Genomic DNA, 55824 nt, shown 5'->3' with positions numbered 1-55824 from the left:
CATGTCGCTGTCGGCGCCCGAGCGGGTGACGATCATGCCGGTGCTGACCGCCATCAGCAGCGCAGGGATCTGCGTGACGAGGCCGTCGCCGATGGTGAGGAGGCCGTAGTGGTTCAGGGCCTCGCCGATCGCCATGCCGTTCTGGATCGCGCCGATCGCGACGCCGCCGACCAGGTTGATGACGATGATCAGGATGCCGGCGATCGCGTCGCCCTTGACGAACTTCGAGGCGCCGTCCATCGAGCCGTAGAAGTCGGCCTCGGCGCTGACGGCGGCGCGGCGCTCCTTGGCGACCTCGTCGGTGATCAGGCCGGCGTTGAGGTCGGCGTCGATCGCCATCTGCTTGCCGGGCATGGCGTCGAGGGTGAAGCGGGCGCCGACCTCGGCGACGCGCTCGGCGCCCTTCGTCACGACCACGAACTGGATGATGATCAGGATGCAGAAGATGACGGCGCCGATGATGATCGAGCCGCTCACCGCCACGTGGCCGAACGCCTCGATCACGTGGCCGGCGAAGCCCTCGCCGAGCACGAGGCGAGTCGAGGCGACGTTGAGCCCGAGGCGGAAGAGCGTCGCGACGAGCAGCAGCGACGGGAACACCGAGAAGTCGAGCGGCTTCTTCACGAACAGCGTCGTGAGCAGGATCACGAGCGCCAGCAGGATGTTGAGGATGATCAGCACGTCGAGCATCGGCGCCGGCACGGGCACGACGAGCAGCAGCACGATCGCGACGACGCCGACCGGCACGGCGAGCTTGGGGAGTGTCTTCTTCATCAGGCGGTTCCTCCGGTGGCGGCGGGGCGGGGCGAGAGCGAGGGGGCCGGCGAGGCGGCCGGGGCGGCGACGGGCGCAGGAGGCGCGGCGCGGGCGGCGCGGATCGCGCGCGGCACCGCGTCGGGGGCCAGTGACTCGGGAGCGAGCACGCTCGACACCTCGTCGGCCGTCGTGGGGCGGGGGTTGGCGTGCGCGCGTCCGACGGCGGCGGTCGCGCCGCGCGCCTTCAGGGCCATCACGAAGGTGAGGACGCGGGCGACCGGCGTGTAGAGGTCGACGGGGATCTCCTCGCCGAGGCCGCACGAGGCGTGCAGCGCCCGGGTCAGCGGCACGTCGGCGACCATCGGCACGCCGTCGGCCTCGGCCTGCTCACGGATCTTCGCGGCGACGGCGCCCGCGCCCTTCGCGACGACGCGGGGCGCGGCCTTGCCGGGCTCGTACTTGAGGGCGACGGCGTAGTCGGTCGGGTTGACCATCACGACGTCGGCGTCGACGATCGCGCCCATCATGCGGTTGCGGCTCATCGCGAGCTGGCGCGAGCGGCGCTGCGACTTGACCAGGGGGTCGCCGTCGCTGCTCTTGTGCTCGTCGCGCACCTCCTTCTTGGTCATGCGCGTCTTCTTGCGGTTGCGCCGCATGACGACGAAGACGTCGGCCGCCGCCAGGAGGAGGCCGGCCGCGATGGCGGCCTGGAGCAGGACCGTGGTGCCGGCCGACGCCTCCTCGATGATCGCGGAGACGCTGAGGCCGCCTCCGCTCATGAGGACGGGCAGGAGGCCCTGGACGGCCGCCCAGAGGACGAGGCCGACGACGGCGGTCTTGATCAGGGCCTTGGCGCCGTTCCAGAGCGCCTGGGTGCCGAACGTGGTCTTGAGGCCGTTCAGCAGGTTGAACTGCTCGTAGTTGCCGGTCATGCGCTTGACGTGCACGCCGCCCTGCACGACCGCGGTCGCCAGCACGGCCACGCCGACCACCGCGAGCATCGGGCCGATCGTGCCGGCCATCGAGCCCACGCCGCCGCCGAGCAGCTGCAGCACGGTGGTGTCGTCGGGGTGGCGGATCACCTGGCCGATCGAGAAGAGCTGGTCGGTGCCGGCCTCGGCGCCGCGCTGGATGGTGCTGGGGATCATGACGGCGGCCGCGCCGACGCCGACCCACGCGCTGAGGTCCTGCGAGCGCGAGAGCTGGCCCTTCGAGCGGACCTCCTTCATCCGCTTGTCGGTGGCCGCCTCGGAGCGCTCGCCGCTGTCGTCCGCCATCGCTACCTCACCCCCAGGACCATGTCGGCCGCGTCGCCGGTGAGGCTCTGCACCACGCCGGGCAGGGCGAGGAACACGCCGCCGGCGAGCATCACGGTCATGAGGATCTTGAGCGGGAAGCCCATCGCGTAGGCGTTCAGGGCCGGCGCCACGCGGCTGAGCAGGCCGAGCCCGACGTCGGCGAGGAACAGCACGACGCAGAGGGGGCCGGCGATCTGCAGCGTCGCGAGGAACATCTGCGAGACGCCGTTCGTCATCAGCTCGACGGGTCGCGAGAGGTCCATGCCGAGGCCGAGCGGGAACGCGTCGAACGAGCGGGTCAGCCCGCCGATCAGCACCTGGTAGCCGCCGCTCGCGAACATCAGCGCCAGAGCCGTCATCTGGAACAGGCGGGTGAACTGGGCGCCGTTGATCATCGACTGCGGGTCGAAGGCCTGCGCCAGCGTGAAGCCGCCGAACAGGTCGATCAGGCTGCCCGCCGACTGGATCGCCGCGAAGACCAGGAACACGAGGAACCCCAGCACCGCGCCGACGACCAGCTCGAGCACGAGCGCCAGCACGAAGCCGCCCGTGTCGAGCGACTCGTAGCCGGGCGCGACGCGCGGCGCCACGGCGAGCGCGAGGCCGACGCCGAGCATCGCCTTCACCCGGCCGGGGAACGCCCGGTACGAGAAAGGAGGCGCGATGACGATGAAGGCGGTCATGCGCACGGCGGCGAGCATGGTCGCCTCGAGCCAGCTGAGGTCGATCGACACGGCGGCCTAGCCCCCGCTCAGGAGCTGGGGGATGCGGTCGAAGACCATGGTCGTGAACGAGACCATCTCGCTGATCATCCAGTGGCCGCAGACGATCAGGGCGATCCCGACCGCGACGGCCTTGGGCACGAACGCGAGGGTCACCTCCTGGATCTGCGTGATCGACTGCAGCAGCGAGATCGCGAAGCCGACGACGAGCGAGGTGATCAGCACGGGCGCGGCGAGCTTGCCCGTGATGATGAGGGCCTGCATCGACAGGTCGAGGACGGCGTTGGAGTCCATCAGGCACTCACCTGGTAGCTCTCGATGAGGCTCGTGATGATGAGCCCCCAGCCGTCGACGAGCACGAACAGGAGGATCTTGAACGGCAGCGAGATCATCACCGGCGGCAGCATCATCATGCCCATCGACATCAGGGCGGCGCTGACGACGAGGTCGATGACGAGGAACGGGATGAAGATGACGAACCCGATGATGAACGCGGCGCGGAGCTCGCTGATCATGAACGACGGGATGAGCGTCAGCATCGGCACGTCGGCCTGGCTGGCGGGGTTCGGCTGGTCGGCGGAGCGGGTCATCAGCGCGAGGTCCTCCTCGCGGGTGTGCGCCAGCATGAACTCGCGCAGCGGCGCGGCACCGGCGTCGATCGCGCCCTGGAAGTCGAGCTGCCCGTTCAGGTAGGGCTGCACGGCGTCGTCGTTGATGTGCCCCAGGATCGGCGCCATGATGAACAGGCTCAGGAACAGGGCGAGGCCCGCGAGCACCTGGTTCGGCGGGATCGACGGCAGCGCGAGCGCGTTCCGCGTCATCGCGAGCACGACGAAGATCTTCGTGAACGACGTCATCATCAGCAGCAGGGCCGGCGCGACGCTGAGCAGCGTGATGCCGAGCAGGGTGACGATCGCCTGGCTGGGGGCGCCGTCGGGGCCGTTGATGTCGATGTTCAGGCCACCGGTGCCCGTGCCGTCGGTGACGGTCTGGTCGGACTCGGTGAAGTCGGGGGTCTCGCCGGTGCCGGTCGAGCCGTCGGTGCTGCCGGTGCCGGTGCCCGGCTGTGCCGGGGCGGTCGGGGACGTGGGGGCGACCGGCGCGGCGGAGGCCTGCTGGCCGATCAGCATGACGAGCCCCGACGCGACGACCATCGCGAGCAGGGCGACGACGACCGCGCGGGCGAGGCGGGTGTCGGCGAAGCGGACGGGCGCGGCTCCGACGGCGGGGGCGCCGAGGCGGGCGTGCCGCAGCGGGGCGCCGCGGAGTCCGTCGCGCAGGGTCGGGCGGACGCGCTGCGCCAGAGCGGCGGCGAAGGCGGACATGAACGCCGGGGCGGAGGAGGCGCGGGTCGCGCGGTGAGCGGCGGCTCCGGTCGCGCGGTGCGCGGCGGACGCGCTCATCCGGCGCGACCGGCGCGGACGGCGGCGGCCGCCTGCCGCCAGGTGTCCGGGGCGAGGATCGAGCCCTCGAGCGGCTTCGCGGCGCGGCCGCGGGCGCGCTCGCCCGGGTCGCGCGCGCCGCGTGCGGCGAGCGAGCCGCGCGTCGCGGCGCGACGCTCGGCCCCGCGCGGCCGCAGCATCGCCGCGCCCGCGGGCACGCCGATCGAGTTGCTCGAGAACGCTGCCTCGGCCGCGTCGAGCCGACCGTTCGGGGCGACTCGAGCGGGGTGCGCGGCGAGGGCGGAGTCGGCGGCGAGCACGGCGTCGAAGCTCGGGGTCGCGGAGGGGGCCGGGGCGGGGGCGACCGACGCGAGGGGGACGATCGGGGTGACCCGCGCCTCCTGCGGGGCCGGCTCGAGCACGACGACGGGAGACGGCGGCGCAGCCTCGAGCGCGACGACTGCGGGCTGGGCGGCGGGCGCGTCGGCCGCGGCCAGCACGGTGATCGACGACTCGGTCACGCCGAGCACGAGGCGCTCGCCCTCGACGTCGACCACGACGACGCTGGCCTTGGCGCCGATGCCCTGACGGGCGACGATCGAGACGGGAGCCGAGGCACGGCCCCCGCGGAGCCCGCCCTTCGCGAGGCGCTTCTGCAGCACCCACAGCAGGGCGAGCACGACGCCCAGCGAGAGGGCGACGCGCAGCGCGACGAAGAGCGTGTCCACGATCAGGCGACGCCGTCGGCGACGTCGAGGATGCGGGTGATGCGGATCGCGTAGTCCTGGTCGACGACGACGACCTCGCCGTGCGCGATCAGGCGGCCGTTGAGCAGCACGTCGGCGGGGGCCCCGGCCGAGCGGTCGAGCTCGACGACGGCGCCGGGCTCGAGGCCGAGCACGTCGCGGACCGACATGCGGGTGCGGCCGATCTCGACGGTCAGCGCCATCTCGACGTTGTTGATGCGGCCGAGGTTGCCGGCGCCGAGCGGCGCGGCGGAGACGGAGGAGGCGGGCGAGCTCGACGAGACGAGGCCGACGGTGCCGTCCTCCCGGAGCCGCACGGCGAACCAGCCGACCGTCTCGCCCGCCGCGGTCAGGTCGAACACGACGGTGGAGTGGTCCGCGAAGAGGGCGTCGGCCGACTCGAGCCGGCTGTCGCCGAGCACGCCGGCGCCGAGGACGGAGGTCGCGGCCTCGAGGGCCGGACGGAGCACGTCGACGACCGAGACGAGGGGCGAGTCGGTGCCCGCGGCCGCGGCGACCTGGTCCATGTCGGCGAGCAGCAGCGCGGTGTCGGCCGAGAGCGAGCCGACGAACGAGGTGACGACGGCCGAGGAGGCGGTGCTGCGGCGAGCCTGGGCGGTCGCGGCGTCGACGGGCACGGCCCGCAGCGGCACGGGCGTCGGCAGCTGCGCGACGAGCGCCTCCGCCGCGGCGGTGTGCAGGGTGATGGTCGTGCCGGTCATGAGGTTCCTTCTTCGGTGCCGGTGAGGGAGGTGGAGACGACGATGCCCGCGAGTCGCGAGCCGGCGGAGCCGACGGCGGCACGGCCGACGACCTGGCCGTCGACCGTGATCGCCAGCGGGCGCGACTGCGGGTGCGGCAGGGGCAGCACGTCGCCGACGGCGAGGTCGAGCACGACGCTCGGCAGCACGGCCGCGGGGGCGAGCCGGAGCGCCACGTCGACCGGCACCGAGGCGAGCTGGCCGCCGAGCAGCCGGCGCACCTCCGCCGGGTCGACGGCGGACTCGGACTCGCCGAGCTGGGGCAGCAGCACCTCGGCCGGGATCGCGACGGTGCCGGCCGCGCTGCGCTCGCCGACCCGGATGTCGAACGAGGCGACGATCATCAGGTCGGACTTCTGCGCCGCCTGGGCGAACTGCGAGTTGTACTGGAAGCCGCCGACGACGATCTGGGCGACGAGCAGGTTGCCGAAGGAGTAGCGGAGGTCGTCGAGGGCGTCCTCCATGAGGCGCCGCACGAGGGCCTGCTCGATCGGGGTGAAGGTGCGCTCGGGCACGGTCGAGGCTCGCGTGCCGCCGAGCATGTAGCTGACCCAGCTGAGCGCCGCGGAGGTCGGGAACTGGATGACGGCCTTGGGCGTCGTGCCCTCGATGCCGCACAGCACCATCGCGGTCGTCGCGGGCAGCGAGGCGGCGAACTCGTCGTAGGTGAGGACCTGCAGCTGCTCGCAGGTGACCTGCGACAGCACGCGGACCTTGGCGGTGAGCTGCGTGCCCCATTGCCGGGCGAACGTCTCGAAGGCGAGCTCGAGGGCCCGCGAGTGCTCACGGGGCAGCGTCGTCGGACGACGGAAGTCGTAGATCTCGACCTGCTTCGGCGGGCGCGGCGCAGCGACGGCCGGGGCCGGTGCGGGCGTGCCCGGGGGCAGGGTCTCGAGGAGCGTCACGACCGGCACTCTCGGCCCGCGCCTCCTCGTCGTTAGGCGCTCGTGGTCAGTGACCCCCGGACTGGGCCCCCTCGGCGTGGGCGTCCTCGGACTCCTTCTCCGACTTCTTCTCGGTCTTCTCGGTCTTCTTCTCGATGGTCGTCGTGGTCGCGGCGGCGTCCTCGACGGCGGGCGGGCTCTCGGCCGCGGCGTTCCTGCCGACGGTCACCGCGCCTCCTGCGCCCTCGGCTGCCGCCTGCAGCTGGGGCAGCAGCGCGCTCACGTCGTCGGACTGGTTCGACAGGACGACGATGTCGACCCGGCGGTTCGTGGCGAAGTCGGCCTCGGTGCCGCCGGTCGAGAGCGGACGCGACGAGCCGAAGCCGACGGCCTGCGCGTGCTCGACGGGGAGACCGCCTCGCTCGACCAGGTCGCGCAGCACCTGCGTGGCCCGGGCGGAGGACAGCTCCCAGTTGGTCGCGTAGGGAGCGGTCGAGCTGCGCTGGTCGGCGTGGCCCTCGATCGACACGTCGTGGCCGGCGCCGCGGAGGACGGGCGCGATCGCGTCCATCACGCGGCGAGCGGTGTCGCTGAGGTCGGCGCTGTTCGTGCCGAAGAACGTCTCCGAGCCGACCAGGCGCACGGTGAGGCCACGCGCGTCGGTGGAGAACTGCACGTCGGCGGTGAGGCCGGAGCCGGCGAGGCCCGCAGCGATCGCCTCCTTGATGGCGGTCAGGTCGTCGAGCTCGGCCTGCGCCTGCGCGAGCTCCTCGGCGGTTCCGGCCGTGCCGCTCGCCGACGCCTTGCTCACGTCGGTCTCGTCGCCGGTGGAGTAGCCCTGGCCCTCCGCCGTCACGTCGTCGACCGCGACGACGGTGCCCGACGCCGTGTCGACCTTGCCGACGTCGGTCTGGCCGAAGCCGGTCGCGAGCGAGTTGCGCAGGGCGATGTACTTGTCCTGGTCGACGCTCGACATCGCGAACAGCACGATGAACATGCACATCAGCACGGTGACCATGTCCATGTACGAGGCCAGCCAGCGCTCGTCGGGGTGCTCCTCCTCGGCGTGGCCCTTCTTCTTGCGGCCGCCGCGCGCGCCGCTCACGCTGCGAGGCCCTGGTCGTCGGCGCCAGCCTTCGCCTTGGCGGCCTTGCCGGCCTTGCCTGCCTTGCCTGCGCCGGCCTCGAGGGAGTGCACCGGCACCATGGCCTTGAGGCGCTCGCCGAGGAGGCGCGGCTGGCTCCCGGCCTGGACGGCCAGCACGCCCTCGATCAGCAGCGTCATGCGCGCCTCGTCGAGGTCGGCCAGCTTCTTCAGGCGACCGGCGAACGGCAGCCAGAGGAAGTTCGCGCTGAGCAGGCCCCAGAGGGTCGCCACGAACGCCGCCGCGATCAGCGGGCCGAGCTCGTCGGGCGAGGCGAGGTTCTCGAGCACGTGGGTCAGGCTGACCACCGTGCCGATGATGCCGACGGTCGGGGCGTAGCCGCCCAGGCTGTTGAAGAACTTGCTCGCCGTGCGGTCGGCGGCGAGACGCGACTCCATCTCGTCCTCGAGCAGGATCCGCAGTTCCTCGCCGTCGGTGCCGTCGGCGATGTTCTGCAGGGCGCCCTTCATGAAGGGGTCCTCGACCTTCTCGGCCTCCGCCTCGAGCGAGAGCAGGCCCTCGCTGCGCGCCTTCTCGGCGAGCGCCACGATGTCGTCGATGACCGACTGCGGCGGGATCACCTTGCCCGTGAAGGCGTGCGGGATCTTCTTGAAGCTCAGCATCGCGTCCTTGATCGTCGTGCCGGCGATGCCGACCGCGATCGTGGCGCCGAAGACGAGCAGCATCGGCGCGGGCAGCAACAGGCCCTCGACGTGGACGCCCTCGAGCTTGATCATCCCGAACAGCGCGCCGAAGGCGAGCAGGATGCCGATGATCGTCGCCGGGTCCATCAGCGGGCTCCGGTCGGTGCGGGCGCGGTGGTGGTGGGGGCCTGCTCGGCCGGGCGGAGGGCGGAGACGAGGCCGCCGCCTCCTTCGCCTCGCGAGCCGCGGACGATGCCGAGCTGCGGGCCGGTCGACGTGCGGCTGCCGAGCGGCTGCGTCGCGGGGGCGGCGAGGTCGGGCGCGTCGTAGGCGAGCGAGACGATGCGGGCACGGTAGCGGGCGATCATCTCGATCACCACGGCCATCGGCTCGGTGACGATGTACTTCGCCCCGTCGACCATGATCAGCGTCGTGTCGGGCGTCTCGTGGATGCGCTCGATCAGGTCTGGGTTGACAGCGAATCTGCTGTCGTTGAGTCGCGTGACGACGATCATCGGCCCGTCCTAGGTCTGTGTCTCCCGCCACCGTCCGTGGGGCGGGCGAGCTGCTCGTCCTGAGCTGCTCAGGGGGGACTATCGGCAGGGGTCGGGTCGGCGTTAGGCGCGTGTCGGCGCCGAGTGCTCAGACCTGGTCGCTCGCGGGCCGGGCCACCGTGCCGAGTGGTCAGTTCTGGTCGCTCATGGCTCGTTGACGGACCAGAAGTGACCACTCGAGCAGCCCGGGGCACGTTCGAGGAGGGAGGGACGAACGGGACGGCGAGCAGGAGGCGGCGGGCGACACATGCGCGCAACACCGGGCTGGCAAGATGCTGCGGTGACCGACACCCCCGCGAACGACGGCACGCGCGACGCCACCCCTGTCGCCCGGCCCTCCTCCCCCACCTCCGCCTCCCCCGCCTCCACCTCGCCCGGCGCCGCACCCACGGTCGGCTCGAGGTCGACCGGCTCGACGCCGACCGGCTCGACGCCGACCGGCTCGACGCCCGTCTACTCGACGCCCGAGGCGACCGGGCCGGACGCCGCGCTGTCGCCCGACACGGCGACCCCACTGGTCGACGACCCGGCCCTGACCGAGACCGCCGCGACCGCCGACGCCAACCGGCACACCCTGGTCGAGAACGTGATGGGGGTGGTGACGGGGGTCTTCATCGCCTCCTTCGGGCTGTTCCTGCTCAAGGCGAGCGGAGCCGTCTCGGGCGGCACCGCCGGCATCGCACTGCTGCTCGACTACGCCGGGCCGCTGTCGTTCGGGGCGCTGTTCATGCTGGTGAACGTGCCGTTCTTCGCGCTCGCGATCTGGAAGAAAGGGCTCGCCTTCACCCTGCGCACGGTGCTGACCGTCGGCATGGTCTCGGCGATGTCGTACCTGCACCCGGCCGTTTTCCACATCGACGACATCGACCCGGTCTACGGCACGCTCGGCGGCAACCTGCTCGTCGGGGTGGGCCTGCTGATCCTGTTCCGGCACGGGGCGAGCCTCGGCGGCATCAACATCCTCGCGCTCGTGCTGCAGGAGAAGCTCGGCTGGCGGGCCGGCTACGTGCAGATGGCGGTCGACGTCGTCATCATCCTGTTCTCGCTCACCGTCGTCTCGCCGTGGATCGTGCTGCTCTCGGCCGCAGGCGCCGTCGTGCTCAACCTCGTGCTCGCCCTCAACCACAAGCAGGGGCGGTACCTCGGTCGCACGTGACCACTTCGGGGGTGATCTGGGGGTGAATCGCTCCCAGGTCGGACACAGAATCGAGAAAGTCTCTAGCTTGGGCGTCGGGCCGACGATCGTCGAGGCCACCCCGCTCTAGAGGAGTCACGACCATGACCTACGACCAGAACACCCCCGCCACCACGACCTCCGGCGCGTCCGCCAAGTTCAACACGCTCGCGATCGTCGGCTTCGTGCTGGCCTTCGTCGTGAACATCGCTGGCGTCGTCGTCAGCTTCATCGCCCTGTCGCAGATCAAGAAGACCGGCGAGCGCGGCCGCGGCCTCGCCATCGCCGGCATCATCATCGGCCTGCTGTCGATCGTCTTCGGCATCATCTACATCACGGTGCTCCTGCCCATGATCATGGAGCAGGTCGGCACCGTCCCGACCTACTGATCTCTGCGAGATCGCCCGCAGGAGGCGCGGGGCCCGTTCGACGGGCACCGCGCCTCCTGCGTGTCTGCGGGTCTCGTCAGGCGGCGCAGGTGCGGGCGCGCGACCGCGGCATCTCGACGGCGTCGTGGGACGCGGCAAGCGCGGGCCCCTGCCGTGCTCGTCCCTTCTCGCCGGTCTGAGATCTATGGCGGCCAGGCCGTCCAGAGCAGCACGATCGCGACGACCTGGAGCGCCAGGCCGGCGACGATCGTGATGACCACGCGCCTCGTCGTGGCCGACAGCTGCGGGTCGCCCAGCAGCGGCGCGAGCGGCATCAGCATGCGGAAGCTCGACTGCTGCGGCAGGAACACGGCGACCAGGTAGGCGACCCACCCGATCGTGTAGGTCTGCAGCTCGAGGCCGAGACGCTGCGAGCGGCGCACCAGCCCGAGCACGACGACCGCGAGCAGCGCCACCACGGCCACCACGCCGAGCCAGCCGGCCATCGCGTCGCCGAAGCGGAACCACGGCGTGAAGGGGACGAAGCCGTCGGATCCGATGTAGTCACGCCACCACGACGACTCCGTCGCGAAGTAGCCGTCGCGCTCGCCCGTGACCGCGGCCACGACGACCGGCCACGCGAAGCCCGCCGCGGTGACGATGAGGCCGGCCGCCCAGATGCGCACGTGCTCGGTGACGGGCGTCCAGTCCCCGGGGTGCTCTTGCTCGTGATCGACGCCGCGGCGCCGAGCGCGGCGGTCACGGACCAGCCGCACGAGCCAGGTCAGCCCCAGCGCCGCCGAGAGCGCGAGGCTGCCGGGGTGCGCGACCGAGGCGAGAACGCCGAGCACCGTGAACCAAGCCCAGCGCCGCAGCGTCATCGCGAGCAGCGCGCCGAACATCAGCAGCAGGAACAGCGACTCCGCGTACGGCACCTGCAGCACGAACGACATCGGCGCGACGCAGAAGAAGACCGCACCCCAGAAGGAGGCGCGGGCACCGAACCGCGTCAGCATCAGCCGGTGGAGCACCAGCGTCGCCCCGGCCCCGGCCAGCACCGCCACGACGATCGCCGCGATCAGCCAGTCGCCGCCGACCACCGGCCGCACGACCCGCACGAGCGCGGGGAACAGCGGCATGAACGCCCACGCGTTCTTGACGACCTGGCCGTCGTCGTCCCGCGGCAGCTCGGCGGGGTAGCCCTGCTCGGAGATCTCGCGGTAGAAGACGGCGTCCCACGACGAGAGGTAGCCGGCGAAGCCCGGGCCACCGTCGTGCTGCGCCCAGGCCGCGGTCGCCGTGAGGGCGTGCACCACGGCGAGGAACAGTGTCGTGACGAGACGGGAGGCGGCGTAGACGCCGAGGAGGACGAGCGTCGTCGCCAAGCCCGGGCGGGGCACGGCGAGCCCCATGACGGCGGTGCCGCTGGTCCGCGGGGCGGACGGCTCCGGCTGCGTGCCGCGCCGCGCCTCCGTCCCCGTCGTCATCGATCTTGTCTACCCGGCGGGCGCTGGGAGGGCAGGCGACCGTACCCCGCGCGCCCGCGCGAGGCGGAGCGGGCCCGGGACGGTGCAGGCCGGGGAACGTGCAGGTGCGTGGGGGCGGGTGTGCGGGCGGGGGACGCAGGAGGCGCGGGCCGGTCTCGAGGACCGGGCCCGCCCCTCCTGCCCCGCTGCGGCTAGCGCTTCAGGTTCGTGAGCTCCTGGAGCACCTCGTCCGAGGTGGTGATGATGCGGGCGTTCGCCTGGAAGCCGCGCTGGGCGACGATGAGGTTCGTGAACTCCTGCGAGAGGTCGACGTTGCTCATCTCGAGCGTGCCGCTCGAGAGCGAGCCGACGCCGGGCGAGCCGGGGACGCCGAGCGCCGCGTTGCCCGAGTTCGCCGTGGCGCGGTAGCCCGACGAGCCGGACTTCTCGAGGCCGCCCGGGTTGGCGAAGGTCGCCAGCGCGATGCGGCCGACGGCGAGCGACTCGCCGTTGCTGAACTGCCCGACGAGCGTGCCGTCCTTCGAGAGGCTGAAGCCCTTGAGCGTGCCGGCCTCGCGGCCGTTCTGGTCGGTGACGGCGACCGTGTTCAGCGCCGCGAAGCCGGTGACCTTCGAGAGGTCGACGGTGATGCCGCCGACGGTCAGCGAGCCGGCGCCGTTCTGGGCGCCGTCGGTGAAGGTGAGGGCGGTGCTGCCGGGAGCGCCGACGCCGTCGGTGCCGGTGACGTTCCAGCCGCCCGCGGTGCGCGTGAACGACAGCGTCAGGGTGCGCTCGGTGCCGAACGCGTCGTAGACCTTCGAGTCGCGCGTCAGGGTCTCGCCGACCGCGGTCTCGGACGGCAGGTTGCCGGCGACGTTCGCCCCGGTCGTGGCGGTGGCCGGCGCCGCTCCGTTCAGGGGCAGCATGATGTCGCCCACCGCGCCTCCGTCGTTGACGACGCCGTTCGTGGCCGAGTAGCCCTGCACGATCTTGCCGTCGGCCGAGACGAGACGGCCGTCGGCGTCGAAGTCGAAGGCGCCGGCACGCGTGTAGACGGTGTCGTTGCCGAGGCGCGTGACGAAGAAGCCGTCGCCCGAGATCATCAGGTCGGTCGCCTTGCCGGTCGCCTGGGCCGAGCCCTGCGCGAAGTTCGTCGAGATGCCCGCGACCTGCACGCCGAGGCCGACCTGCGCGGGGTTCGTGCCGCCGATTCCGGTCTGCGGGCCTCCGGCGCCCTGGGTCATCTGCGACAGGGTGTCCTGGAACTGCGTGGTCGACGACTTGAAGCCGGCGGTGTTGACGTTGGCGATGTTGTTGCCGGTGACGTCGAGCATGGTCTGGTGCGACCGGAGGCCCGAGATGCCGGAGTAGAGGGAGCGGAGCATGGGAGCTGCCTTTCGGACGGAGCTGAGGAGGCGCGTCCTGCGCGGAGAGACCGGTCGCGTCCTGCGTCCGGGGCGGTGCTGAGAAGTGCGGGGGTGCTGTACGGCCGTGCCGTGCGGCTGGGCTGCGAGGGCGGCGGGGCCGCGAGGGAACGAGGCGCTAGGCCTTCGGCGTCGCGGTGATGCCGGAGATGAGATCCAACGCGACCTCCTTCCCGCCGACGGTGACCTTGGGCACGGACTCGGCGAACGAGACGCTCGTCGCGGTGCCGGTGACGGCCTTGCCGTCGGGGCCCGTGTAGCTGACCTCGCGGCCGACCAGGGCGGACGCCGAGGTGCGCATCTGCAGCGAGAAGCCCTCGTTCGCGGTCGTCGTCTGGTTGGTGATCTGCTCCATCATCGCGAGCTGGGTGGTCTGCGCCATCATCGCGTTGGTGTCCATCGGCGACGACGGGTCCTGGTTCTTCAGCTGGGTGACGAGCAGGTTCATGAACATCTCGCCGTCCATGGCGGTCTTCGTCGTGCGCGCCGAGGACGACTGCTGAGCGGCGGCCACGACGGTCGGGTCGACGGTTCCGGAGATCTGGTCGATCGAGGGCATCTGCTGTGTCTTCCTGTGGAGGGCGGAACGGGGGCGAGCTGTGGAGGGTCGTGCTGTGCGGGGGTGCGGGCGCTAGGCCAACACGTCGATCGAGACGGTCGGCGACGAGGAGGTGCCCCGCAGCCCGCCCGCACCGGCGGCGGCCGCGAGGGCGCCGGCCCGCAGGCCGTCGGGGTCGGGGTCGTCCCGACCGAGCCTGCCGTCGGGGTCGCGCCCGGCGGGCTGGCCGGCTCCGCGCTGTCCGGTGCCGGACGGGGCGGAACCGTCGCGCGCCTCCTGGGCCGACTGCTGCGCCGCCCGCTGGTCGAGCAGCCGCTGCTGGTCGGCACCGTCGTCGGACGGCTGGTTCTGGCTCGAGAGGTCGACGCTCGCCTGGAGCCCCGCTCCCCCGAGATCGCGGCGGAGGTCGGGCAGGATCGCCCGCACCGCCTCCCGCCCGGCGTCGGTCGGGGCGAACATCTCGACGTGCATGCCGTGGGCGCCGACGTGCGCCCGGACGGTGACCGGCCCGAGGGCCTCGGGGCTCACGGTGACGGTGACGACGTGCGTCCCGGCACCGGCGGCCGCGAGCGAGAAGAGCGGACGCGCGAGCTGCTGCCCGAGGGGCGCCGGGGCCGCAGGAGGCGCGGCGACGGCGGTCGAGCCCGCTGCGGCTGCCGGAGCGGGCGCGCCGGGCACCGCGACCATCGGCGGGGCGACGGGCACGGCGGAGGCGGAGGGGCCGGTCGTCGTGGCGGTCGCGACGCCCGCGTCGGCGACGAGCGCACGGTCGGCGGCGGTCGCCGAGAGTCCGGCGGCAGAGCCGGGGACCGGCACGGACGTCGGACCAGCAGCGGCCGCCGAGGCGGCGCGCACGAATGCTGACGGGACGGTGGTCGAGGGCGCCGCGGCCACGGTGGCCGGGGCCGCGGCGGCCAGGGCCGGGGCCGTCGGAACAGTCTCCCCTGCAGACGGCGACGCGGCCGTGACGGGGCCGGGCGTCGCGGGCGACGTGCCCGAGGCTGCCGCCTGCCGCCAGCCGGCGACCGCGGCGCCGGCGGAGCCGGTCGCGATCGCAGCAGAGGTCGCGGCGGCGACGAGGCCTTCGGGCACGGCGCCGCCGTCCGCGGTCGGGGCGGGCGCTGTCGGGGGGAGGCCCGGGCTCAGGGCTGTTCCGTCACGGGACGGATCGGCGACCGACACGGTCGGCGCGAGTGCCGCCTCCTGCGGGAGCTGTCCCGGTGTCGTGGCGCCCGTGGCCGAGGCAGCTGATCCGTCACGAGACGGATCGCTGCTCAGGCCGGCCGGGTCGAGGGCTGATCCGTCACGAGACGGATCAGGGGTCGCGACCGGGGCCGGGGACGGGGCCTGGCCGACAGGCGGGGAGAGGGGGAGGGTCGCTGATCCGTCACGGGACGGATCAGCCTCAGGAGAGACGCCCGCCGGAGACGACGAGGAGCCGAGGGCCGCGGCGACCAGGGCCGCCTGGAGCGAGGTCGCTCCCGGCGAGGACGCTCCTGCCTGAGCAAGAGCAAGATCGCCGACGCGATCCACAGTCCCGTCCTCGACCGACTCCCCGGCCGCGACCGGACCTGCCGCCGCAGACGGAGCCGCAGCGGCCGCGGGCGCGCGCCCGGCGGCTGCCGCGTGAGGCGCGGACGCCGTCGCGGGCGACGACGGGCGTCGCAGGCCCGGAGCGTGGGCCGGGGCCGGGGCCTGGTCGCGCGGCGCGGCGGACGACATCGCCTCGCCGAAGCCCGCGGCGGAACGCCCGGCCGCGGGACGAGCGGCCGACGAGCGCCCGCCCGCCGAGCGGTCGGGACCGGAGGAGGCGTCGGCCCGGTCGGCAGGGCCGGGGACGACGAAGGGCAGGGTGCGCAGGACGCTCATCAGGGGGCCCCTCCGCTCATCAGGCGCTGGAGCGCGGCGGTCATCAGGTCGGTCGAGCCGGAGCCGCCCGCCGCACCGGCGCCGGTCACGCCGAGCGACGACGCGAGCGAGGCCAGCGAGGTCGCGGAGGCGCCTGCAGCGGAGGCGCCCGCAGCGGCCGACGCGGCAGCGGTCCCCGTCGCGGGCACGATGCGGCGGATGGTCGACAGGTCGGAGTCCTTGTACCAGTTGTCGACGATCTGGACGTCCTTGCCGGGACGGGGCGCGTGCAGCACCTTGCCGTCGCCGAGGTAGATCACGATGTGCCCCTCGCCCTTGGCGACGAGCAGGTCGCCCGGCTTCGCCTCGGCCAGCGACGGCACCTCGGCGCCCATCCGGGCCTGGTCGGGCACGACGCGCGGCATCGAGACGCCGAGCTCCTTGAACACGGTCTGCACGAGGCCGGAGCAGTCCATCCCGCTCGCGCTCTCGCCGCCGAACACGTAGGGCACGCCGAGGTACTTCTTCGCGCCGCTGACCACGTCGGCGCCGGCAGCGCCGCTGCCGGTCGCGACAGAGCCCTTGACGGCCGCCACCGAGGGGGTCGTCGCGAGGCCGCCCGCGGCACCTGTCGCACCGGTCGCGCCGGCACCGCTCGTGCCGGCGAGGGCGTCGGCGAAGGCGCTGGCCGAGGTCGCGGAGCTGCCCGCCCCGGCGGACGCCGCGGCTGCCGTGCCGAGCACGGACGGCGTGCGTCCGTTCCGCAGCTGGTCGATCTGCGTCCTGATGTCGTCGATCCGGGACAGGACCTCGCTCACGGGGCTCACTGTGCGCCTCCTGGCGTCGGGGTCTGGGTCGGGGTGCCGGCGGGACGGGCAGCATCGGCAGCAGCAGTCGTGGAGGCGGCGGCCTCGGCCTGGCGCACCCGCCACGACTGGCCGGCGATCTCGTCGAGGGCGGCCTGCTCGGTGCGGAGATCCTCGGCGGCGGCCTCGACGGCGTGCGCGGCCTCGAGCTTCTCGAGGCCGATCGCGGCCCGGCGCGCCGCCCCGAACGCCGTCTGCGCCTCGTCCGCCTCGGCACGGCGGCGTGCCGCGACCGCGTCGAGCTCGGCGAGCATCGCCCGGCTCGACGCGCGGGAGGCGGCGATCGCGCTGAGCATGGCGGCGTCCGTCACCTGCGCGGGCCCGTCGTCGAGGGTGCGCTTGGCGGCGAGGCGACGGTCGGCGGCGTCGCGCAGCCGGTCGTTCGCCTCGGCGAGGTGCCCGGCGGCCTGGTCCTGCTGCGCGTGGCGCAGCCGCAGGAGGCCGAGGAGGGAGAAGGCACGGGCCATCAGGCACCTCCGAGTCGGGCGGTCAGCTGGGCGAGTCCGGCCCACGAGGCGGCGGTGTCGGCACGCTCGTCCATGCCCTGCTGCAGGAACGCGTCGATCGCGCCCTGGTGCTCGACCGCGGCGTCGACGAGCGGGTTCGTGCCCCGCTGGTAGGCGCCCACGTCGAGCAGGTCCTGCGCGGCGCGGCGCGCGGCCATCACCTTCCGGAGGCTCGTCGCGGCGGCGCGCTGCTCGGCCGTCGTCACCTTCGACGCGACGCGCGAGACCGAGCCGAGCGCGTCGACCGACGGGAAGTGCCCGGTCACGGCCAGCTTGCGGTCGAGCACGACGTGCCCGTCGAGGATGCTGCGGGCCGCGTCGGCGACGGGCTCGTTGTGGTCGTCGCCGTCGACGAGCACCGTGTACAGGCCGGTGACGGAGCCGATCCGGTCGGTCCCGGCACGCTCGAGCAGCTCGGCGAGCACCGAGAACGTCGACGGCGGGTAGCCCCGGGTCGCCGGCGGCTCGCCGACCGACAGCCCGATCTCGCGCTGGGCCATCGCCACGCGGGTCAGCGAGTCCATCATCAGCACGACGTCGGCGCCCTGGTCGCGGAACGACTCCGCGATGCGGGTCGCGACGAACGCGGCACGGAGGCGCATCAGCGCCGGCTCGTCGCTCGTCGACACCACGACGACGGAGCGGGCGAGGCCCTCGGGTCCGAGGTCGTCCTCGAGGAACTCGCGCACCTCCCTGCCTCGCTCGCCGACGAGGGCGATGACGCTGACCTGTGCGTCGGTGCCGCGGGCGATCATCGACAGCAGCGACGACTTGCCGACGCCCGAGCCGGCGAACAGGCCGACGCGCTGCCCGCGCCCGACGGTCGTCAGCGTGTCGAGCACGCGGACGCCGAGCTGGAGCGGGGTGTCGATCCGCGCACGGTGCATCGCGGACGGGGTCTCGTGGTGCAGCGGGACGAGGTCGACGGAGCCGCCGTCGGGGGCACGGAGGGGGCCCTTGCCGTCGATCGGACGGCCGAGGCCGTCGAGCACGCGGCCGAAGAGGCCCGTGCCGGTGGGGACGAGGAGGGGGCGGCCGGTCGAGCGCGCCGGCGTGCCGGCCGTCACGCCGGTGAGGTGGCCGAGCGGCATGCAGCGGAGGCCGTCGGGGGTGGTCGCGACGACCTCGGCGAGGGCGGAGGTCGTCGTGCTCGCGGCGACGGGCGTCTGCGCGGCGGCCGAGCCGGTGCCGGTCGTGCTGGCGGCGACGCTCGCGGGCGCGCCGGATACGGGGGCGGGCACGCCGATCTCGAGCACGTCGCCGACGGCGGCGTCGAGCCCGCGCACCGTGATGCCGAGCCCGACGGCGCTGACGACGCTGCCGACGCGCTGCGGGCGCGCGGCGGCGCGGGCGGCCGCCAGCCGGGTCCGGACGGGTGCGGTGAGGGTCACGATGCCCCCAGCAGAGCGGTGCGAGCCCGGGTGAGGGCGGTGACGAGCCGGGCGTCGACGAGGCCGGCGGGCAGGTCGACCTCGGCGTCTCCCCGGGCGAGCCGGGCGTCGGCGACGAGCGGGACCGAGGAGGCGGCGACCGCGTCCCCGAGGGCGGCCAGGTCGGCCGGGTGCAGGCGCACGCCGACGACCAGCGAGCGGTCGAGCCCGTCGAGGGCGCGGGCGACGGCGGCGCGGGCCGTGCGGCCCTCGCGGGGGCCGGCGGGGTGCGGGGCGGCGGTGTGCTCGGCAGTGGCGGGGTGCTCGTCGGCGGGGTGCTCGCCGGCGCTGAGGTGCTGGGCGACGCCGTCGCGCTCGGCCGCGGGGCGGCTCCCGGTTCCGACGGCGGGCTCGGACGCCGCGACCTCGTAGCCGACCACGGCCGACGCGAGGTCGAGGGCGGTCCGGACCAGCGCCTCCTCGGACTCGGCGAGCACCGGCGCGACCCGCTGCCGCAGCGCCTCGGCGGCCGCGTCGAGTGCGGCGAAGGAGGCGGCCAGCGAGCGCTCGAGGCGCGTCACGGAGTCGAGGTGCTCGGCGTCCATCGCGACCCGGCGCGCGGCCAGGTCGGCCTCGGCGGCGCGGAGGCCCGCCGCGTAGCCGGCCGCGTGGCCGCGGGCCTCGGCACGGGCCGCGCGCGCGGCGGCGTCGGGGTCGGCGTGGGGAGAGAGGAGCGACGCACTGCGGGCGGCGGCACCGTGGGCACCGCCGAGGCCGGCGACCGTGCCGAGGCCGGTGCCGCGGGTCACGGCGTGACCGGGGTCGAGTGCGGGGGCGGTCGTCGTCGAGCCGGACCGCACCTCCGTGAGCGAGGGGTAGACGACGCGCGAGAACGACTCCGGGGCGGAGATCGTCTCCGAGGCGGAGATCGCGGGATCGAGCATCGACGGGCCGTTCAGAGGGGAGGGCGGTTCGGCCGATCCGTGGCCAGGGGTCGAGCGATCCGTGCTCAAGGGCGACTCTCGGCAGGTCGCGGGGGGCGCGTAAGGCGTTGCCCCGAACGGGGGCAGGGGGCGGCGAGGCGGCTTCTCGGATGCATTCGGAAAGTACTTGCTTAACGGGAAAGTACTTCCTAGGGTGGGGAACACATCGACGAGAGGACGAGACCATGACCGACCAGACCAGGCTCCCCACCCCGGACGAGGCCCGCCGACTGCTGGCCGAGGCCGACGCGACCGGGCGCCACGCCACCGCTCGGGCCGGCTGGCCCGGCGTCGCCGTGCTGCTCTCGCTCGGCTCCGTGCTCTCGCTCGGCACGCTCGCCCTCGGGCTCACGACGGGCACGAACTACTTCGTGGCGATGATCGCGCTGCTGATCTGGATCGCGGTCGTGGTGGCGTTCCAGCTCGCGTTCCTCCGGTCGCACCGCATCGGGTTCGGCCGCCGCTGGGGCCTGTACCTCGGGGCGATCTTCGCGATCTACGTCGTGGCGATGGTCGTCGTCGGCTCGTCCCAGGGCGAGGACGTCGTCGGCACCTGCGCGCTGGCCGCCGCGCTGATGGTCGTCTCGGTCGCTGCGGCGACGCACGAGGCTCGGCAGGCGGAGCGATGAGCGGCGACGGTGCGGGGTCGGGCACGGGCGCGGGGTCGGGCTCGGGCACGGGCACGGGCGCGGGCGCGGGCACGGGCACGGGGAGCGTCGCCGGTGCGGGGGGCGACGGCACGTCCCGCGGTCCGCACCCGCGCCTCCGGCTGTCGGAGACGCTGCACCAGCCGGTGCGGTTCTCGATGGCGGCGGCGCTCGCGGCGGCCGACCAGCTCGACTTCAAGGACCTGCGGGACGCCGTCCAGGTGACCGACTCGGCGCTGAGCAAGCAGATCAGCACGCTCGAGGCCGCGGGGTTCGTGAAGGTGTCGAAGGGGTTCGTCGGCAAGCGGCCGCGTACCTCGCTGAAGCTCACGCCGGAGGGGCGCGCCGCCTGGATCGCGCACCTCGCCGTGCTGCGCGAGATCGCCGCGGGCTAGCGCCGCGGCGCGCCGCTCCTCGCGTCGCCTCGCGTCGCCTCGAGTCTCGTCGGGTGCCGCACCTGGCGTCGCGTCGCGCTGAGCGTCGCGCCTCGCCTGGCGCCGCCATCTCCCGCGCCTGCCGCCTGCCGCCTGCCGCCTGCCGCCTGCAAAGCGAGACACATCCTGCCCAGACCGGCCGCGCCTCCTGGGCTCGATGTCCATCGCCCCTCGGATCACTCTCGAACTCGAGAGGGATCCGGTCGCGAGCGAAGGAGGTGCGGCCCGGGCAGCGCGGGACGCCGCAGAACCCGACAGAACGGCCTGAGAATGCGCTGCAGCACCCGGACATCCCGGTATTGCAGCCCCGCCGGTCGGCATTTGGCGACCTGGGCCGAAGGAGGCGCGGGCGGCGCCGCGCAGGACGCTGCAGAACCCGACAGAACGAGCCCGGCTCGCGCTCTCGCACCCGGACATCCCCGTATTGCAGTCCCGCCGGTCGGCATTTGCCGGCGGAGAGACGGGCGAACGGCGGCAGGGGCTACTCGACGAGGGCGTCCTCGTCGGCGCGGTGGATCGTGATCGTGCCGAGCGCCTCGAGCTCGCGGATGGCACGCACGACCTCGGCCCGCGCCTCCTCGACCTGCGACTTGCGGACGGGTCCCATCGACTGCAGCTCGTCGTCGAGCAGCTCGCGGTTGCGCTCCGAGACGTTGCCGCGGATGACCTCGACGACGGCGGCGAGCGCCCCCTTCATCGCGGTCGCGAGCACGGCGGCGTCGATCCCGCGGAGCACCTGCTGGATGTCGCGCGACTCGAGCTTGACGATGTCCTCGAAGGTGAGCATCCGCGAGCGGACCTCCTCGGCGAGCTCGGGGTCGCGCTCGTCGAGGCCGTCGAGCAGGGCGCGCTCGGTGGCGCTGTCGCTGCGGTTGATGATCTCGACGAGGGGCTGGATGCCTCCCACGACCTCGACCTGCTCGCGCGGCGCGACGACGGCACCGGCACGCACCTTGAGCGTGGTCGCGACGATGCCGACGGCCTCGGGCGTCGCGGTGCCCATCGTGGCGATGGCCTGCGCGACGTCGGTGCGGGCGGCGACGTCGAGCCCGGCGAGCACGGCCGAGGCCTGCTGCGGCCGCAGGTGCGCGAGCACGAGGGCGATGGTCTGCGGGAGCTCGCCGTCGAGCAGGGTGATGACCTGGCCGGGGTCGGCCTCGTCGAGGAACTCGAAGCTCTTGCCCATCGCGTTCGAGGCGAGCCGCTCCATGACGCCGGCGGCGCGCTCCGAGCCGAACGACGCCTCCAGCAGGCCGACGGCGACGTCGTGCCCGCCGCGGCGCTGGTAGCGGCCCGAGCGGGTCAGGTCGTGGAACTCGGCGACGGCCGACTCGGCCACGGCGGGGTCGACGCGGCGCAGCTTGACGATCTCGGCCGTGATCTCCTCGGCCTCCTCCTCGCTGAACTGCTTCATGACGACGGCGGCGCGGGCCTGCTCCATCTGCATGAGGATGACCGCGACCTTCTGCGGCCCCGTCAGCGCCGGGCGCGCGGCCGGCGCACCGAACGCGGCGGGCACCCCGAACGCCTGCGTCGGGGTCAGGTCCGCAGCGGACGCGGTCGCGCTCACGACTGTACCCGCTCGTCCATCAGGCCGCGCAGCAGCTCGGCGGTCTTCTCGGGGTCGCGCTCGGCGAGGGCGTCGATCTCGGCGCGGCGGCGCTCGGCCGACACGTACTCGGGCGAGGGCTCGGGCGCCGCGACCGGCAGGGCCACGGTGGCGGCCTCGTCGGCGAGCAGCTGACGGCGGGAGGCGGCGCCCGCGTCGTCGAGGTCGAGCCGCATGGTCGCGTCCCAGGTCTGGGCGGCGTTGCCGGCCGCGAGCTCGCCGAGGTCGACGTCCTCCCGGTCGTGCCGCTTGTTCTTCTTCGCGAAGACGATCAGACCCACGATCAGCGCGATCACGATCAGGGCGACGATGCCGACGGTGCGGATCGTGCCCCACATGGCCTCGGAGGCGGCGGCCGCGTCGGCCGCGGCGAGCGCCGCCTTCGCGGCCTCGGCGCCCTCGGTGTCGAAGTCGACCAGGGCGACCTCGACGGCGTCGCCGCGCGCCGTGTCGATCCCCGCGGCGTTCCGCACGAGGTCGTTGATGCTCTGCATGTTGACGCCGGAGGCCGCGTTCGCGTCGAGGGCGACCGACACGGTCTGCCGGCTGACGCCTCCTGCGGGCACGCTCATCGTCTCGGTGACCTTGTCGACGGCGTTGTTCTTGGTGGCCGACTCGTTGACGTAGCCGTCGTCGCCGGTCGCGGTGCCGGCCGCGTCGGTGCCCGTGCCGGTGCCGGTCGGCACGGCGATGTTGTCGGGGCCGAGCACGCCGGTCGCGCCGGTGCCCCCCGCTCCCCCGGAGCCCGCGCCGTACTGCTCGGTGGTGCTCGACTCGTTGAGGGCGATGGGGCCGCTGGTGGGCTGCGCGAACGACTCGGTGACCTTCGTGCCCGAGCTCTGGTCGAGGTCGGCGGCGACGATCACCGACGACTTGCCGGGGCCGACGACCTTGTCGAGCATCGTCTGCACGGCGGTCTGGACCTTCGACTCGTAGTCGCTGGCCTGGTCGCCGGCGCCGCCGACGGCCCCGGTGCCGACCTGCGAGAGCACGGCGCCGGTCGAGTCGGTGACGGCGACGTCGGTCGTCGCCATGCCCTCGACGGAGGCGCTGGTCAGGTTGACGATCGCCTGCACCTGCTTGCTGGTCAGCGTCACGCCGCCCTGCGTCTCGACGAACACCGACGCGGTCGGGTCCTCCTGCTCGGCCACGAAGACGGACTCCTCGGGGATAGCGAGCTGCACGGTGGCGGTCTTCACGCCGTCCATAGCCGAGATGGTCTTGGCGAGCTCGCCCTCGATGGCGCGCTTGTAGGTGACGTCCTGCTGGAACTCGGACGAGGTGACGCCCATGGTGTCGAGCAGCGAGTAGCCGCCCTGGCCGCCGGTCGAGGGCAGGCCGGCCGCGGCGGCGGTGAGGCGCTCCTGGTAGACGTGCTCCTCGGGCACGAGGATCGTGCCGCCGCCCGCGGTCAGCTCGTAGGGCACCCCGTCGGCCTTGAGCTGCTCGACGATGGCGCTCGCGTCGGCGGGCTCGATGCCGCTGAAGAGCGGCGACCAGCTCGGCTTGGTCAGCCAGCTGACGAGGGCGACCGTGCCGAGCACGAGCGCGGCGATCAGGATGACCGCGATGGTCTTCTGGGCGACGGTGAAGCCGCCCATCGTCGCCCGCATCCGGGCGAGGGAGTTCTGCACTGCGGTCGGCATCAGGCCTGCATCCTCATGATCTCGGTGAAGGCGTCGACGCCCTTGTTGCGGACGGCTGCGACGAGCTCGAGCGTCACCTGGGCACGGGTGGCCGCGATGGTCGCGTCGTGGATGTCGGTGAGGTCGCCGGTGACGGCCTTCACGGCGAGCGTCTTCGACTGGCTCTGCAGCTGCTGCAGGCCCTCGACCGCGCCGACCATGCTCGACCCGAACGCGGCACCGGAGGCGCTGGCCGCGCCGGTCGTCCCGGTGACGGAGGAGGCGCCTCCTGCGTTCCCGACCGCGCCGCCCTGCAGCAGGGCGGACACGTCGGCGAACCCGGTCTGCTGCACTGTCCCGATCGCGGGGACCCCAGCGACCGGCATCAGCCGCGGCCGATCTGGAGAGCGGCCTCGTAGGCGGTCTTGGCACGGTCGACCACGGCGGCGTTCGCCTGGTAGCCGCGCTGGGCCATGATCAGGTCGCCCATCTGGGCCCCCAGGTCGATGTCGGGCATGCGCACGTATCCCTCGGCGTCGGCGAGCGGGTGGTCGGGCAGGTAGGTGACGCGGCCGGCCTCGCTGCCGTAGCGGTCGGCCTTGACGAAGACGCCGCTGGTGCCGGCGCCCTCCTGGACCTCGACGTAGCGGGCCTGGAACGCGGTGTCGTCCATCGACTTGACCGTGTTGACGTTGGCGATGTTGTCGGAGACGGCGTCGAGCCACTTGCGGTGCACGGTCAGGCCGGTGCTCGCGATGCCGATCGCGTCGAAGGCGGTCATCAGTTCGTCCTGAACGCGGCGCGGACGCTGGTCAGCTCGCCGTTCATCGCCTGGGTGGCGAACTGGTAGCGGAGCACGGTGTCGATGTTCGACAGGGTCTCGGTGTCGAGGTTGACGTTGTTGCCGTCGAGTCGCGTCGGCTCGAGCGAGCGCTGCGTCGTGGCCTGCACGCGGCCGGCCCCCTGCACGGCGCCGCCCTGGGCGACGGACCGGCCGAGCGCCTCCTCGAACTGCACGCGCTTGGCCTGGTAGCCGGGCGTGTTCACGTTCGAGATGTTGGCGGCGATGGTCTTCTGGCGCAGCGAGAGGCCGTCCAGGGCGCTCTGCAGCGCCGCCTGGGTCACGGATTCGATCGGCATGGTGCCCGTCCGGGGGTGTGGTGTGGTCTGGGGGCCGATCCGTGGCCGAGGGGTCGAGCGATCCGTGCTCAGGGCGCTCTATCGGCGCGGGCCGGGGGTGCGTAAGGCCGCGCGGGGCACGTGCCCCCGGAGTGGGGGCGCGGTGCGTCCTGGTGTCGAGTTGCCCGAGATGGTCGGCTGGGCGTGGGGCAGGCGACCATCTCGGGCAACTCGACGGCACGGCCGGGCGCAGTGCGACACTGGGGGCGTGCGCGACGACGACGCGTGGCCCGACGGGCTGGACGACGCCCGACGCCTGTTCGGCACCGCCGACGGGGTCGAGCCGGCCACCGCCGACGGCGACGTGGACGACGCCGACCGGGTCCGTCACGTGCTGGGCCGCTCGCTCGGCGGCGTCGTGGGGCTCGTCGTGCTCGGGCTGGTCGCGGCGGTCGTCGTCGTGGTCGTGGTCGTGCCGCTCCTCCTGTGGCCGGTCGGCGCGTGGATCGCGTTCCTGCGGCCGCCGCCCTTCGAGCTGCCGTCGCTCTGGTGGTTCCGGTGACCGTCGCGCGGTCGTCCGTCGCCGTGCTCGCGGTGACGCTGGCCCTCGTCGGGTCCGCCCTGACCGGCTGCACCACCGACCGGGTCGCCCCTCCGGACGCAGGGCCGGACGAGACCAGCGTCTCGATCGAGGCGACAGGTCTCGTGTCGAACGAGCTCGCCGACCATGTCGTGGGCCTCGTCGATCCTCGGTGGGTCACCGAGGTGCACGAGAACGAGGACGGCGACGCCGGCGTGGGCGGTGCGGGCGGCGCCGACCACAGCGAGCGCCAGTGGACCGTCGGGCGCTGGGTCGGCGTGACGGCCGAGGCTCCTCAGCGGGCCCTGACCGACGACCTCGTGGCGGCCCTCGTCGCGGAGGGGTGGGAGCTGCGCACCGACGAGCCGTCCGTGGACGGCGGGCGCCGAGCCGGCCTCGTCGGAGCGGCCGGCGACGCCGAGGGGTACTCGATCACGGTCATCGGCGGACCGGACGACTCACCCCTGCGGTCGGTCGACTTCCAGGTGAACGGCCCCGTCGTCTCCACGACCTGAGGCCGCCGGAGGCGCGGCGGGCTCTCGAGGGGCACCCCGACCGCGTCCGACGACGAGACTGGGCACATGACCAAGACGATCGGCATCTTCCTGTTCGACCAGTACGAGGAGCTCGACGCGATCGGCCCCTGGGAGGTGCTCTCGTACTGGACGAAGGGGCACCCCGCCGACGGCTGGGAGGTGATCACGTTCGGCGACGCACCCGGGCCGGTCACCGCGGCGAAGGGCCTGCGCGTGCTGCCCGACACGACGATCGACGAGCTGCCGCCGCTCGACGTGCTGATCTACCCGGGCGGCAAGGGCACCCGCGCCCACCTCGACGACGAGGAACGGCTCGAGTGGGTGCGGCAGCAGGCCGAGACGGTGCCGCTGATGACGAGCGTCTGCACGGGCGCGCTCGTCTACGCCGCCGCCGGCCTGCTCACCGGACGGGCCGCGACCACGCACTGGGGCTCGACGGTGCTGCTCGGCAGCCTCGACCCGACGATCGACGTGCGCGAGGACGAGCGCTTCGTCGACGACGGCGACGTGGTCACCTCGGCGGGCGTCAGCGCCGGGATCGACATGGCGCTGCACCTCGTCATGCGCCTGGGAGGCGCGGCGCGAGCCAAGCAGGTCCGTCGCGGCATCGAGTACGTCCCCCAGCCGCCCGTCTGACCCGGCCCGCCGGGTGGAGATCGATGTGACGCGTCGGGGGTGTCCGCCCCGCCTCGACACCTCCGACGCGTCACATCGTCCCGCCGAGTCCGCGCGAGGAGGCGCGGGGAGGGTCAGCGGCGCTGGTAGCGGTGCTCGGGCCGGCCGGTCGCGCCGTAGCGCAGCTGCATCGCGAGCTGCCCGTCCGCGCTGAGCTGCGCGAGGTAGCGCTGCGCGGTCGCGCGGCTGACGCCGACCTGGTCGGCCACCTCCGAGGCCGAGACCTCGACGGAGGAGGCGACCACCGCCTCCAGCACGGCCTGCTCCGTCGCCGAGCGCGACCGTGAGGAGGCGCGCGCGTCTCCCGAGTGGAGGATGCGCTGGGCACGCTCCACCGCCTCCTGGTCGGTGCCGCCGTCGAGCACGTGCCGGAACCGCAGCCAGGACCGCAGCCGGTCGACGAGCAGCTCGGCCGCGAACGGCTTGATCAGGTAGGCGAGGGCTCCGCGGCGGAGCGCCGTCCGGATCGTCTCGCCGTCGGACGCCGCGCTGAGCACGAACGTGTCGACGTCCAGCTCGCGGAGCAGGTCGAGCCCTCGGCCGTCGGGCAGGTACAGGTCGAGCAGCACGAGGTCGACGCGCTCGCGGGCGACCACCCGGCGGGCCTCGGCGACGGTGCCGACCGCCGGCAGCGCGCGCAGCTCGGGCTGAGCGTCGACCTGCGCGCGGTGCACCTCGGCCACGAAGAAGTCGTCGTCGACCACGAGCACGGTCAGGGGCGCGGGTGCGGGTGCGGTGCCGGGTGAGGGTGTGGCGGCGTCGGTCACGGGGTGCTCCTCGGGGTCGGGACGGGCGCGGGCTCCCCGGCCGGGTCGGTGCCGGTCGAGGCGGTGCGGGCCGAGGCGGTGCCGGCCGGGTCGGTGCCGGTCGAGGCGGTGCGGGCCGAGGCGGTGCCGGCCGGGTCGGCGCCGGCCAGACCGGTGCCGGCGGAGGCGGTGCCGCCCGGGTCGACCGCGCCGACGAGCCGGGCGCAGAACACGGCGCCGTGCCCGTCGCCGCGCGGCGACGCGAGCCAGACGTCGCCGCCGGCACGGCGAGCGATCTCGCGCGACAGGGGCAGACCGAAGCCGAGGCCGTGCACCTGGCCCGGGTCGGCGACCGGGTCGGCATCGGGGTCGGCGCCCGCGGGCAGCTCGGCCGAGGGCCGCCGGGCGAACAGCCCCTGCTCGTCGTCGACCCCGCGCCCGGAGTCCATCACCGACAGGTGCAGGTCGCGTCCGTCGTCGAGCACCTCGACCTCGACCCAGGCCGGGGAGGCGCCGCTCGCGACCGCGGCGCGCACCGCGTTGTCGACCAGGTTGCCGAGCACGGTCGTCACGTCTCCGGGCTCGACCACGGAGCCCGAGACCAGCGTCTCGGGGCCGAGCTGCAGCAGCACTCCGCGCTCGGCCGCCTCCACCCCCTTCGCCCCGAGGAACGCCTGCAGGTGCGGCTCGGTCAGCCGGTCGGCGTGCTTCACGGGGTAGCGGAGCGGCCCGTGCTCGAGCACGTCGGCGAGGTACCGCTTCGCCTGGTCGACCCGGCCGATCTCGAGCAGCCCGCTGACCGCGTGCAGCCGGTTCGCGAACTCGTGCCGCTGGGCGCGCAGGGCGGTCGTCATCGCGCCCACCGCGTCGAGCCGACGGGTCAGGGCCTCGACGGCGGTGCGGTCGCGCAGCACGGCGACGCGCCCGAGGTCGACCCCCTCGCGCCGCACCGGACGCACGTCGACGAACAGCACGTGCGGCCCGACGACCAGCGTCGTCGACTCGGGCCGGGCGGGGCCGCGGCCGAGCAGGGCGACGAGCGGCTCGGGCAGGTCGAGCTCGTCGAGGAGGCGCCCCACGGCCCCGTCGCCGAGCCCGAGCAGCTGCGCCGCCTGCTCGTTGCACACGCTCACGCGCCCGTCGCGCGCGACCGCGAGCACCCCCTCCCCGACCCCGGCGAGCACGGCCTGCTGGTTCTGGACGAGCGACGCGAGGTCGTCGGGCTGCAGCCCCAGCGTGAGCCGGTCGAGGCGACGCCGGATCAGGACGGACGCGACGACACCGAGCCCGAGGGCCAGCACGGCGACGGCCGCCACCGGCAGGCTGTCGCGGAGCAGCGTGTCGTAGACCCGCGCCGGGGCGTAGCCGACGCTGACCTCGCCGACGACCGCGGACCGGCCGCCGGCTTCGTAGATCGGGACCTTCGCGCGGGCGGAGTCGCCGAGGGTGCCGCGCTCCCACGAGACGGTCTCCTCGCCGCGGAGGGCCGCGTCCGGGCTCGTGCTGACCATCTCGCCGATGCGGTCGGGGTCGGGGTGCGCGAGGCGGACCCCGCGGTCGTCGGTGACGACGACGAACAGGGCCCCGGTGCGCTGCTGGGCCGCGACCGCCGTGCGCTGCAGGTCGCCGCCGGCCAGCGCCTCCTCGTCGAGGGCGGTGCCGTCGACGCTCAGCCGCGCGACCTCGGTGCGGACGTCGACGTCGCTCGCGACGCTCTGCGCCACGGCGAGCGCCGTCGACTCGGCCTCGCGCTCGAGGCGCTGCACGGCGAGGGCGACGAACACGGCGCTGGTGAGCAGGACGATCGCGGTCACCACCGCGAGCTGCAGCAGGAGCACCTGCGTCGCGAAGCGGGTGCGCCGGCGAGGCCGCGGCGCGGGTGCGGTCGCCGCGTGCGCGTGCACCTGGCGTGCGGTCGCCGCGGGCGCGTGCGTCGCGGCGGGCGCCGCCCGTGAGCTGTCGTCGGTCACGTCCGCCAGCGTAGGCGGCGGCGAAGGAGGTGCGTGAGCAGAACGCGCAGAACGCGACCAACGTGCGGAACGGCCCCAACGCGCAGAAGCAGGACGCGCCTCCTCGTGCCCGGCTAGCGTGCCCGGACGCGCCACCGCGCCCGACGGACGAAGGAGTCCTGATGCTCGTTGTACTCGGCTATCTGATGGTCCTCACCTTCATGGTGCTGATCATGACCAAGCGGCTCTCGCCGATGCTCGCCCTGATCATGGTCCCGACGATCTTCGGCCTCTTCGCCGGCGCGGGGCTCGGCATCGGCGACATGGTGATCGAGGCGATCGGCGACCTGGCCCCCACGGCCGCGCTGCTCATGTTCGCGATCATGTACTTCGGCCTGATGATCGACGTCGGGCTGTTCGACCCGCTGGTGCGGCTGATCCTGCGGGTGACCGGCAACGACCCGGCGAAGGTCGTGCTCGGCACGGCGCTGCTCGCCGGCGCGGTCTCGCTCGACGGCGACGGCTCGACGACGTTCATCGTGACGACGGCGGCCATGCTGCCCATCTACCTCAAGCTCGGCATGAGCCCGGTGGTGCTGACCTGCGTCGCCGGCCTCGCGAACGGGACGCTGAACATCGTGCCGTGGGGCGGCCCCACCGTGCGCGCCGCCGCCGCCCTCGGCGTGCAGCCGAGCGAGATCTTCGTGCCGCTCGTGCCGTCGCTGATCGCGGGCCTCGTGCTCGTGTTCGTGTTCTCGTGGCTGCTGGGGCTGAGCGAGCGTCGTCGCCTCGGGACGCTCGAGCTGGGCGGGTCGAAGCTGGCCGCCGCGGCGTCGGCGATGTCGCCGCTCTCGCAGGAGCTCGCGAGCGCCTCGCGGGGCGGCGGCCCCGGCACGCCCGGTGTCGGCGTCTCGATGTTCACCAGCCCGACCGTCGCCCTCGGCGTGCGCGGCGGGCGGGCCGACGGCTCGCGGGCGGACGGGCCGGGCGAGCGCGCGGTCGACAACCCCGGCGGTGCCGGCGGCAGCGCGAACGGCTCCCTCGGCGGCGGCGTCACGATGGCCGACACGATGCTCGACCCCGACCGCCCCACGCTGCGGCCCCGGATGATCTGGTTCAACCTCGTCCTCACCGTCGCCGTGATGGTGCTGCTCGTCGCCGACCTGTTCCCGCTCGCCTACGTGTTCATGGTCGGGACGGCGGTCGCGCTGCTCGTGAACTTCCCCCGCGTGAAGGAGCAGTCGGCCGAGATCGTCGCCCACGCCCCGAGCATCGTCGGCGTCGTGTCGATGGTCTTCGCGGCCGGCGTGCTGATCGGCGTGCTCAACGGCACCGGCATGGTCGACGCGATGGCCCAGTGGCTGGTCGACGTGATCCCCACCTCGATGGGGCCGTACCTGGCCGTCATCACGGGGGTGCTGAGCCTTCCGCTCACGTTCTTCATGAGCAACGACGCCTTCTACTTCGGCATCCTGCCGGTGCTCGCGCAGAGCGGCGCCGCGTTCGGCATCGACCCCGTCGAGATGGCCCGCGCGTCGGTCGTCGGACAGCCCGTGCACCTGCAGAGCCCGCTCGTGCCCGCGATCCTGCTGCTCGTCAGCCTCGCGAACGTCAACCTCGGCGACCACCACAAGAAGGTGCTCTGGCGAGCGGCGATCGTGTCGCTGGTGATGCTCGCCGTGGCGATCGTCGTCGGCGTCATCCCCTGGGGCTGAGGAGGCGCCTCCTGGGCTGGTTCTCGCCCGTGATCTGCGCGTGATGCGTCGTCGCTGGGCCCTGGACCCCACGAGGTTCGGCTGCGGCAGCGCGGATGACTCGCGTCTTGGGACGTCCGGGCGTGGTCAGCCGGTGGCGTCGAGGTAGACGGGGCGCTCGGGCTCGTGCGAGGACTCGACGCTGCGGACGGCCCCGAGGTGCGCGAGCACGGCCTTGCGGGCGGCGTCGAGCCGGGCGAGGGCCCCGCGCTGCACGCCGGCGACGGCGGAGGCCCGGTCGGCGAGCTCCGCGGGCAGCGGGCCGAGGCCGGCCGGCGGCGTCCAGGTGCCGAGCGCACCGAGACCGGCACCGGACACGCCGGCGCCGTCGGCGGTGAGCTGCGGGTCGCGCCCGGCGACCGCCTCGAGCTCGTCGAGGGCGGCGAGCCAGGCGGCGTGCGTGCGGTCGGTCCTAGGCGACACCGAGCTCGCCCCCGAGAGAGGTCGAGGAGGCGTTGGTCGCCCCGTAGCCGGAGGTCGCGGCCCCGAAGGCGGCGACGCCCACGGGCAACGGGGAGCCGGCGCCGGGCTGCGACGCGGTCGGCGACGCAGGCGCCGCTGAGGGGAAGGCCGACGCCGCGAACGCGGGAGCGGCGGTGGCCGGAGCAGCGGCCGGTGCCGCGGCGCCGGCACCAGCCGACGTCGGCGCACCGGCACCGCCGGCCACCCCGCCGCCGAGCGACGTCGCCGCCTCGTGCCACGCCTGGCGGAGCGGCTCGAGCAGCCCGGTGACCTCGCGGGTCAGGGCCACGTCGCGATGCACGTTCGCGTTGACGAGCGCCGTCGAGGTGTAGCCGTAGAGGGCCAGCAGGCCCTCGCCGCCGTCCCACACGTCGACCCGCAGCGACGAGCTGAGCTCGGCGATGATCGCCTGGGCGTGCAGCAGCTGCTCGGACGCGGTCGCCCACTCCTGGCCGACCTGGGCCTTCTCGGCGCGGGCGAGGTCGAGCAGCAGGCGGTCGTAGAGCATGGTGACGAGCTGCACGGGCGTCGCCGAGAGGACCGCCTGCTCGGCGTACTCGCTCCGCTGGCGCTGCACGACGGCGGTGGGCTGGGAGGCGGCGGCGAACGCCGCGAAGGAGGTGGCGTCCATCAGCTGCTCTTGTTCAGGCTCGAGATCTGGCTGGTCAGCCAGCTCTGCTGCGCGGTGAGCGAGCTGAGCGCGACCTCGAGGGCGGTGTAGGTCTTCTGGAGCTGGGTGCGGCGCGACGAGAGGCGGTCGTCCCAGTTGGCGATCTGGGCGGTGAGGTCCTTCACGACCGACTGCTGGCCGGTGATGATCTTCGTCAGCGTGCCGTCGCGCTTGTCGGACGAGCTCGTCGCCGCGGACTCGACCCGGCCGGCGAGCTCGGAGAGGGTCGCCTGCACCTTCACGGGGTCGGCCGCGAGCGCCGCCGAGAACTTCGCCTCGTCGAACTCGAACGCCCCGGTCTTCGTGATCGAGATGCCGATGCTCGAGGGCGAGACGCCGCCGATCGGCGACGACATCGCGGTGGTCATCTTCTGCACGACGTCGCGGGTCGTCGAGCTGCCGGTGAAGGTGCCCGACGTGACCGTCACGGCTCCGGAGGCGCTGGTCGAGGTCGACGTCGCGCTCTTCGACGCGATGAGCGAGAGGATCCCGTTCAGCCCCGACACGAGGTCGGAGGCGACCTTCGACGAGGCGGCGCCGTCGCGGGCGACGGTGAGCGTGACGGGCTCGGTGCTCGGCGCCGTCACCGTGACGGAGACGCCGGGCAGCAGGTCGGCGAAGGTGTTCGTCGCGCTCGTCACGACCTGCTCGGCGGCGGTGCCCGCCCAGAGGGTGACGGAGGCGTCGCGCGCCTGCTTGACGACGGCCGCGCCGGGGGCGGCGAGCAGGTCGGGGGCGGTGCCGTCGGCGACCTCGGCGGCCGTGCCCTGGTGCACCGTGAAGCCGCCCGCCGCACCCGTCGTCGCCGAGGTGAGCTGCAGGCGGTACGTGACGGCGCCGTCGGCGTCCTTGCCGGACGCGACCTTGACGGCCTTGACGCCCGCCTCCGACGAGTTGACGGCGCGCACGAGGTCGTCGAGCGACGAGGAGGCGCTGGTCACCTCCACCGCCTTGCCGGCGGCCGACGTGAACGTCAGCGTCGCGGGCGACGTGGGCCAGGCGGTCATCGCGGCGGTGACGCCGCTCTTCGCCTGCGCCGTGGCGCCGACGGTGAAGTCGATCGAGCCGGGCAGCGCGGCCGCGGTCGTCGTGGCAGTGACGTCCTTCGAGCTGCTGCTCGCGGTGAACGCGGCGAGCGAGTCGGCCTTCGCCGTCGTCTTCGCCAGGGTCGCCAGCTCGGCGACCTTCGTGTTGAGGCCCTGGAGTGCGGTGACCAGCGCCTGGTTCGCGGTCGCCTTGTTCTTCAGGATCGTCTGGGGCACCGCCTCCGCCGCCATCAGGCCGTTGATCAGCGTGGTGGTGTCGAGCCCGGAGACGAGGCCGTCGATGCCGAACGAGGCCATCGGGTGCTCCTTCGGGGGCGGGGGCGGGGAGGTGCGGAGGAGACCGCGGGATGCAGGGAGTCGGTGGGGTGGTGCGGTGGTGCCGTGCTGCGGGTGGTGCGGTGCTGCAGGAGGTGCGGGCGAGGTCGTCGACGACGCTCGGGATGACCGAGGGCCGGGACGCAGAGGATCAGCTGCTGCGTCCCGACCACCGGTCGTGAACCGTTGGCTCCCGGGGGAGCCGAGCTCAGGTGGTGTCAGGCCCCCGCTGGGATCGGGAGCCGGTCATCCGCCGGTCGGTGACGACTAGCGGAGGAGCGACAGCACGCCCTGGGTGCTCTGGTTCGCCTGTGCGAGCATCGCCTGGCCGGCCTGGCTGAGGACGTTGGATCGCGTGTACTTGACCATCTCCTCCGCCATGTCGACGTCGCGGATGCGCGAGTTCGCCGCCGTGAGGTTCTCCTTCGCGACGTTGGTCGACGCGATGGAGTGCTCGAAGCGGTTCTGCACGGCACCGAGCTCGGAACGGACCGACGACACTGCCGTGATCTGCTTGTCGAGCTCGACGATCGCCAGCTGCGCGTTGTCAGCCGTGTCGAAGAGGAGGTCTCCGACGGTGTCGGCAACAGCGGAGATGTCGGCCTTCGACAGGTCGACCGAGATCTGGTCCGCACCGGGCGTGCCGCCCGCGCCGACCTGGAACTTCATGACGCCGTCCTTGGCGGCACCGGCGCTCTTGTCGAGCAGGTTGATGCCGTTGAAGTTGGTCGACGCCGAGATGCGGGTCAGCTCGGAGGTGAGCGCCGTGACCTCGGTGCCGATCGCCTTGCGGGCGTCGGCGTTGTTCGAGTCGTTGCCGGCCTGGACGGCGAGGTCGCGGACGCGCTGGAGGATCGAGTGGACCTCGGTGAGGCCACCCTCAGCGGTCTGGACGACGGAGATGCCGTCCTGGGCGTTGCGCGCGGCCACCGTCAGTCCGCCGACCTGCGAGCGCAGGCCCTCGGAGATCGAGAGGCCGGCCGCGTCGTCAGCGGCACGGTTGATGCGGAGGCCCGACGAGAGCTTCTCCAGGCTCTTCGACAGGTCGTTCTGCGTGGCGTTCAGGTTGCGGTAGGTGTTGTTCGCCGCGAGGTTGGTGTTGATCTGCATGCCCATGGTGTTTCCTCTTCCGTGACTGGGTGGTGTTCGTCAGCCCGTCCGTGGGCTGACACCGGCTACTCTCGGCCGGTCGCCGGCACTCGTTAGCCGAGTGCCGAAGTTTTTCTGGAGACCGTCGCGCGGGGCGACGGGTTGCCGTCAGACGGCGGCGCTGAAGCCCTCGACGGCCGGCTCGCGCACGGCACGGGCGATGCCCACCGCGGCGTTCGTGGCGACCTTCGAGAGGTAGGCGCTGCGGCGCGCGGGCGCCGTCTTCGAGACGGGCACGAACTCGGCCTGCTCGTCGTCCGCGTAGTGGGCCGCGAGCGCGTCCCTCAGCAGGCGGACCGCCTCCGTGCGCTGCTGCGACACCGCGCTGTGGGTGATGCCGAGCTCGGCGGCGACCTCGGTGACCGTGCGGTCGCCGAAGTAGACGGCCTCGACGATGAGGCGCATGCGCTCGGGGAGGGCGTCGACCGCGGCGCGCACGTAGCGGCTGCGCTCGCTGGCGAGGAGGTGGTCGCCGGGCATCGGCACGTCGGCCGCGAGGTGGTCGGCGACCGTGTCGTCGAGGGTCGAGACGGTGCGGGCCGCGTCGGCGAGGGCGCTCGACGCGGTCTGCCGGTCGACGCCGAGGGCGCCGGCGATCTCGTCGACCGAGGGGGCGCGTCCCAGGGAGGCGGTCAGCGCCTCCTGCGTGGACAGCGTCTCCTTGATGCGCTTGCGGGTGCCGCGGCTTGCCCAGTCGCCGGAGCGCATGTCGTCGGCGAAGGCGCCGACGATGCGCGTGCGCGCGTAGGCGCCGAACGGGATGCCGAGCGTCGGGTCGAACGCGTCCGCGGCCTGGACGAGGGCGACGGCGCCGACGCTCGCGAGGTCGTCGCGCGACAGGTGGGTGGCGCGGGCGCACACCTCGCTGACGAGGTAGCCCACCAGCGGCAGGTTCTCGACGACCATGGCGTTGCGTTCGGTGCGGTTCATCCGGTGCTCCCAGCAGGACGGGGCCTGCGTCGGGCAGGCCGGTGTTCGTTTCCGGGCGCGGCGAACAGCCCTCTGATCAGGGCTCGTTCGTCGGTCCGCTCGTTCGGTCGCGGGCAGGCGAGGTGGTGCAGGGCTCGGACTCCGTGGACGTCGGGCCAGGGACTTCGGGTCTCCCGGCCCGGCGGATCTCCTCCGCCGTGCAAGAGCAAACCTATCGACGGGCCGAGGGCCGTATAAGGGGTGCGCTGTCCCCAGTGAGGGGGCGCGCACGGCGCGCCTTCGGGGGGTGCCGGGCGGCGGTGGCCCCCGGGCTGGGGCGGCGGTGCCGTAGCGGCGGAGGCGCGTCAGGCGATAAGGGGAAGGGCTCAGTTCCGGTGGACGCGGATCCAGTCGACCTTCATCTGCTGCGGCAGCACCGTGGTGGCGTCCGGGTAGCCCGGCCACTGGCCGCCGACGGCGACGTTGAGCACGAGGAAGAACGGGGCGTCGAACACCCACGGGTCGCCCCCCGTGCTCGCGCGCGTGACACGGTGGTAGACCTGCCCGTCGACCGACCACTCGATCGACCCGGGCTTCCGGTCGACCGCGAACGTGTGGAAGGTGTCCGCGAAGGCCCAGCCCTGGGGGTGCCGGTAGGTGCCGCTGATCGCCTCGCCTCCCGAGTAGCCGGGACCGTGCGCCGTGCCGTGCACGAGGTGGGGCTCGCGGCCGATGTTCTCCATGACGTCGATCTCGCCCGCGGCCGGCCAGCCCTTCGAGGGCAGCTCGGCGCCGAGCATCCAGAAGGCCGGCCAGATGCCCTGGCCCCGTGGGACCTGGATCCGCGCCTCGATGCGTCCGTACTGGGGCTCGTACGTGCCCTGCGTGGTCAGGCGCGCGGAGGTGTAGGTCCCGTTCGCCTCCTTCCGCGCCGTGATGACGAGGGCGCCCGCTCCGTCGAGCGCCGAGTTGGCCCTCGACGTCGTGTACATCTGCAGCTCGGCGTTGCCCCAGCCGCCGGCCCCGGTCTCGAGGTTCCAGGTCGCCGGGTCGGGAGCGCTGCCCGCGGCCCCGTCGAACTCCTGTGCCCAGACGACCCCGGCAGGCAGCGCGGCGGTGCGTCGCACGCCCAGCGTGTCGCGGCCGTCGCCGTCCCAGTCGCCGACGAGGGTGGTGTCCCCTGCCCGCCCGTAGGCCTGGACACGGTCGGCCTCGCCGCCCGCGAAGGAGTCGCTGACGAAGTAGGTCGTGGCGCGGCGCACGACGGGGGTGTCGCGACCGTCGCCGTCCCAGTCGCCGACGTACACCTGGTCGTCGGCGCGGCCGAAGGTGAAGGCGACGTCGGCGGCGCCTCCGGCGATGGTGTTCTTGAGGTGGAAGGCGTTCCCCCGGCGGATGCCGAGGGTGTCGCGGCCGTCGCCGTCCCAGTCGCCGACGAGGACGAGGTCGTCGGCCCGGCCGTAGGCGAGCACCTGCTCGGCGGCGCCGCCCGTGAGCCGGTTCGTGAGGTGGTAGGTCGACCCACGGCGGATGGCGGGCGTGTCCACGCCGTCGCCGTCCCAGTCGCCGGTGAGCGCGACGTCGGACGGCGTCCCGAAGCGGCCGGTCCGGAGGTCGCCGCCGCCGCCGAGCACGTCGTCGAACGCGAAGGTCGCGTCGCGACGGGTCGCGAGGCTGTCCGCCCCGTCGCCGTCCCAGTCGCCGACGTGGACGGCGTCGTCGTCGCGCCCCCAGGTGAAGGCCCGGTCCGCGTCGCCGCTCCACCGGTCGTTGAGGAAGTACTGCGTGCCGACGCCCCCGACGGCGCCGCCGGAAGCGGTGGCGCCGGAGGCGGTGGCCGGGAGGCCGCTCGCCACCGTCGCGCCGACGCAGATGCCCGCCACCACGATCGCCGCCCGTGCTCGTCGTCCCACGATGTCGTCCCCCCTCGCCGGCGACCCCGCCGGACCCTGACGGCCGTCCTCGCGGAGGCGAGGCCCGGCCGGTCGATGTGGCCCGACCCTACCGGCGCGGGGGGCCGTCCACCACCGTCGTCGACGACCGCTCGACCGGGTCGGCGAGCGTCGAGGCGAGCACCTCGGGCGACGGGCCCGGCTGGTCGGCCCCGGCGTCCGACCGCACGGCGACGATCCCGGCGACGATCAGGACGCCTCCGACGAGCTGCCACGGGGTCAGCGCCTCGTCGAGCAGCACCCACGCCCAGGCCGCGGCGGCCGCGACCTCGAGCAGGCCGATGAACGACGCCAGCCGCGACCCGAGCATCGAGCTCGCGGTGATGCTCGTCGCGTAGGCGACGGCGGTGGCGACGACTCCGATCACCAGCATCGGCACCCACCAGGCGACGACCCCGCCGAGCACGACCACATCGTCCGCCGACGCGGTGAAGGGCACCAGCCCGGTCAGGCCCAGCAGCCCGAGCAGCGCCGACCCGACCAGCAGCCCCGAGGCGGCGAGCGCCACCGGGGGCAGGTCGCCCGACGGCTGCGCGGCGATGACGAAGTACCCGGCGCAACAGACCATCGCGAGGACGCCGAAGAGCAGGCCGAGGGGGTCGAGCGCTCCCCCGCCGCTCGGCGACACGACGAGCACGAGCCCGGCCGCGGCGATCGCGGAGCCGATCAGCACGATCCCGGCCGGTCGACGACGCGACACCGCCCACGCGACGGCGACGAGCAGCAGCGGGGCCATGTACTCCAGCAGGATCGCCGTCCCGACGGGGATGTGCTGGATGGCGGCGAAGTAGAAGACCTGCGTCCCGGCGACCCCGACGACGGCCATGCCGAGCACGCGCCGACGCGCCCGCCAGATCGGTCGGAGGTCGAGGCGCAGCGCCGCGAGAGCGACGGGGGCGAGCAGCGCGCCCCCGACGAGGGCGCGCAGGGCCACAGCCGCGACGGGGCTCCAGCCGGAGGCGAGCAGCGGCTTGACGAAGGGGCCCGACACCCCGAAGGAGGCGGCGGCCACGACTGCGACGATCAGTCCGGTCGTGAGGTGGCGGCGGTCCACGGCTGCTCGTTTCGTCAGGGGCACCGGACGTCGGGGGCGACCGTCGCATCAGGGCTCAAAGGGTGATGAGTCCTGACAGTAGACTGGTCACGAGTAAGGAGTCAATGTGCTTTTCGCCCCTGACACGGAAGACGTGCTGGAGTTCGACGCGACGATCCTCAACACGGCCGCCCGAGCGACCCGCAGCGGCGTCGACCAGCTCGCCACGACCGACCAGCTGGCCGAGCTGATGACGCGCTTCGGCTTCTCCGGCCGGTTCGACGGCGACGAGGCCGAGCTCGAGGCCGTGCGGCAGGCCCGCACGCGCCTCCGTCAGCTCTGGACCCTCGACCGCGACGCGATGGTCGAGGCGGTGAACGAGCTGCTCGCGCGGCTGCAGGCGGTGCCGCGGCTCGTGCGGCACGGCGACCTCGACTGGCACGTGCACGCCACCCCGCAGGAGGCGCCCCTCGCGGACCGCATCCTCGTCGAGGCCGCGATGGCCCTCGTCGACGTCGTCCGGACCGACGAGACCGGGCGCCTCCGCGAGTGCGCGGCGGACGACTGCGACGGCGTGCTCGTCGACCTCTCGCGGAACGCCTCGAAGCGCTTCTGCAGCGTGCGCTGCAGCAACCGCGTGAACGCGGTCGCGTTCCGCGAGCGGCGCGCGGCCGACCCGCTCGCGTAGCGCGCCGCGGCAGGCCGTCAGGCCGTCAGGCCGTCAGGCGATCAGGCGGTGCGGCTGCGGCGGCGCGCGGCGACCAGCACGACCCCGGCGGCGGCGAGCGCGAGGCCGAGGGCGCCGGCCGTCCAGGCGACGAGGGTCGATCCCGTGAAGGCGAGGCGCGCCTCCTCGTCGTCGGCGACGGGTGCGGTCGCCGCGGGTGCCGACGTGGCGGCCGGCACAGCGGGGGCTGCGGGCGCTGCGGGATCGGCGGGCGCCGGGACCGGCGCAGCGGCCGTGCCGATCCGGAACGACGCCGTGGCCTCGGCGGACGCGTAGACCGCGTCGCCCGAGTACGCCGCGGTCACCGTGTAGCTCCCGTCGGCCAGGTCGGGGACGGTGCAGGCAACGGTCGGCAGGGTCACCGTGCAGAGGGTGGTGGGTCCGGTCGAGAAGACGACGGTGCCGGTGGCGTCCGCGGGCAGCCCCGTGACGCTCAGCTGTGCATCGCCGTCGACGACGACCGCGCCGGCAGCCAGGGCGACGGGGGTGGTGAGGACGACGAACGAGCCGAGGTCGGCCCGGGTCGGCTCGTGCGCGGCGTCGGCCTGGTCGTAGTCGACACGGACGGCGGTCGACGGGTCGGCGTCGGCCGTGCACGTCGCCGTGGACGTCGCTCCCGACGCGGCCGGCACGAGGTCGGCCTCGCAGAGCAGCTCCTCGGTGGCCGAGTCGACGAACTCGACCGTGCCGAGGGGCGCCGTCGGGTCGGTCGCCGCGGCCGAGGCGACGTCGGCGGTGAAGACGCTGGACGGGCCGGTGGTGCCCGGCGTCTGCCGGCCCGACGACGACGTGACGACCGTGGGCTCACGCACTGCCGAGACCTCGAGCTGCGACGTCGCCGCGGCGGAGTCCGTCGACGACACGGTCGTGAGCACGGTCAGGGCGCCCGCAGCGTCGGCGGTCGCCGTGTACGGCACGGTCAGGACCGGCAGGGAGGCGCCCGGCGCGAACTCGGGAGAGGGCACGACGGTGCAGGTCACGGTCTGGCCGGAGACGGTGCACGCCCAGCCGGTCGCCGCGGTCGGCAGCGTCGGGGCGAGCCCCTCGGGGAACACGAGCGTCGCCACCACGGGCTCGGCCTCGGCGCCGCCGTCGGCGCTGACCGACGCGGCGACGCTCACGGTCGAGCCGCGGGTCGGCACGACGGTCGCGCTGCCCGACGTCGTCTGCGCGAGCACGGGGGCAGGGCCGACGAGGGTCGTCGCCCGGGCGTTCGCGATCTCGTGGTAGTCGGACAGGCTCCCGGTGCCGCCGGTCCAGCCGAAGGTGAGCTTGTAGGGCACGCCGGTCGTGGGGTCGTACCAGGAAGGGTCGGTCGACGAGCCGAGGAGCGAGGGCAGGGGGCCCTGGGTGATCGTCGGCGCGCTGCCGAAGCTCCCCTGGAGACTCACGACGTAGCTGCCGGCCGGCACCTCGAGGCCCGACGGCGAGGTGACGGTGTCGGCCGAGGGGTTCACGGCCACCTCGACGGGGACTCGACCGGCCTCGTCGCGAACGCCGTCGAACCCGCGCAGGTTCCCGTCGACCCGGGTGCTGCTCAGGACGCAGTAGCCCGTCGACCCGTTGCCGGGGCCGCGGAGAGTCAGGGCGTTCGAGCCCGCCCCGCCGACGGGCGGGCACGAGTTCCCGCTGAAGGCGGGGTTGGCGAAGTTGCCGTAGGCGTCCAGCCCCACGCCCAGGTAACCGTTCGCGAGGCCGAGCTGCGAGTCCTGCGGGCTGTAGCCCAGCGAGCCGCCGATGCCTCCGAGGCGCGTCGGCACCTCGGGGTCGAAGGGATCCGTCGCCGCGAGGTAGAAGGTGAGGCCGTCGGCGGCGCCGCCGCCGTACTGCCACGAGTCGAAGGTGACGTCGAGGCCCTGAGCGGTGGGCACCGAGACGGTCGACCCGACGCCGCCGGACTGGCTCGTGCCGGTGTCCGTGAGGCGGAGCGCTCCCGAACCCTCGGGGTCGTTCGCGAAGCGGCACCCGGGGATCGGCGAAGCGGCGACGTCGGTGCCTGCGGTGAGGCAGGCCACGTTGCCCGACGGCGTCGTCGGCAGCAGGAAGTCGGGCCCGGCCGAGGCGCCACCGAAGCTCTGGTCGAGGAACACCGTCTGCGCCGGAGGAGCCGCGTGGGCGGCACCCGCACCGGAGAGGAGCAGGGCACCGGCGACGGTGGTCGCGGCGAGCCCGGCGGCGGCACGGCGGAGGAAGGGGGAACGGAGAGGGCGCATCGGGATCCGGCTTCGTCGGGTGGTCTCGCTCGTCGAGACGTGCTGAGAGTAAGGGATGAGAGGCGCATACCGCCAGGTATCGGCGTGTCGTGTCGGCGGCGGTGCGCTCAGCGGACCGGCTGGCAGCTCGGGCACCACCAGGTGCGGCGCCGGCCGGGGTCGTCCGCGACCTCGGCACGCACGAGCACGGTCGTGCCGCAGCGCAGGCACGGGCGCCCGGCGCGCCCCGCCACCCAGTGCCGCTCGCCGCGCCGCGTGTTCCCCGTCGTCGTCTGGAACATGCCGGGCACCCGCACCGACGCCTGCAGCCCCCGCGCCGCGACCCGCACGAGCGCTGCCGTGTCGACCGCGCCCACCGGGGTGAACGGCGAGACCCCGCGCAGGAAGCAGACCTCGTTCGCCCACAGGTTGCCGAGCCCGGCCAGCACCCGCTGGTCGAGCAGCACGGCCGCCACCGTGCGGTCCGGGTCGGCCGCCTCGATCCGTCGCCGGGCTTCCGCCGGGTCCCAGTCGTCGCGCAGCGGGTCGGGCCCGAGGTGGCCCACCACGGACCGCTCGTCGCGGGTGTCGAGCAGCTCGACCACGGGCATGTCGAGGCCCCACGCGGTGGAGCCGGCCTCGGTCTGCAGCCGGACCCGCGCCTCCTTCGCGACGGCCGTGGGGAGTCGCCGACCGGGCCGCGTGATCGTCCACGAGCCCTGCATGCGGAGGTGCGTGTGCAGCGTCCGCCCGGTGTCGAAGCGCGTGAGGAGGTGCTTGCCGTGGGTGTCGTGCTCACGGATCGTCCACCCCGCCAGGGGCGTGCCCGCGGCGGCGCCCGACCGCAGCTCGCCGCTCGTCAGCCGCTGCCCGTCGAGGGACGCACGGAGGCGCGCGGCCAGTCGGAAGACGCTGTCACCCTCGGGCATGCGGGCAGGCTAGCCGCCGCCTCCGACACCCGTCCCGCACGGCCGGACCGCGAGCACAGCCGGACCCTGCGCACGGCCCGGACCACTCACGGCCGCGCCGCGCGCACGACTCAGGAAGTCCAGCCCGTCAGTTCCTGGATCGTGCACGGTTCAGGAACCAAGCTCCTCTCCTCGCAACACGCAGGAGCCATCTTCCTGAATGAAGAGAAGAGCGGCCGCGGCTACTCGGCGAGCAGGTCCGCCCGCGACCACGAGTCGACGACGTTCCCCCGCCCGCCGGCGCGGAACGCGAGCACCGCGGCGCCGATGCGCCCGCCGTGCGTGCCGAGCTCGGACAGGCGCACCTCGGGCGCGGCCCGCCAGGCCAGCCCGGCCGCGAGCTCGGCGCGCAGCGGGTCGACGAGGGCGGCGCCCGCGCGGGACACTCCCCCGGCGAGCACGATCACGGCCGGGTCGACGAGCAGCGTGAGCGACGTCAGGCCGAGCGCGAGGGCCCGGACGCCGTCCGCCCAGACCCGGTCGGCGACCGCGTCGACGCCGGTCCCGACGCCCTCGACGCCCCCGACCCGCGCGACGACGGCCGCCGTGTCGAGCCCGGGCAGTCCGCCGAGGGCCGCGTACCGCCGGGCGACGCCGGCCCCCGACAGGTACACCTCGAGGCAGCCGTGCTGGCCGCAGGTGCAGGCCTCGCCGCCGGGCACCGCCGGCACGTGGCCGAGCTCGCCCGCCGCCGTCAGGGCCCCGCGGACGGCGTGGCCGCCGCTCGTGATCGACGCCGCCACGCCGGTGCCGACGGCGACGAGCACCGAGTCGGCGACCCCCGCCGAGGCGCCGAACAGGCTCTCGGCCAGGCCGCTCGTCCGCACGTCGTGGTCGATCTCGACGGGCACCCCGAGCTCGGCGGAGAGGATCGGGCCGAGCGGCACGTCCGTCCAGCCGAGCGTGGACGCGAAGAGGACGACGCCGCGCTCGGCGTCGACCATGCCCGGCGTCACGACGCCCACCCCGACGACGTCGTGCCCAGAGGTCCGTGCGGCGGCCCGCAGCTCGTGCAGGAGGCCGACGACGAGGTCGACGGACTCCGCGCCCGTGGCTCCCGCCGCGACCGAGAGGGAGAGGACGGTGCGCCCCGAGTCGTCGACCACCGCCCCCTTGAAGGAGGTGCCCCCGATGTCGACCGCGACGACCGCGGACCGGGACGGGGCCGGGTCGGGCACCGCGCCTCCTGCGTCCTCGCTGCCCTGGACGTCCGCCGAGTCGGCAATGTGAGGATCGTGCGGCCCGCGCTCGACGGCCGCGAGGAACTCCGCGACGACGGCCGGGTCGGTCCGCAGCGTCCCGTCCCCGCGCGGCGACGGCGACATCGCCCGCAGGTGCACCGAGGAAGCGCCGGTCGCGGCGAGCAGGGAGCCCACGCCGGCGGCACGGACCCCGCCGCCGACGAGCACCTCGGGGGCGTCGGGGCTCGCGGCTGACCGCCGCACGAGCTCGGCCAGCACGTCCGCGCCCTCGGCCGCGGTGCCCGGTCCGCCCGCCGTCAGGACGCGGCGCACGCCGAGCGACCGCAGCACGTCGTACGCGGCGAGCAGGTCGGGCGTGGCGTCGATCGCCTTGTGGAACGTGACGGGCAGCGGACCGGCCGCGGCGAGCAGCCGGCGCATCGCCGGCACGTCGACCTCGGAGGCGGGGGTCAGGGCCCCGAGGACGACGCCGACCTCGGTCCCGCCCTCCTGGCCGGCGGGGTGCTCGGTCGACAGCGAGGCCGCGAGCGCCGCGAGCGCCTCGAGATCGGCGCACATGACGTCGAGCTCGCCGTCGTCGTACGTGAAGTCGCCGCCGCGCGGACGGACGATCACCTGCACGCCGACGTGCCGCACGGCCCGGAGCACGGAGCCGACCAGCCCGGCGCTCGGGGTGGTCCCGCCCTCGAGCAGGTCGGCGCAGAGCTCGATCCGCTCGACGCCCGCACGGTCGGCCACCAGCGCGCCGTCGAGGTCGTCGACGCAGAGCTCGACGACGACGTCCGTCACGAGGCGTCGACCCCGGCGCCGCGCGCCCCGGCGTCGGCAGCCCCGGCGCCGCGCGCCCCCGCGACCCACGCCGCGACGTCCGCCCCGACCCGGATCTCGCCGACGGGCACCCCGCCGCCGAGCACCGGCAGCGCGGTCAGCGACCCGGCCCCGGAGACGTCCACGCCGAGCGCCCCGAGCACCTCGAGCGCGACCAGCGTCGTCGCCCGCGGGCTGCCGTCGACCACCTTCATCGACACGGCCTCGCCGGTCGACGTCGCCATCCCGATCACGCCCTCGGCGCCGCCCTTGGCGAGCAGGCCGGGCACGCGGGTCATCGCGTCGCTGTTGGCGTGGGCGTTCCCGCCCACGTAGAAGGGGTGCGCGCGCATCGCGTCGGCGACGCGGCGGGCGTTCGACCCCGCTGACGCCGTGACGAGCGCCCGGAACGACCGCGCCAGCCCCTCGACGGTCGTGCTGAAGAGGGGCGCGCCGCAGCCGTCGACGGCCGTGGCCTCCACGGTCGTGCCGGCCACCGCCTCCAGCGTCCGGCGGACGAGCTGCTGCAGCGGGTGGGAAGGGTCCAGGTAGGAGGCGGTGTCCCAGCCCGCGGACACGCACGCCAGCAGCATGGCCGCGTGCTTGCCCGAGCAGTTCATGCGGACGCGCGACCGGGTCTCGCCGTCGCGGATCAGCCGCTCGCGCGTCGCCTCGTCCTCGGGCCAGTCGACCGGGCAGCCGAGCGCCGACTCGTCGAGCCCCGCGCGGGCGAGGATGCGGCGGACGACCTCGACGTGCGCGTCCTCGCCGGTGTGGCTGCCGGCCGCGATGGCGAGCTCCTCGCCGTCGAGGTCCGCCCCGGCCTCGAGGCAGGCGAGCGCCTGCACGGGCTTGGTCGTCGAGCGCGGCAGCACCTGCGCCGCGCCGCTGCCGAGGTCGGCCGCGACGCGCCCCTCGGCGTCGAGCGCGACCAGCCAGCCGAGGTGCCGGCTCTCGACCACGCCCGAGCGCACGACGACGGCGAGCTCGGCGAGCGACGCGGCCGGGGCTGACGGTGCCGCAGGGCTGGCCGACGTCGGCGTCGGCAGGCCGTCGGCACGGGAAGGGAGGGAGGGGGCCACGGTGTGCTCCTTGGTGACGGGGAGGGAGGGAGGGTCAGTCGAGCGCGGGCGCCGAGGCCGGCGCCGGCACGGGAGCCGCCGCGCGCCGGGGGCTGCGCCGCGACGGACGTGCCCGCAGGCGGGCGGCGAGCGTCGACAGCGCCCCGTTGAAGACGAGGTACACGAGCGTCACGACGAGGAACGTCTGGATCAGGAGGTGGTTGAACGACGACAGCACCTGGCCGCGGTAGAGCAGCTCGGTGAAGGCGACGATGTAGCCGAGCGAGGTGTCCTTGACCAGGCTGACCAGCTGGGTCACCAGCGACGGCGTCACGAAGCGGAGCGCCTGCGGCAGCACGACGAGCCGGGTCGTCTGCGCCGACGAGAGCCCGAGGCTGAGCCCGGCCTCGCGCTGGCCGCGCGACAGCCCGAGGATCCCGGCGCGGACGATCTCGGCGAACGCGGCCGAGTTCGCCACGGTCAGCGGCACGACGAGCTTCCAGATCAGCGGCAGGTCGAGGCCGAGCTGCGGCAGCCCGAACAGCATCAAGTAGATGAGCAGCAGCACGGGCACCGTGCGGGCGACCTCGATGTAGGCGGTCGACAGCCAGCGCAGCGGGCGACGCGGGCTCAGCCGCCCGAGTGCCAGCAGGAGGCCCAGCGCGCCGCCGAGCACCGCGACGAGGGCGGCGGCCTGGATCGTGCCCCAGAGCCCCACGAGCAGGTACTGCCAGATCGGCCAGGAGAGGAACGGCGTCCAGCGGTCGGCGTCGAGCTGCCCGCGCGAGCCGAACTGGACGAGCCCGGCCGCCACGAGCCCCGCGAGGGCGAGCACGACGACGACCGACCAGAGCCGGATGGCGCGTCGCATCCGCGGGCCGGGCTCGTCGTAGAGCGAGACCGTGGGCGCCTTCCGGACGGAGGCGGAGGCGGGGGTGACGGCAGCCGCACCGCTGCCAGGACGGGAGGAGGAGGAGGTCGGCGTGGTCATCGGACGATCGCCGCCTTTCGTTCGAGGCGTCCGGCGCCGAGGCCGATGACGAGGGCGAGGGCCATGTAGACGAGGCCGGCGGCGGTGAAGATCAGGATCGGCTGGGCCTGGACGAGGTTGAGCTTGTTCACGGCGCTGGTCAGCTCGACGACGCCGACGGCCGCGGCGAGCGCCGTGTTCATCGTGAGCGCGATCATCACGTTGCCGATCGGCTGCACGGCCGCCCGCAGCGACTGCGGCAGCACGACGAGCCGGAGCGTCTGGCCGAGGGTCAGCCCGAGGGCCCTGCTCGCCTCGATCTGGCCGTTGCCGACCGTGTTCACGCCGCTGCGCACCGCCTCCGCCACGTAGGCGGCCTCGTAGAGGGCGAGCACGAGCACCGTGGTCGGTGCGAGCGGCATGATCAGCCCGGCGTCGGGCAGGGCGAAGACGGCGAGGATCAGCAGCGCCAGCAGCGGCACGTTCACGAAGAACTGCGTGTACGCCCAGGCGGCGCCGCGCAGCACGGGCACCGGGCTGATCCGGGCGGCGGCGACGAGCGTGCCGAGCACGAGGGCCCCGGCGCCGGCGACGAGCGCCATCACGATCGTCGTGCCGAGGGCCGTGAGGAGCGGCCCTGCACTGTCGACGAAGAAGTCCATGGGGTCTTTCGGGCCGAGGGCGGGTGGGGCAGGTGGAGCAGAGGAGAGCAGGAGGTGCGGCTGCAGCGACGGGGCCGGGTGCCGGCCGGCCGTCGGGTCGCCCCCACGGCCGGCCGGCGCACCGCGCCCGCGGTCCGGCTAGGAGCCGGGGACCGAGCCGATCTCGGGGGCGTCGGGGGTGTCCGACTCGACGGCCGCGCCGAGGGTCGCGTCCCAGACCTTCGCCCAGGTGCCGTCGTCCTCGATCTGCACGAGCCAGTCGTTGATGAACGCCTTGAAGTCGGCGTCGTCCTTGGCGAGGCCGATGCCGTAGGCCTCGGTCGTGAAGGGCTGGCCGACGACCTTGATCGAGTCGTCCGACGCGGCGTTGGAGGCGAGCAGCGTGAAGTCCTGCACGTACGCGTCGCCACGGCCCTGCTTGAGGGCCTGCATCGCCTGAGGGTCGGTCGCGAACGACACGAGCGTGGCGGTCGGCTGCTCCTCGGGCACGGCGGTGACGGCGGGCGTGTTGGCGCCGACGATGACCTTCTTGCCACCCAGGTCCTCGATGCCCTTGATCTCGTCGTTGTCGGCCTTCACCGCGACGGCCAGGCCGGACTCCAGGTAGGGGCCGGCGAACGAGATCTGCTCGGCCCGCTCCTCCGTGATCGTGTACGTGTTGAAGACGACGTCGACGGTGCCGTTCTGCAGCAGGGCCTCACGGGTCTCGGAGGCGGGCGGGACGATCTCGACGTTCGGCTCGCCCAGGATGTAGATGGCGAGCAGCTTGGCGAGGTCGGCGTCGAAGCCCTGCACGTCGTCGGGGTTCGACGGGTCCTGCTGCGAGAGCAGCGGCGCGTCGAGGGCCTCGCCCACGATCAGCTTCCCGCGCTCCTTGATCTTGGCCATCGTCGAGTCGGGCAGGATGTCGGCCGCGTCCGCGACGACCGCGTCCGCGTAGACCTCGTCGAGGGCCGAGGCGGCCGAGGAGGCGCTGGGGTCGGCGCCGGGGACGGCCGAGCTGTCGCTCGAGCAGGCCGCGAGGCCGAGCATGGCGACGACGGCGACGGCTGCCGGGACGACCCGACGCAGGCGGAGGGGGGAGGGGGAGGTGCGCAAGGTGGTGCCTCTCTTCGATGGGGCTGCTGTGGGAGGTGGTGCTGCGGGAGGTGCGGAGGGGGAGGAGGTCAGTGGGTGAGGATCTTCGACAGGAACGCCTTCGCCCGGTCGGACTCGGGGTGGTCGAAGAAGGTGGCCGGGTCGGCCTGCTCGACGATGCGGCCGTCGTCCATGAACACGACGCGGTCGGCGGCGCGACGGGCGAAGCCCATCTCGTGGGTGACGACGATCATCGTCATCCCCTCGGCGGCGAGGGAGACCATCACGTCGAGCACCTCGTTCACCATCTCGGGGTCGAGCGCCGACGTCGGCTCGTCGAAGAGCATCACCTTCGGGCGCATGGCGAGCGCGCGGGCGATGGCGGCGCGTTGCTGCTGGCCGCCCGAGAGCTGGGCGGGGAAGGAGTCGGCCTTGTCGGCGATGCCGACCCGGGCGAGCAGCTCGAGCCCGTGGGCCTGGGCGTCCTTCTTCGACTCCCCCCGCACGGTGATCGGCGCCAGGGTCACGTTGTCGAGGATCGTCCGGTGCGCGAAGAGGTTGAACGACTGGAACACCATGCCGACGTCGGAGCGGAGGGCGGCGAGCGCCTTGCCCTCCTCGGGCAGCCGGACGCCGTCGACGAGGATCTCGCCGCTCGTGGTCGTCTCGAGCCGGTTCAGGCAGCGGCAGAGCGTGGACTTGCCCGAGCCGGAGGGGCCCACGACCACGACGACCTCGCGCGGCGCCACGCTGAGCGTGACGTCCTTGAGGACGTGGTGCTCGCCGAAGTGCTTCTGGACGTCGCGCATCGTGATCATGTCGTTCGCGCTGGTGCCTGAGGCGGTGCTGTCCACGCTGGTGCCGCTTTCTCGAGAGGTGCGGCAAGGGGGCCGCGTCGCCGTCCGGTGAGGTCGTCGTCCGTGTGGGACGGGAACCTACTGTGCGATTGTTACACGTAGATTTCGATCAACTTCGTGCAATACTGGAGCAACGCGACCAGCCTGACCAGGTTCGCGACCGATCATCGCGAGGGGCCCATGACGACGACCGAGGCGTTCCGTGCCCCTCCCCGCCACACGCCCCAGGCCGTCGAGGTGCTGCGTCCGCTGAGGACGGGCGCCGCGAGGTCACGCGCGGACCTCGCCAGGGTGTCGGGGCTGTCGCCCTCGACCGTCGCCTCCCGCGTCGAGGACCTGATCCGTCTCGGCCACGTCGTCGAGACGGGCGAGGGCGCGTCGCGGGGCGGCCGCCGTCCCCGGCGGCTGCAGATCCGGGGCGACGCCGGCCTCGTCGGCTGCGTCGACCTCGGCGTCGACCGCGCCTCCTTCGGCCTGGTCGACTTCTCGGGCGCGCTGCTGGCCGAGCGCCACGTGGCCCTGGACGTGGCCGAGGGGCCGACCGCGGTGCTGTCGGCGTCGCTCGCGCACCTCCTCGGGATGCTCGACGAGCTGGGCGACCCTGGGCACGCCCGCCTGAGCGGCCTGTCGGTGGGCGTGCCCGGCCCCGTCTCGTCGACGACGGCGCGCATCGTCTCGCCCTCGCGCATGCCCGGCTGGAACGGCGTCTCGGTCGCCGAGGTCGTGCAGCGCGAGATCGACCTGCCCGTCGTGGTCAACAACGACGCGAACCTCATGGCGGCCGGCGAGCTCGTGGCCGAGGGCGACGAGGCCGTGCCCGCCGACCAGGTCTTCGTCAAGGTCGGCTCGGGCATCGGCTGCGGCATCGTCTCGCGCGGCGAGCTCTACACGGGCAGCAACGGCTGGGCGGGCGACATCAGCCACGTCACGGTGCCCGGCGCGACCGCCGTCCCGTGCTCGTGCGGCCGCACCGGCTGCCTCGACGCGCTCGCCTCGGGCAACGCGCTCGTGCGCGAGATGCAGCTGGCCGGCCACGACGTCTCGACCGTCGAGGCGATGATCGACCTGGCCCGCGACGCGCACCCCCTCGCCACCGGCCTGCTGCGCGGAGCCGGGGTCATGACGGGCGGCGTGCTCGCGACCATCGTCAACTTCTTCAACCCCGACCGGCTCGTGCTCGGCGGCGTGCTGGCCGACTCGGACGTCTTCGTCGCCGGCGTCCGCTCGACCCTCTGGGCCGACTGCCTGCCGATGGCGACCGACCAGCTGACCGTCGAGGTCACGCGGCACCAGGGCTCGGGCGGGCTGCGCGGGGCGGGGCGGGTGTTCCTCGACCAGGTGTTCTCGGTGCGCGGCCTGGCCTGAGCTCGCGCGGTGTGCTCAGCCTGCGGCGAGGCCGGAGCGCGCCTCGAACCAGGCCAGCCCGTCGGCGAGGCCGATCGACGCCGTGTGCCAGTCGTGCGCGCTGGCCGGCACCCGCTCCGTCACCACCGCCATGCCGGCCGCCCGCGCGGCGGTCGCGACGACCGGCATCGCCGGGCCGTACCGGGTGTCGTCGGCACCGACCGCGAAGAACGCCGCGGAGCCCGGGTACGGAGCCCCTGCCGCGAGCACCGCGACCGGCTGGGCAGCGTCGTACGCGCGGCGGTCGCCGCCGAAGCCCAGTCGGATCGTCCGCGCGACACCGCCGTCGAGCTCGGGGCCGAGCTGCCCCGACACGTCGACCAGCGACCCGAACGTCCCCCGGTGGCCCGCGGCCAGCTGCACCGAGCAGGTGCCGCCCTGCGAGAAGCCGCCGATCGCCCACCCTGCCCCGGTCGGCAGCACGTGCAGGTGCGACGAGACCCAGCGCGGCACGTCGACCGTCAGGTACGTCGCGCTGTTCCCGAGCGCTCCGTCGACGCACATCGGGTTGCTCGTGGGTCGGCCCAGCTGGTCGGGCATGACGACGATCGGCGCCAGCCCGGAGTGCGCGGCGGCGAGCGAGTCGAGCGCCGACGGCACCTGGCCGGCCTCGACGAGGTTCTCCGGCGAGGCGCCCGGCCCCTGCCCGGAGAGCAGCACCACGACCGGCAGGGCCGGCGGGTCCGCGGTGAGCGCGGCGGGCGGCAGCCAGACGATCGCGGGCCTGGCGGGGAAGCCGGACGTCGTCCCCGGCAGGTCGACGCTGCCGAGCCTGCCCCGGGCCGGCATCCCCGCCGGAGCACGCCAGGTCGACCACGGAGTCGACCCGTCGGCGGTCTCGCCGGTGGTCGCCGCCTCCCCCGCCGGGATCCGCAGCGGCGACACCGTCGAGCGCCCCGTGAGGGCCGCCACCGTCGGGAACAGCCCGGCGTCGCGGTTCACCGCCAGGCCCGCGGCGAGCACCACGGACACGACGGCGACGGCGGCGAGCGCCCGACGACCGGCCCCGCCGCGCACCGCCGCGACGACGAGCGCGCCGGTCGCCGCGCCGAGGAGTGCCACCCAGATGCGGTCGACCCAGGTCGGCGGCACGTCCGCGACGTCGAGCACGTCGCCGAGCCACCAGGAGGCGGCGGCACCGATCCCGGCACCGGCGGCGGCCGCCGCGACGACCCAGGCCCAGCGCCGTCGATCGCGGAGCCGCCCGCGGAGGGCGGTCAGCATCAGGGCGGCAGCCACGAGGTCGACGACGAGCAACGTCCAGGTCGAGACCAGCGACAGCTCCCACAGGTCGGACATCGGCGCTCCTCACCACTCGTGACCGCACGACGACGCGCGCTCACCCGTCGATGCCGCGCGCACCCTCGTGCGCGAGCGCGGGTCTGCGCGGGTCCCGCGGGTGTGCGTGCGGCCGGCGACCGAGGTCGCCGGGCGTGCCGCCAGTCGACCACGGCACCGTCCCCCGCCGCGTCGCCCCCGAGGCCCACCGCGTCCGCCGACCGGCCGGCCGACGGCAGCCGATCGGCCGGACGGGCCCGGCCCTGCGGCGGCCGTTCGGCCGGGGCGCACCCTCCTCCCGGGCGATGTCACCACCACGTCCGAGGACGAGACTCAGCGTCGTGAGCGAGCACACGACCACCTCCGACCCGGCGACGCCGTCGAGCTCTGCCGTCGAGACCGCCAGCTCGGCGAGCAGCTCCGGCATCGGCGCCGGCACCGCAGCCGCCGGTGCCGCCGCCGCACGTCTCCGACGGTGGCACCCGCTCGCCCTCCTCGCGCTGCTGGCGGGCGCCTCCTGGGTCGTGGTCCGCGGCCTCTCCGACGGCCACCCGCACTGGGCCGGCAGCGTGGTCGGCGTCGCGCTCACGGTCGCGGGCGTCGCCTGGGCCGAGGAGCGCCTCGGCACCCGCCGCGCAGCCGCGATCGCCGTGCTCGGCTCCGTGCTGGCCGTCGTGCCCGCCGTGTTCCTGCTGCGGCTCGGCGAGGCCGTCGGCGAGCAGTTCTCGGAGTTCGCGGAGACCGACCGCGTCTGGTCGCCGACGGTCACGCTCGTCGTGGTCGTCGCCGCCGCGAGCCGGGGGCTGGCGCCCGCACGCCGCCAGGGGGTGCGTGCGGCGCTCGTCGCCGTCGTCCTCGCCGCGCTGCTCTTCGGCGGGCACGGCGGCGACCTCGCCAGGGCGGCGGCGCTCCTGGCGGGCCTCGCCCTCGGGCGCCGGCTCGTCCCGCTCTCGACCCGCTCGGCCTGGCACGACGAGACCGCACGCAGCGCCAGGACCATCGCCGCCACGACGCTCGGCACGGTCGCCCTCGGCTGGGCGATCGCCGCTGTCGGCCGGGACGCGGTCGGCGTCCTCTCCCCGATCGCCGACCTGCTCGACCCTGCGGCGACGATCGCGGCCATCGGCGTGCTGGTCCTCGCCGTGGCCCTGCTGCTGCGGGGCCGGCGCCTCGGCCTCGTCCTCGCCGTCGCGGCCCTGCTGCTGATGACCGGCCTGCTCGCCTGGTACTTCACGGTCATCCCCCTCGCCGACGACTGGTTCACCTGGACCGGCGTGCCCTCCGGCGAGCTCGAGTGGCAGGTCGCCCTGCTGCTCGTCTGGCTGGTTCCCGCGGCGAGCATCGTCGTGCTGCTCACCCGTCGTCAGGCGTTCGGCCGCCGCGCGACCGGGAACGGCGCCTCCGACGACCGCCAGCGCGTGCTCGACCAGCTCGCCCGCTCGGACGCCGGCTCTCTCGGCTACATGGGCACCTGGGCGGGCAACAGCCACTGGTTCGCGGCCGACGAGGCGACGGCAGACGAGGAGGCGGCGGTCCCGTCGGGCGCGCACCGCGCCTCCTGCGACGGCTCGGTCGCCTACCGCGCCGCCCACGGCGTCGCCCTCACGGTCTCCGACCCCGTCAGCAGCGAGACGGAGGCGGCCGAGACGATCCGCCGCTTCGCCCGCTGGTGCTCGACCCAGGCCCTCGTGCCTGCGTTCTACAGCGTCCACGAGCGCCATCTCGGCACCTTCGCCGAGCTCGGCTGGAACGTGACGCCGGTCGCCGAGGAGGCGGTGCTCGACCTGGCCGGGTTCACCACCGCGGGCAAGAAGCGCCAGGACCTGCGCACCGCCGTCAACCGCGCCTCGAGGGACGGCGTCGAGGCCGTCTGGGGCACGTGGGCCTCCCTGCCGGACCGGCTCCGCGCGCAGGTCGAGTCGCTGAGCGACGACTGGGTCGACGCGAAGGCGCTGCCCGAGATGGGCTTCACGCTCGGCGGGCTGGCGGAGCTCGACGACCCCGACGTCCGTGTGCTGCTCGCCGTGGACGGCGCAGGGCGACTGCACGGGGTGACGAGCTGGCTGCCCGTCCGGCGCGGGGGCGTCCTCGTCGGCCGGACCCTGGACGTCATGCGGCGCGGGGCCGACCCGATGCCCGGCGTCGTCGAGTTCCTCATCACGACGGCGGCCCAGACGTTCCGGACGGAGGGGCTCGAGACGTTGAGCCTGTCGGGCACGCCGCTCGCCCCGGCGCGTCCGGACCTGCCCACGACCCTCGTGAGCCGCGGCGTCGCCCGCCTGATGGCCCTCACCGGCCGGGTCCTCGAGCCGTCCTACGGCTTCAGCTCGCTCGCGCGGTTCAAGGCCAAGTTCGACCCGCGCCACGAGACCCTCTGGCTGGCCTGCCCGAGCGCCGCCGACCTGGCGCCGATCAGCCGCGCGCTGGCGGCGGCCTACGTGCCCGGGCTGCAGGCTCGCCAGGTCGTCGCCGCACTGGGCGCCGCCCGCGGCAGGAAGGAGACGGACCGATGACCGACCTGCTCGCGAACGTGCCCCTGACCTCCTCCTGGCTGCTCGCCGGCGTCTGGGCGGTCGCGGCCGTGCTGCTCGTGCTCGTGGCGCGCCCGCCGCGACCGGCCCGCGGGTCGGCCGAGACAGCGGGGACAGCGGGGACGGCGGCATCGGCCGGGACAGCCGGGGAAGGCGACCGCCGCACGACCCGGCGCCGCTGGTGGCGGCGCCTCACGGTCGCCGCGCTGGTCGGCGCGGTCGCCGGGGCGCTGACGACCTGGGTCGCCGGGGTCGTCCTCGACGTGGCCGGGGTTCCGCCGACGCCGGTCGACGCGGCCTGGATCACCGCCTCCTCCGCCGCCGTCGCCGTGGCCGTCGTCGCCCTCTGGCGCACCTCGGCCCTGCGCAGGGTGACGGCCGTGCTGGGCGTGGTCGTGTTCCTGCTCGCGGGGGCGCTCGCCGTGAACCGCGACGCGGGGGCGTACCCGACCCTCGCGGCAGCCCTGGGCGTGGACACCGCTCCGGCGCTCGGGGCGGTGCCGGGTGCAGGGGCGTCCGCGTCGTCGAGCACGACGTTCGACCCGACCCTCTGGTCGACCTGGAAGGCCCCCGCCGACATGCCGACGAAGGGCCGCTGGGGCACCGTGCACATCCCCGGCGCGCAGTCGGGGTTCCCGGCCCGCGACGCCATCGTCTACCTGCCGCCCGCCGCGCTCGTCGCCGACGCCCCGGCCCTGCCCGTCGTCGTGATGATGTCCGGCCAGCCGGCGAACCCGGAGGCGGTCGTGACGGCGGGCCACCTCGTCTCGACCCTGGACGCCTTCGCGGCCGCGAACCACGGCCTCGCGCCCATCGCCGTCGTGCCCGACCAGCTCAGCGCCGACGACCACAACCCGATGTGCGTCGACGGCGCCCTCGGCGACAGCGCGACGTACGTCACGACCGACGTCGTGCAGTACGTGTCGTCGCACTACCACGTGGCCTCGGGCCCCCGAGCCTGGACGGTCGGCGGCTTCTCGCAGGGCGGCACCTGCTCGATCCAGTTCGGGGCGGCGCGGCCCGACCTGTTCGGCTCGATCGTCGACGTCTCGGGCGAGCTCGGCCCGTCGGTCGGCTCGCCCGAGGAGACGATCGACGCGGGCTTCGCGGGCGACCGCGCGGCCTACGACGCCGCCCAGCCGCAGGCGATCATGACCGCTCACGGGCGCTATGACGACACCGCCGCCTTCTTCGCGGTGGGAGCCGACGACCCGACCTTCGCGGCGTTCGAGCAGTCGAACTCCGCCGCGGCGGCCGCGGCGGGCATGACCGTGACCCGGTACACGTCGCCCGGCAGCGGCCACGACTGGACGACGGCGACCAACGGGTTCGCCGTCGGGATCGGCGATCTCTACCCGCGCATGGGCCTGGCGGCGACGGCCCAGGTGCCGCAGCTCGGCTGACGGTGCCGGCGCCGGGTCTA

54 protein-coding genes (1 of these 54 cut by a window edge) are annotated in these 55824 nt (G+C 74.1%); 12 read left to right on the top strand and 42 right to left on the bottom strand.

What is annotated here, in order from left to right; genetic code table 11:
* The 11 genes from IFT90_RS01600 to IFT90_RS01550 all read right to left on the bottom strand — a co-directional run.
* Window positions 1-774, bottom strand: the beginning of a protein-coding gene (locus IFT90_RS01600) for a flagellar biosynthesis protein FlhA (protein ID WP_192040707.1). The gene continues 1278 nt to the left of window position 1, outside the view; 774 of the gene's 2052 nt are visible here — the first part of the coding sequence; its start codon is at window positions 772-774; its stop codon lies beyond the left edge, outside the window.
* Window positions 774-2033 carry a flagellar biosynthesis protein FlhB gene (locus tag IFT90_RS01595; RefSeq protein ID WP_123547655.1) on the bottom strand — a complete coding sequence of 420 codons (1260 nt, stop codon included), beginning with the start codon at window positions 2031-2033 and terminating at the stop codon, window positions 774-776. The genes IFT90_RS01600 and IFT90_RS01595 overlap by 1 nt, the downstream gene beginning before the upstream one ends.
* 2 nt (window positions 2034-2035) lie before the next feature.
* Window positions 2036-2755 carry a flagellar biosynthetic protein FliR gene (locus IFT90_RS01590; protein WP_192041387.1) on the bottom strand — a complete coding sequence of 240 codons (720 nt, stop codon included), beginning with the start codon at window positions 2753-2755 and terminating at the stop codon, window positions 2036-2038.
* A gap of 39 nt (window positions 2756-2794) precedes the next feature.
* Window positions 2795-3070: a flagellar biosynthesis protein FliQ gene (gene fliQ, locus IFT90_RS01585; protein WP_123547654.1), complete on the bottom strand. Its 276-nt coding sequence runs from the start codon at window positions 3068-3070 to the stop codon at window positions 2795-2797.
* Window positions 3070-3930 carry a flagellar type III secretion system pore protein FliP gene (fliP, locus tag IFT90_RS01580; RefSeq protein WP_244638750.1) on the bottom strand — a complete coding sequence of 287 codons (861 nt, stop codon included), beginning with the start codon at window positions 3928-3930 and terminating at the stop codon, window positions 3070-3072. The genes fliQ and fliP overlap by 1 nt, the downstream gene beginning before the upstream one ends.
* Window positions 3931-4175: 245 nt before the next feature.
* Complete coding sequence (locus tag IFT90_RS01575) at window positions 4176-4886, bottom strand: flagellar biosynthetic protein FliO (RefSeq protein ID WP_192040706.1); 711 nt, start codon at window positions 4884-4886, stop codon at window positions 4176-4178.
* Between the two features lie 2 nt (window positions 4887-4888).
* Window positions 4889-5626: a flagellar motor switch protein FliN gene (fliN, locus tag IFT90_RS01570; RefSeq protein WP_192040705.1), complete on the bottom strand. Its 738-nt coding sequence runs from the start codon at window positions 5624-5626 to the stop codon at window positions 4889-4891.
* Window positions 5623-6570, bottom strand: coding sequence for a flagellar motor switch protein FliM (locus IFT90_RS01565; protein ID WP_371741018.1), 948 nt, complete (start codon window positions 6568-6570; stop codon window positions 5623-5625). Before IFT90_RS01565 ends, fliN begins: the two co-directional genes overlap by 4 nt.
* Window positions 6571-6616: 46 nt before the next feature.
* Complete coding sequence (locus tag IFT90_RS01560; protein ID WP_371812052.1) at window positions 6617-7654, bottom strand: flagellar motor protein MotB; 1038 nt, start codon at window positions 7652-7654, stop codon at window positions 6617-6619.
* A complete protein-coding gene (locus IFT90_RS01555) occupies window positions 7651-8484 on the bottom strand; it encodes a motility protein A (protein ID WP_192040704.1) in 834 nt (277 codons plus the stop codon). Before IFT90_RS01555 ends, IFT90_RS01560 begins: the two co-directional genes overlap by 4 nt.
* Window positions 8484-8852: a flagellar FlbD family protein gene (locus tag IFT90_RS01550; protein ID WP_192040703.1), complete on the bottom strand. Its 369-nt coding sequence runs from the start codon at window positions 8850-8852 to the stop codon at window positions 8484-8486. Before IFT90_RS01550 ends, IFT90_RS01555 begins: the two co-directional genes overlap by 1 nt.
* Before the next feature lie 319 nt (window positions 8853-9171).
* Here IFT90_RS01550 and IFT90_RS01545 point away from each other — a divergent pair, with 319 nt between their 5' ends.
* Both IFT90_RS01545 and IFT90_RS01540 read left to right on the top strand, forming a co-directional pair.
* Window positions 9172-10047 carry a YitT family protein gene (locus tag IFT90_RS01545; RefSeq protein WP_371812050.1) on the top strand — a complete coding sequence of 292 codons (876 nt, stop codon included), beginning with the start codon at window positions 9172-9174 and terminating at the stop codon, window positions 10045-10047.
* Window positions 10048-10169: 122 nt separating this feature from the next.
* Window positions 10170-10454, top strand: coding sequence for a DUF4190 domain-containing protein (locus IFT90_RS01540; RefSeq protein WP_192040702.1), 285 nt, complete (start codon window positions 10170-10172; stop codon window positions 10452-10454).
* Window positions 10455-10636: 182 nt separating this feature from the next.
* Here IFT90_RS01540 and IFT90_RS01535 read toward each other — a convergent pair whose 3' ends face one another.
* The 8 genes from IFT90_RS01535 to IFT90_RS01500 all read right to left on the bottom strand — a co-directional run bounded on the left by IFT90_RS01535 (window position 10637) and on the right by IFT90_RS01500 (window position 19416).
* Window positions 10637-11920 (bottom strand): mannosyltransferase family protein, encoded by a 1284-nt coding sequence (locus IFT90_RS01535; protein WP_192040701.1) that lies wholly within the window; start codon window positions 11918-11920, stop codon window positions 10637-10639.
* Between the two features lie 191 nt (window positions 11921-12111).
* Window positions 12112-13284, bottom strand: a complete 1173-nt coding sequence (locus tag IFT90_RS01530) for a flagellar hook protein FlgE (RefSeq protein ID WP_192040700.1) — start codon at window positions 13282-13284, stop codon at window positions 12112-12114.
* Between the two features lie 157 nt (window positions 13285-13441).
* On the bottom strand, window positions 13442-13882 hold the full coding sequence (locus IFT90_RS01525; protein WP_192040699.1) for a flagellar hook assembly protein FlgD: 441 nt from the start codon (window positions 13880-13882) through the stop codon (window positions 13442-13444).
* A 72-nt stretch (window positions 13883-13954) separates the two neighbouring features.
* Complete coding sequence (locus tag IFT90_RS01520) at window positions 13955-15751, bottom strand: flagellar hook-length control protein FliK (RefSeq protein ID WP_192040698.1); 1797 nt, start codon at window positions 15749-15751, stop codon at window positions 13955-13957.
* Window positions 15751-16548: an NlpC/P60 family protein gene (locus IFT90_RS01515; protein ID WP_192040697.1), complete on the bottom strand. Its 798-nt coding sequence runs from the start codon at window positions 16546-16548 to the stop codon at window positions 15751-15753. The genes IFT90_RS01520 and IFT90_RS01515 overlap by 1 nt, the downstream gene beginning before the upstream one ends.
* Before the next feature lie 5 nt (window positions 16549-16553).
* A complete protein-coding gene (locus tag IFT90_RS01510; RefSeq protein ID WP_192040696.1) occupies window positions 16554-17063 on the bottom strand; it encodes a hypothetical protein in 510 nt (169 codons plus the stop codon).
* Complete coding sequence (locus IFT90_RS01505; protein ID WP_371812133.1) at window positions 17063-18496, bottom strand: FliI/YscN family ATPase; 1434 nt, start codon at window positions 18494-18496, stop codon at window positions 17063-17065. Before IFT90_RS01505 ends, IFT90_RS01510 begins: the two co-directional genes overlap by 1 nt.
* Window positions 18490-19416, bottom strand: a complete 927-nt coding sequence (locus IFT90_RS01500) for a hypothetical protein (protein ID WP_192040695.1) — start codon at window positions 19414-19416, stop codon at window positions 18490-18492. The genes IFT90_RS01505 and IFT90_RS01500 overlap by 7 nt, the downstream gene beginning before the upstream one ends.
* A gap of 224 nt (window positions 19417-19640) precedes the next feature.
* On the opposite strand from IFT90_RS01500, the gene IFT90_RS01495 reads away from it, so the two are divergent.
* Together IFT90_RS01495 and IFT90_RS01490 are read left to right on the top strand one after the other, a co-directional pair.
* Window positions 19641-20084: a hypothetical protein gene (locus IFT90_RS01495; RefSeq protein ID WP_192040694.1), complete on the top strand. Its 444-nt coding sequence runs from the start codon at window positions 19641-19643 to the stop codon at window positions 20082-20084.
* On the top strand, window positions 20081-20497 hold the full coding sequence (locus tag IFT90_RS01490) for a transcriptional regulator (RefSeq protein ID WP_192040693.1): 417 nt from the start codon (window positions 20081-20083) through the stop codon (window positions 20495-20497). Before IFT90_RS01495 ends, IFT90_RS01490 begins: the two co-directional genes overlap by 4 nt.
* A 520-nt stretch (window positions 20498-21017) precedes the next feature.
* On the opposite strand, the gene fliG is transcribed toward IFT90_RS01490, so the two are convergent.
* The 5 genes from fliG to flgB are packed head-to-tail and all read right to left on the bottom strand — an operon-like array spanning window position 21018 to window position 24910.
* On the bottom strand, window positions 21018-22055 hold the full coding sequence (gene fliG / locus IFT90_RS01485; protein WP_371741045.1) for a flagellar motor switch protein FliG: 1038 nt from the start codon (window positions 22053-22055) through the stop codon (window positions 21018-21020).
* A gap of 47 nt (window positions 22056-22102) precedes the next feature.
* On the bottom strand, window positions 22103-23791 hold the full coding sequence (gene fliF, locus IFT90_RS01480) for a flagellar basal-body MS-ring/collar protein FliF (RefSeq protein ID WP_192040691.1): 1689 nt from the start codon (window positions 23789-23791) through the stop codon (window positions 22103-22105).
* The gene (gene fliE, locus IFT90_RS01475) at window positions 23791-24123 is read right to left on the bottom strand and encodes a flagellar hook-basal body complex protein FliE (RefSeq protein WP_371741021.1); all 333 of its coding nucleotides are present in this window, start codon (window positions 24121-24123) and stop codon (window positions 23791-23793) included. The genes fliF and fliE overlap by 1 nt, the downstream gene beginning before the upstream one ends.
* A gap of 32 nt (window positions 24124-24155) precedes the next feature.
* Window positions 24156-24551 (bottom strand): flagellar basal body rod protein FlgC, encoded by a 396-nt coding sequence (locus IFT90_RS01470; protein ID WP_043596823.1) that lies wholly within the window; start codon window positions 24549-24551, stop codon window positions 24156-24158.
* A complete protein-coding gene (gene flgB, locus IFT90_RS01465; protein ID WP_192040689.1) occupies window positions 24551-24910 on the bottom strand; it encodes a flagellar basal body rod protein FlgB in 360 nt (119 codons plus the stop codon). The genes IFT90_RS01470 and flgB overlap by 1 nt, the downstream gene beginning before the upstream one ends.
* A gap of 247 nt (window positions 24911-25157) precedes the next feature.
* Between flgB and IFT90_RS01460 the strand changes: the two genes are divergently transcribed.
* From IFT90_RS01460 to IFT90_RS01450, 3 genes are all read left to right on the top strand, one after another.
* Window positions 25158-25451: a hypothetical protein gene (locus IFT90_RS01460; RefSeq protein ID WP_192040688.1), complete on the top strand. Its 294-nt coding sequence runs from the start codon at window positions 25158-25160 to the stop codon at window positions 25449-25451.
* A complete protein-coding gene (locus IFT90_RS01455; RefSeq protein ID WP_192040687.1) occupies window positions 25448-25984 on the top strand; it encodes a hypothetical protein in 537 nt (178 codons plus the stop codon). The genes IFT90_RS01460 and IFT90_RS01455 overlap by 4 nt, the downstream gene beginning before the upstream one ends.
* 66 nt (window positions 25985-26050) lie before the next feature.
* Window positions 26051-26641: a DJ-1/PfpI family protein gene (locus IFT90_RS01450; protein WP_192040686.1), complete on the top strand. Its 591-nt coding sequence runs from the start codon at window positions 26051-26053 to the stop codon at window positions 26639-26641.
* A 113-nt stretch (window positions 26642-26754) separates the two neighbouring features.
* Here the strand turns inward: IFT90_RS01450 and IFT90_RS01445 are convergent, their stop codons facing one another.
* Entirely contained in the window at window positions 26755-27447 is a 693-nt protein-coding gene (locus tag IFT90_RS01445) for a response regulator (protein ID WP_371741022.1), read from the bottom strand.
* Window positions 27444-29396, bottom strand: a complete 1953-nt coding sequence (locus IFT90_RS01440) for an ATP-binding protein (protein WP_371812048.1) — start codon at window positions 29394-29396, stop codon at window positions 27444-27446. Before IFT90_RS01440 ends, IFT90_RS01445 begins: the two co-directional genes overlap by 4 nt.
* A 161-nt stretch (window positions 29397-29557) precedes the next feature.
* On the opposite strand from IFT90_RS01440, the gene IFT90_RS01435 reads away from it, so the two are divergent.
* A complete protein-coding gene (locus IFT90_RS01435) occupies window positions 29558-31090 on the top strand; it encodes a CitMHS family transporter (protein WP_192040685.1) in 1533 nt (510 codons plus the stop codon).
* 126 nt (window positions 31091-31216) lie between these two features.
* Here IFT90_RS01435 and IFT90_RS01430 read toward each other — a convergent pair whose 3' ends face one another.
* The 7 genes from IFT90_RS01430 to IFT90_RS01400 form a co-directional block, all read right to left on the bottom strand.
* Complete coding sequence (locus IFT90_RS01430) at window positions 31217-31552, bottom strand: hypothetical protein (protein WP_192040684.1); 336 nt, start codon at window positions 31550-31552, stop codon at window positions 31217-31219.
* Complete coding sequence (fliS, locus tag IFT90_RS01425) at window positions 31542-32222, bottom strand: flagellar export chaperone FliS (RefSeq protein WP_192040683.1); 681 nt, start codon at window positions 32220-32222, stop codon at window positions 31542-31544. Before fliS ends, IFT90_RS01430 begins: the two co-directional genes overlap by 11 nt.
* On the bottom strand, window positions 32222-33604 hold the full coding sequence (gene fliD / locus IFT90_RS01420; protein WP_192040682.1) for a flagellar filament capping protein FliD: 1383 nt from the start codon (window positions 33602-33604) through the stop codon (window positions 32222-32224). Before fliD ends, fliS begins: the two co-directional genes overlap by 1 nt.
* A 285-nt stretch (window positions 33605-33889) precedes the next feature.
* Complete coding sequence (locus IFT90_RS01415; protein ID WP_305798559.1) at window positions 33890-34738, bottom strand: flagellin; 849 nt, start codon at window positions 34736-34738, stop codon at window positions 33890-33892.
* A 141-nt stretch (window positions 34739-34879) separates the two neighbouring features.
* Window positions 34880-35701 carry a sigma-70 family RNA polymerase sigma factor gene (locus IFT90_RS01410; RefSeq protein WP_192040681.1) on the bottom strand — a complete coding sequence of 274 codons (822 nt, stop codon included), beginning with the start codon at window positions 35699-35701 and terminating at the stop codon, window positions 34880-34882.
* Between the two features lie 365 nt (window positions 35702-36066).
* Window positions 36067-37593 carry a family 16 glycosylhydrolase gene (locus IFT90_RS17475; protein WP_371812046.1) on the bottom strand — a complete coding sequence of 509 codons (1527 nt, stop codon included), beginning with the start codon at window positions 37591-37593 and terminating at the stop codon, window positions 36067-36069.
* A gap of 88 nt (window positions 37594-37681) precedes the next feature.
* A complete protein-coding gene (locus tag IFT90_RS01400; RefSeq protein WP_192040680.1) occupies window positions 37682-38686 on the bottom strand; it encodes an EamA family transporter in 1005 nt (334 codons plus the stop codon).
* A gap of 106 nt (window positions 38687-38792) precedes the next feature.
* Between IFT90_RS01400 and IFT90_RS01395 the strand changes: the two genes are divergently transcribed.
* Window positions 38793-39353 (top strand): CGNR zinc finger domain-containing protein, encoded by a 561-nt coding sequence (locus IFT90_RS01395; protein ID WP_123547627.1) that lies wholly within the window; start codon window positions 38793-38795, stop codon window positions 39351-39353.
* Between the two features lie 41 nt (window positions 39354-39394).
* On the opposite strand, the gene IFT90_RS17400 is transcribed toward IFT90_RS01395, so the two are convergent.
* The 8 genes from IFT90_RS17400 to IFT90_RS01355 all read right to left on the bottom strand — a co-directional run bounded on the left by IFT90_RS17400 (window position 39395) and on the right by IFT90_RS01355 (window position 49149).
* Entirely contained in the window at window positions 39395-41605 is a 2211-nt protein-coding gene (locus IFT90_RS17400) for an Ig-like domain repeat protein (RefSeq protein ID WP_192040679.1), read from the bottom strand.
* Window positions 41606-41712: 107 nt separating this feature from the next.
* Complete coding sequence (locus tag IFT90_RS01385) at window positions 41713-42513, bottom strand: Fpg/Nei family DNA glycosylase (RefSeq protein WP_192040678.1); 801 nt, start codon at window positions 42511-42513, stop codon at window positions 41713-41715.
* A gap of 221 nt (window positions 42514-42734) precedes the next feature.
* Window positions 42735-44543, bottom strand: a complete 1809-nt coding sequence (locus IFT90_RS17470; RefSeq protein WP_192040677.1) for a copper homeostasis protein CutC — start codon at window positions 44541-44543, stop codon at window positions 42735-42737.
* Complete coding sequence (locus IFT90_RS01375; protein ID WP_371812043.1) at window positions 44540-45643, bottom strand: asparaginase; 1104 nt, start codon at window positions 45641-45643, stop codon at window positions 44540-44542. The genes IFT90_RS17470 and IFT90_RS01375 overlap by 4 nt, the downstream gene beginning before the upstream one ends.
* Window positions 45644-45677: 34 nt before the next feature.
* Window positions 45678-46613, bottom strand: a complete 936-nt coding sequence (locus IFT90_RS01370; RefSeq protein ID WP_192040676.1) for an amino acid ABC transporter permease — start codon at window positions 46611-46613, stop codon at window positions 45678-45680.
* Window positions 46610-47254: an amino acid ABC transporter permease gene (locus IFT90_RS01365; protein ID WP_192040675.1), complete on the bottom strand. Its 645-nt coding sequence runs from the start codon at window positions 47252-47254 to the stop codon at window positions 46610-46612. Before IFT90_RS01365 ends, IFT90_RS01370 begins: the two co-directional genes overlap by 4 nt.
* 138 nt (window positions 47255-47392) lie before the next feature.
* Window positions 47393-48352 carry a glutamate ABC transporter substrate-binding protein gene (locus IFT90_RS01360; RefSeq protein WP_244644729.1) on the bottom strand — a complete coding sequence of 320 codons (960 nt, stop codon included), beginning with the start codon at window positions 48350-48352 and terminating at the stop codon, window positions 47393-47395.
* Window positions 48353-48420: 68 nt separating this feature from the next.
* Entirely contained in the window at window positions 48421-49149 is a 729-nt protein-coding gene (locus IFT90_RS01355) for an amino acid ABC transporter ATP-binding protein (protein ID WP_192041376.1), read from the bottom strand.
* A 219-nt stretch (window positions 49150-49368) separates the two neighbouring features.
* Here IFT90_RS01355 and IFT90_RS01350 point away from each other — a divergent pair, with 219 nt between their 5' ends.
* On the top strand, window positions 49369-50553 hold the full coding sequence (locus IFT90_RS01350) for an ROK family transcriptional regulator (protein WP_192040674.1): 1185 nt from the start codon (window positions 49369-49371) through the stop codon (window positions 50551-50553).
* Window positions 50554-50568: 15 nt separating this feature from the next.
* Here the strand turns inward: IFT90_RS01350 and IFT90_RS01345 are convergent, their stop codons facing one another.
* A complete protein-coding gene (locus IFT90_RS01345; RefSeq protein ID WP_192040673.1) occupies window positions 50569-51891 on the bottom strand; it encodes an esterase family protein in 1323 nt (440 codons plus the stop codon).
* A 320-nt stretch (window positions 51892-52211) separates the two neighbouring features.
* Between IFT90_RS01345 and IFT90_RS17465 the strand changes: the two genes are divergently transcribed.
* Both IFT90_RS17465 and IFT90_RS01335 read left to right on the top strand, forming a co-directional pair.
* Window positions 52212-54383 carry a bifunctional lysylphosphatidylglycerol flippase/synthetase MprF gene (locus IFT90_RS17465; RefSeq protein WP_371812042.1) on the top strand — a complete coding sequence of 724 codons (2172 nt, stop codon included), beginning with the start codon at window positions 52212-52214 and terminating at the stop codon, window positions 54381-54383.
* Window positions 54380-55804 (top strand): esterase family protein, encoded by a 1425-nt coding sequence (locus IFT90_RS01335; RefSeq protein ID WP_192040671.1) that lies wholly within the window; start codon window positions 54380-54382, stop codon window positions 55802-55804. Before IFT90_RS17465 ends, IFT90_RS01335 begins: the two co-directional genes overlap by 4 nt.
* Window positions 55805-55824 lie beyond the last annotated feature (20 nt).

It is taken from the genome of Frigoribacterium sp. CFBP 8766 (assembly GCF_014841435.1).
Taxonomy (GTDB): Bacteria; Actinomycetota; Actinomycetes; order Actinomycetales; family Microbacteriaceae; genus Frigoribacterium.
The sequence above is the reverse complement of the archived record's forward strand: the minus strand, read 5'-3'. Positions and strand labels throughout refer to the sequence as shown.

What these genes read in the sequence shown, in the direction of transcription:
- IFT90_RS01550 (WP_192040703.1), bottom strand. Translation starts at nt 8,852, where the DNA reads ATGATCGTCGTCACGCGACTCAACGACAGCAGATTCGCTGTCAACCCA.
- IFT90_RS01500 (WP_192040695.1), bottom strand. Translation starts at nt 19,416, where the DNA reads ATGCTCGATCCCGCGATCTCCGCCTCGGAGACGATCTCCGCCCCGGAG.
- IFT90_RS01525 (WP_192040699.1), bottom strand. Translation starts at nt 13,882, where the DNA reads ATGCCCTCGATCGACCAGATCTCCGGAACCGTCGACCCGACCGTCGTG.
- IFT90_RS01495 (WP_192040694.1), top strand. Translation starts at nt 19,641, where the DNA reads ATGACCGACCAGACCAGGCTCCCCACCCCGGACGAGGCCCGCCGACTG.
- IFT90_RS01535 (WP_192040701.1), bottom strand. Translation starts at nt 11,920, where the DNA reads ATGACGACGGGGACGGAGGCGCGGCGCGGCACGCAGCCGGAGCCGTCC.
- IFT90_RS17400 (WP_192040679.1), bottom strand. Translation starts at nt 41,605, where the DNA reads ATGCGCCCTCTCCGTTCCCCCTTCCTCCGCCGTGCCGCCGCCGGGCTC.
- IFT90_RS01365 (WP_192040675.1), bottom strand. Translation starts at nt 47,254, where the DNA reads ATGGACTTCTTCGTCGACAGTGCAGGGCCGCTCCTCACGGCCCTCGGC.
- IFT90_RS01590 (WP_192041387.1), bottom strand. Translation starts at nt 2,755, where the DNA reads ATGCTCGCCGCCGTGCGCATGACCGCCTTCATCGTCATCGCGCCTCCT.
- fliS (WP_192040683.1), bottom strand. Translation starts at nt 32,222, where the DNA reads ATGGACGCCACCTCCTTCGCGGCGTTCGCCGCCGCCTCCCAGCCCACC.
- fliF (WP_192040691.1), bottom strand. Translation starts at nt 23,791, where the DNA reads ATGCCGACCGCAGTGCAGAACTCCCTCGCCCGGATGCGGGCGACGATG.
- IFT90_RS01350 (WP_192040674.1), top strand. Translation starts at nt 49,369, where the DNA reads ATGACGACGACCGAGGCGTTCCGTGCCCCTCCCCGCCACACGCCCCAG.
- IFT90_RS01385 (WP_192040678.1), bottom strand. Translation starts at nt 42,513, where the DNA reads ATGCCCGAGGGTGACAGCGTCTTCCGACTGGCCGCGCGCCTCCGTGCG.
- fliN (WP_192040705.1), bottom strand. Translation starts at nt 5,626, where the DNA reads ATGACCGGCACGACCATCACCCTGCACACCGCCGCGGCGGAGGCGCTC.
- fliD (WP_192040682.1), bottom strand. Translation starts at nt 33,604, where the DNA reads ATGGCCTCGTTCGGCATCGACGGCCTCGTCTCCGGGCTCGACACCACC.
- IFT90_RS01540 (WP_192040702.1), top strand. Translation starts at nt 10,170, where the DNA reads ATGACCTACGACCAGAACACCCCCGCCACCACGACCTCCGGCGCGTCC.
- IFT90_RS01555 (WP_192040704.1), bottom strand. Translation starts at nt 8,484, where the DNA reads ATGGACCCGGCGACGATCATCGGCATCCTGCTCGCCTTCGGCGCGCTG.
- IFT90_RS01355 (WP_192041376.1), bottom strand. Translation starts at nt 49,149, where the DNA reads ATGATCACGATGCGCGACGTCCAGAAGCACTTCGGCGAGCACCACGTC.
- IFT90_RS01595 (WP_123547655.1), bottom strand. Translation starts at nt 2,033, where the DNA reads ATGGCGGACGACAGCGGCGAGCGCTCCGAGGCGGCCACCGACAAGCGG.
- IFT90_RS01335 (WP_192040671.1), top strand. Translation starts at nt 54,380, where the DNA reads ATGACCGACCTGCTCGCGAACGTGCCCCTGACCTCCTCCTGGCTGCTC.
- fliP (WP_244638750.1), bottom strand. Translation starts at nt 3,930, where the DNA reads ATGGTCGTCGCGTCGGGGCTCGTCATGCTGATCGGCCAGCAGGCCTCC.
- IFT90_RS01370 (WP_192040676.1), bottom strand. Translation starts at nt 46,613, where the DNA reads ATGACCACGCCGACCTCCTCCTCCTCCCGTCCTGGCAGCGGTGCGGCT.
- IFT90_RS01530 (WP_192040700.1), bottom strand. Translation starts at nt 13,284, where the DNA reads ATGCTCCGCTCCCTCTACTCCGGCATCTCGGGCCTCCGGTCGCACCAG.
- IFT90_RS01490 (WP_192040693.1), top strand. Translation starts at nt 20,081, where the DNA reads ATGAGCGGCGACGGTGCGGGGTCGGGCACGGGCGCGGGGTCGGGCTCG.
- flgB (WP_192040689.1), bottom strand. Translation starts at nt 24,910, where the DNA reads ATGCCGATCGAATCCGTGACCCAGGCGGCGCTGCAGAGCGCCCTGGAC.
- IFT90_RS01345 (WP_192040673.1), bottom strand. Translation starts at nt 51,891, where the DNA reads ATGTCCGACCTGTGGGAGCTGTCGCTGGTCTCGACCTGGACGTTGCTC.
- IFT90_RS01410 (WP_192040681.1), bottom strand. Translation starts at nt 35,701, where the DNA reads ATGAACCGCACCGAACGCAACGCCATGGTCGTCGAGAACCTGCCGCTG.
- fliQ (WP_123547654.1), bottom strand. Translation starts at nt 3,070, where the DNA reads ATGGACTCCAACGCCGTCCTCGACCTGTCGATGCAGGCCCTCATCATC.
- IFT90_RS01520 (WP_192040698.1), bottom strand. Translation starts at nt 15,751, where the DNA reads ATGAGCGTCCTGCGCACCCTGCCCTTCGTCGTCCCCGGCCCTGCCGAC.
- IFT90_RS01415 (WP_305798559.1), bottom strand. Translation starts at nt 34,738, where the DNA reads ATGGGCATGCAGATCAACACCAACCTCGCGGCGAACAACACCTACCGC.
- IFT90_RS01450 (WP_192040686.1), top strand. Translation starts at nt 26,051, where the DNA reads ATGACCAAGACGATCGGCATCTTCCTGTTCGACCAGTACGAGGAGCTC.
- IFT90_RS01470 (WP_043596823.1), bottom strand. Translation starts at nt 24,551, where the DNA reads ATGACCGCCTTCGACGCGATCGGCATCGCGAGCACCGGCCTGACCGTG.
- IFT90_RS01510 (WP_192040696.1), bottom strand. Translation starts at nt 17,063, where the DNA reads ATGGCCCGTGCCTTCTCCCTCCTCGGCCTCCTGCGGCTGCGCCACGCG.
- IFT90_RS01435 (WP_192040685.1), top strand. Translation starts at nt 29,558, where the DNA reads ATGCTCGTTGTACTCGGCTATCTGATGGTCCTCACCTTCATGGTGCTG.